Annotated in this window: 48 protein-coding genes and 7 tRNA genes (1 of these 55 running past the window's edge); 41 read left to right on the top strand and 14 right to left on the bottom strand. The window is 63.7% G+C overall.

All coding sequences use genetic code 11. The annotated features are described in order from the left end of the window. Positions 1–144 carry the final stretch of a ShlB/FhaC/HecB family hemolysin secretion/activation protein gene (locus tag G3O06_RS07070; protein WP_205815535.1) on the top strand. Its footprint begins 1,617 nt before the window's first position, so only the last 144 of its 1,761 coding nucleotides appear in the window; the start codon falls outside the window, past its left edge; its stop codon occupies positions 142–144. A 403-nt stretch (positions 145–547) separates the two neighbouring features. Then, the gene (locus G3O06_RS48920; protein ID WP_241019567.1) at positions 548–1,132 is read left to right on the top strand and encodes a hypothetical protein; all 585 of its coding nucleotides are present in this window, start codon (positions 548–550) and stop codon (positions 1,130–1,132) included. Positions 1,133–1,331: 199 nt separating this feature from the next. Here G3O06_RS48920 and G3O06_RS07060 read toward each other — a convergent pair whose 3' ends face one another. Further along, positions 1,332–1,637 carry a hypothetical protein gene (locus tag G3O06_RS07060; protein ID WP_205815534.1) on the bottom strand — a complete coding sequence of 102 codons (306 nt, stop codon included), beginning with the start codon at positions 1,635–1,637 and terminating at the stop codon, positions 1,332–1,334. A 93-nt stretch (positions 1,638–1,730) separates the two neighbouring features. Here G3O06_RS07060 and G3O06_RS07055 point away from each other — a divergent pair, with 93 nt between their 5' ends. The 11 genes from G3O06_RS07055 (at position 1,731) to G3O06_RS49935 (ending at position 17,340) form a co-directional block, all read left to right on the top strand. Next, on the top strand, positions 1,731–2,360 hold the full coding sequence (locus G3O06_RS07055) for a CsgG/HfaB family protein (protein ID WP_205815533.1): 630 nt from the start codon (positions 1,731–1,733) through the stop codon (positions 2,358–2,360). Between the two features lie 45 nt (positions 2,361–2,405). Then, the gene (locus G3O06_RS07050; protein ID WP_085517647.1) at positions 2,406–2,777 is read left to right on the top strand and encodes a DUF4810 domain-containing protein; all 372 of its coding nucleotides are present in this window, start codon (positions 2,406–2,408) and stop codon (positions 2,775–2,777) included. A 10-nt stretch (positions 2,778–2,787) separates the two neighbouring features. Beyond that, entirely contained in the window at positions 2,788–3,462 is a 675-nt protein-coding gene (locus G3O06_RS07045; RefSeq protein ID WP_205815532.1) for a DUF799 domain-containing protein, read from the top strand. Between the two features lie 1,405 nt (positions 3,463–4,867). Further along, positions 4,868–6,238, top strand: a complete 1,371-nt coding sequence (locus G3O06_RS07040) for an SWIM zinc finger family protein (RefSeq protein ID WP_241019566.1) — start codon at positions 4,868–4,870, stop codon at positions 6,236–6,238. After that, positions 6,235–7,818, top strand: coding sequence for a DUF5691 domain-containing protein (locus G3O06_RS07035; protein ID WP_205815531.1), 1,584 nt, complete (start codon positions 6,235–6,237; stop codon positions 7,816–7,818). Before G3O06_RS07040 ends, G3O06_RS07035 begins: the two co-directional genes overlap by 4 nt. Continuing rightward, positions 7,815–8,906 (top strand): AAA family ATPase, encoded by a 1,092-nt coding sequence (locus tag G3O06_RS07030; protein ID WP_205815530.1) that lies wholly within the window; start codon positions 7,815–7,817, stop codon positions 8,904–8,906. Before G3O06_RS07035 ends, G3O06_RS07030 begins: the two co-directional genes overlap by 4 nt. Further along, positions 8,906–11,191 carry a DUF5682 family protein gene (locus tag G3O06_RS07025; RefSeq protein ID WP_241019565.1) on the top strand — a complete coding sequence of 762 codons (2,286 nt, stop codon included), beginning with the start codon at positions 8,906–8,908 and terminating at the stop codon, positions 11,189–11,191. Before G3O06_RS07030 ends, G3O06_RS07025 begins: the two co-directional genes overlap by 1 nt. A 1-nt stretch (position 11,192) precedes the next feature. After that, positions 11,193–12,356, top strand: coding sequence for a VWA domain-containing protein (locus G3O06_RS07020; protein WP_205815529.1), 1,164 nt, complete (start codon positions 11,193–11,195; stop codon positions 12,354–12,356). A 166-nt stretch (positions 12,357–12,522) separates the two neighbouring features. Beyond that, positions 12,523–12,933, top strand: a complete 411-nt coding sequence (locus G3O06_RS07015; RefSeq protein ID WP_205815528.1) for a hypothetical protein — start codon at positions 12,523–12,525, stop codon at positions 12,931–12,933. A 163-nt stretch (positions 12,934–13,096) separates the two neighbouring features. Continuing rightward, positions 13,097–14,800 (top strand): hypothetical protein, encoded by a 1,704-nt coding sequence (locus G3O06_RS07010; RefSeq protein WP_205815527.1) that lies wholly within the window; start codon positions 13,097–13,099, stop codon positions 14,798–14,800. A 581-nt stretch (positions 14,801–15,381) separates the two neighbouring features. Next, complete coding sequence (locus tag G3O06_RS49935; protein ID WP_205815526.1) at positions 15,382–17,340, top strand: AAA family ATPase; 1,959 nt, start codon at positions 15,382–15,384, stop codon at positions 17,338–17,340. A gap of 242 nt (positions 17,341–17,582) precedes the next feature. Here the strand turns inward: G3O06_RS49935 and G3O06_RS07000 are convergent, their stop codons facing one another. Then, positions 17,583–18,788, bottom strand: coding sequence for a tyrosine-type recombinase/integrase (locus G3O06_RS07000; protein WP_241019564.1), 1,206 nt, complete (start codon positions 18,786–18,788; stop codon positions 17,583–17,585). Positions 18,789–19,091: 303 nt separating this feature from the next. Between G3O06_RS07000 and G3O06_RS06995 the strand changes: the two genes are divergently transcribed. From G3O06_RS06995 to cyoD, 6 genes are all read left to right on the top strand, one after another. Further along, positions 19,092–19,394: a hypothetical protein gene (locus tag G3O06_RS06995; protein ID WP_205815580.1), complete on the top strand. Its 303-nt coding sequence runs from the start codon at positions 19,092–19,094 to the stop codon at positions 19,392–19,394. A 460-nt stretch (positions 19,395–19,854) separates the two neighbouring features. Beyond that, positions 19,855–21,384 (top strand): NADH-quinone oxidoreductase subunit M, encoded by a 1,530-nt coding sequence (locus G3O06_RS06990; RefSeq protein ID WP_205815525.1) that lies wholly within the window; start codon positions 19,855–19,857, stop codon positions 21,382–21,384. A gap of 275 nt (positions 21,385–21,659) precedes the next feature. Beyond that, a complete protein-coding gene (gene cyoA, locus G3O06_RS06985) occupies positions 21,660–22,547 on the top strand; it encodes a ubiquinol oxidase subunit II (protein ID WP_174967332.1) in 888 nt (295 codons plus the stop codon). A gap of 3 nt (positions 22,548–22,550) precedes the next feature. After that, positions 22,551–24,557, top strand: a complete 2,007-nt coding sequence (gene cyoB, locus G3O06_RS06980) for a cytochrome o ubiquinol oxidase subunit I (RefSeq protein WP_205815524.1) — start codon at positions 22,551–22,553, stop codon at positions 24,555–24,557. Next, a complete protein-coding gene (gene cyoC, locus G3O06_RS06975) occupies positions 24,557–25,165 on the top strand; it encodes a cytochrome o ubiquinol oxidase subunit III (protein WP_011352505.1) in 609 nt (202 codons plus the stop codon). Before cyoB ends, cyoC begins: the two co-directional genes overlap by 1 nt. After that, the gene (gene cyoD, locus G3O06_RS06970) at positions 25,166–25,498 is read left to right on the top strand and encodes a cytochrome o ubiquinol oxidase subunit IV (protein WP_011352504.1); all 333 of its coding nucleotides are present in this window, start codon (positions 25,166–25,168) and stop codon (positions 25,496–25,498) included. A 108-nt stretch (positions 25,499–25,606) separates the two neighbouring features. Here cyoD and G3O06_RS06965 read toward each other — a convergent pair whose 3' ends face one another. Continuing rightward, the gene (locus G3O06_RS06965) at positions 25,607–25,906 is read right to left on the bottom strand and encodes a DUF4148 domain-containing protein (protein ID WP_174918719.1); all 300 of its coding nucleotides are present in this window, start codon (positions 25,904–25,906) and stop codon (positions 25,607–25,609) included. A gap of 216 nt (positions 25,907–26,122) precedes the next feature. On the opposite strand from G3O06_RS06965, the gene G3O06_RS06960 reads away from it, so the two are divergent. The 3 genes from G3O06_RS06960 to G3O06_RS06950 are packed head-to-tail and all read left to right on the top strand — an operon-like array spanning position 26,123 to position 28,885. After that, positions 26,123–26,797 carry a response regulator transcription factor gene (locus G3O06_RS06960; protein ID WP_069248317.1) on the top strand — a complete coding sequence of 225 codons (675 nt, stop codon included), beginning with the start codon at positions 26,123–26,125 and terminating at the stop codon, positions 26,795–26,797. 11 nt (positions 26,798–26,808) lie between these two features. Continuing rightward, on the top strand, positions 26,809–28,200 hold the full coding sequence (locus tag G3O06_RS06955; RefSeq protein WP_205815523.1) for a HAMP domain-containing sensor histidine kinase: 1,392 nt from the start codon (positions 26,809–26,811) through the stop codon (positions 28,198–28,200). Positions 28,201–28,219: 19 nt separating this feature from the next. Further along, entirely contained in the window at positions 28,220–28,885 is a 666-nt protein-coding gene (locus tag G3O06_RS06950) for a winged helix-turn-helix domain-containing protein (RefSeq protein ID WP_174918716.1), read from the top strand. Positions 28,886–28,959: 74 nt separating this feature from the next. Here the strand turns inward: G3O06_RS06950 and G3O06_RS06945 are convergent, their stop codons facing one another. From G3O06_RS06945 to G3O06_RS06930, 4 genes are all read right to left on the bottom strand, one after another. Beyond that, positions 28,960–29,217 carry a DUF4148 domain-containing protein gene (locus G3O06_RS06945; protein ID WP_205815522.1) on the bottom strand — a complete coding sequence of 86 codons (258 nt, stop codon included), beginning with the start codon at positions 29,215–29,217 and terminating at the stop codon, positions 28,960–28,962. A gap of 110 nt (positions 29,218–29,327) precedes the next feature. Next, positions 29,328–30,743 (bottom strand): efflux transporter outer membrane subunit, encoded by a 1,416-nt coding sequence (locus tag G3O06_RS06940; RefSeq protein WP_205815521.1) that lies wholly within the window; start codon positions 30,741–30,743, stop codon positions 29,328–29,330. Next, on the bottom strand, positions 30,736–31,911 hold the full coding sequence (locus G3O06_RS06935) for an efflux RND transporter periplasmic adaptor subunit (protein ID WP_205815520.1): 1,176 nt from the start codon (positions 31,909–31,911) through the stop codon (positions 30,736–30,738). The genes G3O06_RS06940 and G3O06_RS06935 overlap by 8 nt, the downstream gene beginning before the upstream one ends. Next, complete coding sequence (locus G3O06_RS06930; RefSeq protein ID WP_205815519.1) at positions 31,901–35,119, bottom strand: efflux RND transporter permease subunit; 3,219 nt, start codon at positions 35,117–35,119, stop codon at positions 31,901–31,903. The genes G3O06_RS06935 and G3O06_RS06930 overlap by 11 nt, the downstream gene beginning before the upstream one ends. Positions 35,120–35,415: 296 nt before the next feature. On the opposite strand from G3O06_RS06930, the gene G3O06_RS06925 reads away from it, so the two are divergent. The 6 genes from G3O06_RS06925 to G3O06_RS06900 all read left to right on the top strand — a co-directional run bounded on the left by G3O06_RS06925 (position 35,416) and on the right by G3O06_RS06900 (position 42,459). Next, positions 35,416–35,784, top strand: a complete 369-nt coding sequence (locus tag G3O06_RS06925; protein ID WP_174918711.1) for a hypothetical protein — start codon at positions 35,416–35,418, stop codon at positions 35,782–35,784. 140 nt (positions 35,785–35,924) lie between these two features. After that, positions 35,925–37,796, top strand: a complete 1,872-nt coding sequence (locus tag G3O06_RS06920; RefSeq protein ID WP_205815518.1) for an extracellular solute-binding protein — start codon at positions 35,925–35,927, stop codon at positions 37,794–37,796. A 51-nt stretch (positions 37,797–37,847) separates the two neighbouring features. Beyond that, the gene (locus G3O06_RS06915; protein ID WP_174918709.1) at positions 37,848–38,891 is read left to right on the top strand and encodes an ABC transporter permease subunit; all 1,044 of its coding nucleotides are present in this window, start codon (positions 37,848–37,850) and stop codon (positions 38,889–38,891) included. Positions 38,892–38,939: 48 nt separating this feature from the next. Beyond that, positions 38,940–40,037: an ABC transporter permease gene (locus G3O06_RS06910; RefSeq protein WP_174918708.1), complete on the top strand. Its 1,098-nt coding sequence runs from the start codon at positions 38,940–38,942 to the stop codon at positions 40,035–40,037. Continuing rightward, positions 40,034–41,656, top strand: a complete 1,623-nt coding sequence (locus G3O06_RS06905) for a dipeptide ABC transporter ATP-binding protein (protein ID WP_205815517.1) — start codon at positions 40,034–40,036, stop codon at positions 41,654–41,656. Before G3O06_RS06910 ends, G3O06_RS06905 begins: the two co-directional genes overlap by 4 nt. A gap of 128 nt (positions 41,657–41,784) precedes the next feature. After that, entirely contained in the window at positions 41,785–42,459 is a 675-nt protein-coding gene (locus G3O06_RS06900) for a C40 family peptidase (protein ID WP_174967341.1), read from the top strand. A gap of 148 nt (positions 42,460–42,607) precedes the next feature. On the opposite strand, the gene G3O06_RS06895 is transcribed toward G3O06_RS06900, so the two are convergent. After that, the gene (locus tag G3O06_RS06895) at positions 42,608–43,522 is read right to left on the bottom strand and encodes a patatin-like phospholipase family protein (RefSeq protein WP_174987399.1); all 915 of its coding nucleotides are present in this window, start codon (positions 43,520–43,522) and stop codon (positions 42,608–42,610) included. Positions 43,523–43,802: 280 nt separating this feature from the next. Between G3O06_RS06895 and gltX the strand changes: the two genes are divergently transcribed. The 9 genes from gltX (at position 43,803) to G3O06_RS06850 (ending at position 47,199) form a co-directional block, all read left to right on the top strand. After that, positions 43,803–45,212, top strand: a complete 1,410-nt coding sequence (gene gltX, locus G3O06_RS06890) for a glutamate--tRNA ligase (RefSeq protein WP_205815516.1) — start codon at positions 43,803–43,805, stop codon at positions 45,210–45,212. A 128-nt stretch (positions 45,213–45,340) separates the two neighbouring features. Continuing rightward, positions 45,341–45,416 (top strand) — tRNA-Ala (locus G3O06_RS06885). Positions 45,417–45,557: 141 nt separating this feature from the next. After that, positions 45,558–45,633, top strand: a tRNA-Glu gene (locus tag G3O06_RS06880). A gap of 79 nt (positions 45,634–45,712) precedes the next feature. Continuing rightward, a tRNA-Asp gene (locus tag G3O06_RS06875) sits at positions 45,713–45,789 on the top strand. 63 nt (positions 45,790–45,852) lie between these two features. Next, positions 45,853–45,928, top strand: a tRNA-Glu gene (locus G3O06_RS06870). A 78-nt stretch (positions 45,929–46,006) separates the two neighbouring features. Further along, positions 46,007–46,083, top strand: a tRNA-Asp gene (locus tag G3O06_RS06865). Between the two features lie 66 nt (positions 46,084–46,149). After that, a tRNA-Glu gene (locus G3O06_RS06860) sits at positions 46,150–46,225 on the top strand. 78 nt (positions 46,226–46,303) lie between these two features. Continuing rightward, positions 46,304–46,380: transfer RNA gene (locus G3O06_RS06855), tRNA-Asp, on the top strand. Between the two features lie 354 nt (positions 46,381–46,734). Then, on the top strand, positions 46,735–47,199 hold the full coding sequence (locus G3O06_RS06850) for a GNAT family N-acetyltransferase (protein ID WP_027787064.1): 465 nt from the start codon (positions 46,735–46,737) through the stop codon (positions 47,197–47,199). Positions 47,200–47,233: 34 nt separating this feature from the next. Here the strand turns inward: G3O06_RS06850 and G3O06_RS06845 are convergent, their stop codons facing one another. Then, positions 47,234–48,109 (bottom strand): helix-turn-helix transcriptional regulator, encoded by an 876-nt coding sequence (locus G3O06_RS06845; protein ID WP_174998008.1) that lies wholly within the window; start codon positions 48,107–48,109, stop codon positions 47,234–47,236. A gap of 251 nt (positions 48,110–48,360) precedes the next feature. Here G3O06_RS06845 and G3O06_RS06840 point away from each other — a divergent pair, with 251 nt between their 5' ends. Beyond that, on the top strand, positions 48,361–48,774 hold the full coding sequence (locus tag G3O06_RS06840) for a gamma-glutamylcyclotransferase family protein (protein WP_174967344.1): 414 nt from the start codon (positions 48,361–48,363) through the stop codon (positions 48,772–48,774). A 135-nt stretch (positions 48,775–48,909) separates the two neighbouring features. Here the strand turns inward: G3O06_RS06840 and aceB are convergent, their stop codons facing one another. Both aceB and G3O06_RS06830 read right to left on the bottom strand, forming a co-directional pair. Then, complete coding sequence (gene aceB / locus G3O06_RS06835) at positions 48,910–50,502, bottom strand: malate synthase A (RefSeq protein ID WP_174979629.1); 1,593 nt, start codon at positions 50,500–50,502, stop codon at positions 48,910–48,912. Between the two features lie 67 nt (positions 50,503–50,569). Then, the gene (locus tag G3O06_RS06830; RefSeq protein WP_174944894.1) at positions 50,570–51,331 is read right to left on the bottom strand and encodes a haloacid dehalogenase type II; all 762 of its coding nucleotides are present in this window, start codon (positions 51,329–51,331) and stop codon (positions 50,570–50,572) included. Positions 51,332–51,485: 154 nt separating this feature from the next. Between G3O06_RS06830 and G3O06_RS06825 the strand changes: the two genes are divergently transcribed. Both G3O06_RS06825 and G3O06_RS06820 read left to right on the top strand, forming a co-directional pair. Further along, positions 51,486–52,391: a LysR family transcriptional regulator gene (locus tag G3O06_RS06825; protein WP_174918771.1), complete on the top strand. Its 906-nt coding sequence runs from the start codon at positions 51,486–51,488 to the stop codon at positions 52,389–52,391. 159 nt (positions 52,392–52,550) lie between these two features. Then, on the top strand, positions 52,551–52,985 hold the full coding sequence (locus G3O06_RS06820) for a universal stress protein (RefSeq protein ID WP_031399397.1): 435 nt from the start codon (positions 52,551–52,553) through the stop codon (positions 52,983–52,985). A gap of 197 nt (positions 52,986–53,182) precedes the next feature. Here the strand turns inward: G3O06_RS06820 and aceA are convergent, their stop codons facing one another. From aceA to G3O06_RS06805, 3 genes are all read right to left on the bottom strand, one after another. Beyond that, positions 53,183–54,490 (bottom strand): isocitrate lyase, encoded by a 1,308-nt coding sequence (gene aceA, locus G3O06_RS06815; protein WP_174918772.1) that lies wholly within the window; start codon positions 54,488–54,490, stop codon positions 53,183–53,185. Positions 54,491–54,898: 408 nt separating this feature from the next. Beyond that, complete coding sequence (locus G3O06_RS06810) at positions 54,899–56,449, bottom strand: DEAD/DEAH box helicase (protein ID WP_174918773.1); 1,551 nt, start codon at positions 56,447–56,449, stop codon at positions 54,899–54,901. Between the two features lie 360 nt (positions 56,450–56,809). Then, positions 56,810–57,079, bottom strand: coding sequence for an acyl-CoA-binding protein (locus G3O06_RS06805; protein ID WP_128850775.1), 270 nt, complete (start codon positions 57,077–57,079; stop codon positions 56,810–56,812). A gap of 147 nt (positions 57,080–57,226) precedes the next feature. Between G3O06_RS06805 and tsaB the strand changes: the two genes are divergently transcribed. After that, on the top strand, positions 57,227–57,671 hold a 445-nt coding region (tsaB, locus tag G3O06_RS06800), incomplete at its 3' end, for a tRNA (adenosine(37)-N6)-threonylcarbamoyltransferase complex dimerization subunit type 1 TsaB (protein WP_205815515.1).

Raw genomic sequence — 57,671 nt, 5'->3', positions numbered from 1 at the left:
GCGGTCATCGGCGTGAAGGGCAGCATCGGGACCCGTTTCGGCGCCTACGCGTATGACCTGTTTGCGGGCACACCCGTCTATAAGCCGTCCGGCTTTCCGACTGCGCGCGTCACGGTTGGATTCCAGCTGACTTCACAGTTTTAAGTAGGGAGACTCTGGTAGTGGAGGACAGCCAGTTGGATGAAACGAATGTATCGAATGACGCGCAACCGGTTCGGCTTCCTCCGCGTCACCCGTGGCTGAACCGAAAGCGTCGCGCGATGGAGAAAGCGCGACATGCGTACGTGGAGCCGCCCACACCCGAGCGGACGTCCGTGGCTACTGCCGAGCCGCGAATTGTTGTGAAGCGGAAGCGGCGACTGGTTTTCGATTGATATTTCGGTCTTGATTGGCCGCGTCTAGGCTCCCCTCCGGGTCTGGACGCTTTGCGCGGCAAGCAGTGTCACCGCGCCTTTTTATGCAGGAACTACACCGGGAGGCTTTGGCCAAGTCATACAGGTGGGGTGTTGTTTGTTTTGTTAGTTATCTTTAACAATTGAGAGAAAAAATGAAGAACCTGGTACTGGTTGGTCTGATGGGCTCGGCGGTTCTGCTGGCGGCATGTGGTGGCGGCGGTGATGGAAGCAGCGGTGGCGCGGCGTCGGGAAGTTCGACTGGTTCGACCTCGCAAACCGCGTCGAATACGGACGCCGCGTTTTCCTGCCCGGCTGACTACAAAAAGCTGACGCTCACAAACAGCAGCGTCGTCGCGAACGTGAATATGAATCTGACCACCGACGACGGCATTGCGACGCTGACAATCAAGACGCCGTCCAACGGCATTACCGGTGATTTCACGGTGTGCCTTGGGAAGCCGAATCCGACGCCCGCTGGAGTGACTGCAGACTACATCTACGAGGTGAAGTCCTCAGGCGATCTCCGCTCGATGGCGTCCTCGACGTTGTTTCTGAACTTTACGACGAATGTCAAACCCACCCAAAACCCGCCGGTTATCGAGTACGCGAACGTGTCGGGCGGCACCGTGACTTACCAGTCGGTGCTCCAGGGTGCATCGGTCTCGGTTGCGCCGAACTACAGCCTGTCGGCAAACGCACAGGTCGCTGGCTACTATGTGGTGCGTCTCACGAAGTAACGCCTCGATTTCTATTTTGATGTGCCTCGTTTAGGCGCTCCGGACGCGGAAGCTGTCGAGTCTGCGTCCCTCTTTCAGGTATGGATTCCGCTGATGCGCAACGTCGTAATCGGAAGTCTGTTGCTGCTGTCGACCACATCGGCATTCGCTGAGTATCGAGAAACTTGGGTGAGCCCAAGCGAGTTGAAAAGTTTGAATGCTACACACAAGAACGCACGAAGCGAGGTGCTACCGGCAAAGCAATTGAAGCCGCAAGCATCGTCTTCGCGATCCCGTGATCAACAAGGTCGCGCGTCGCGTCAGTTGCCGTCAGATCCGATCGCAGCATTTGCCCGCGACGATCGAGAAGTTCACGAGTCGCAAAAATCCCGGCCAGCTTCGACGCGGCCTCGTAAGACACAAATCGTTCAGCAGAAAGGAAGGGCAGCTGTTGGTAACAGTCGCAGATTGAAGGCGGCAACCCCGAAGATGGTGTGATGGTGGGCGGACCGAAAAAATGATCCATACACGACGCCGTATTTTTAAGCTTAACAAGGAGATCTGATTGAAAGCTTCCAATAACTTTCACGTGTTGGTGACTATAGCCGTGGCGGCTACCATGAGCTTGAGTGGCTGCGCAACGGAATCGTCGCGGACGCTCGACGTGCCGGCCGTCAGCAGCGCGCAGAAGCCGTATGCCGGCAAGCCCGTTGCAATTGCAGTCGGCAAGTTCGACAACCGCTCGAGCTATATGCGCGGCATCTTCTCGGATGGCATCGACCGCCTCGGCGGGCAGGCGAAGACGATCCTCGTTACGCGCTTGCAGCAGAGCCGGCGCTTCAACGTGCTCGATCGAGAGAATCTCGACGAGATCAAGCAGGAAGCCGGCTTCATGAAGAAGGCGCAGGCCGTGAAGGGCGCGAACTACGTCGTGACCGGCGACGTGACCGAGTTCGGCCGCAAGGACGTCGGCGATCAGCAGCTGTTCGGCATCCTCGGTCAGGGCAAGACTCAGGTCGCCTATGCGAAGGTCAACCTGAACATCGTCGACACGACGACATCGGAAGTCATCGCGTCGAGCCAGGGCGCGGGTGAATTCAGCCTTTCCAACCGCGAAGTCATCGGCTTTGGCGGCACCGCAAGCTACGACTCGACACTGAACGGCAAGGTGCTCGATCTCGCGATCCAGGAGGCGGTCAATCATCTGGTCGAGCAGGTCGACGCAGGTGCACTCAAGACGGCGCAATAAGCGTTGCGAATTTCACCGATTCACACATCAGAACAAGGAAGAACTATGAAACGGGGTATTGGGCTGTCGGCGATTGCGGCAGTCTTGCTGCTCGCCGGCTGCGCGGCGCCGACCACGCCGCCGCTCTATCAGTGGAATGGCTATCAGCCGCAGGTATACGAATACTTCAAGGGGAAGACGTCGCCGCAGGAGCAGATCGACGCACTGGAGAAGGCACTGCAGGAGATTCGTGCGAAGGGCAATACGCCTCCGCCGGGCTTCCATGCACACCTCGGGATGCTGTACGCGGGTATCGGCCAGGAACAGCAGGCAGAACAGGAGTTCCAGGCCGAGAAGCAGCTGTTTCCGGAATCGACAGCCTATATGGATTTCCTGATGAAGAAGAAAGCTGCCCAACAGAAAACCGCCAAACAGTGATGAACCTGACATGTTGAAAACACTTTCATTCAAGCTGCTGTCCGTGCTGTCGATCGTCGCGCTGCTGAGCGCGTGCGCGCAGCCTGCGAAACGCCCCGATTACACGGCCTTCAAGAACAGCAAGCCGCGGTCGATTCTCGTGCTTCCACCAGTGAACGAGACCAACGATGTCACGGCGACTTACGGAATGCTGTCGCAGATGACGTTGCCGCTCGCCGAGTCCGGATACTACGTCGTGCCGGTTGCCGTGATGGACGAGACCTTCAAGCAGAACGGCCTCACGAATGCCGCCGAGATTCAGGGCACGTCGCCTGCGAAATTGCGCGAAATCTTCGGTGCGGATGCTGCCCTGTACTCCAAGGTGACGCAGTACGGCTCCGTTTATCAGATCATCGACAGTACGACCGTGGTTGGCGCGTCGGCAAAGCTCGTCGATCTGAAAACCGGCGATGTACTTTGGCAGGGTGAAGGTCGGGCGACCGGCAAGGAACTCGGCAATAACGTTAATGTGGGCGCATTCGGGATTGTCGGCGTGCTCGTGCAGGCCGCCGTCAAGCAGGTTGCGCATTCGCTGACGGACGAAGGCCACGATGTTGCGGCGTTGACGAGCAACCGCATGCTTTCGGCTGGGCCGCCGAAAGGGCTGCTGTATGGTCCGAGATCGTCGAAGTACGGAACGGATTGACCGCGCTTTGCGCGATGTGGGCGCACGGAGCGCCCGCTAATATGCCGCACAATGGAAACGAGCGGCCACACGACAGACGGATGCATGGTGTTCGCTCCTCCAGATAGTTTCTAGCGGATCTGCGGCCCGCTTGGCTCGTAATCGTGGCACTGTCTGGCGCGTCGATTTGCAAGGGTTTGGCATCGACGCCGTGGAGTGGTCAACGATTTCTTGCGAGAAAGTTTGAAAATGGCAAACACGGTTGTGCGATACGATGGCTAAGTCCACACCACCGAAACACAGGCGCAGGAACTCTGGCGAGGCATTTTCGTTTTTGGGCGAAATCGCCGCCAATCGTGGGCTCACGCTGCTCACCGGGCAATGGAACGGTGCGCAATTTGCCTACCTGTTTCGCTGCGTGTCCGGCCATGAATTCACCCGCATTGGCACGGTTGCGATGCGCGGTACGGTGTCGTGTCTCGAGTGCGAGCGAAGCAGGGTTGAGCAGCGATTTCTAGAGGTGCTGGATGAGCGCCGCGTTATGTGCCGGGAGGGGCGCTTTCTCGGCCAAAACGTGCGACAGCACTTCACATGCAACGAAGGCCACGAGTGGACGACCGAGGCACGCAAGATTCTCGACGGCCATAGTTGCCCCTCATGTGCGTTGGCTTATCGCGCAGAACAAATCACGGACAGTAACGGGCTTGCCAGACTTCGGGAAGCGGCCGCAATGCATGACGGTCGATGCCTTGCCGACGCGTATTTGGGTATCAAGGAAAGTTACCTATGGGAGTGCGCGAATGGCCATCGTTGGCACGCGCGTGGATACAGCATCGTCAAAGGCGGCTGGTGTCGGGCTTGCTTTGCGCGTCGCAACGGAGACGCGCGTCTCAAGTCGGAGCGTCTCTCTGACATACATGCCAAGGCACTTTCGAACGGCGGGGAGTGTTTGGATGAGGAGTATCGTGGAAGCAATTGCAAGTACCGCTTCCGATGCTCGCGAGGGCACGAATGGCAGGGATGGGGCCACCAGGTTCTCGCAGGCGTGTGGTGCAGACGCTGCGCTAACCTCAACAAGCGCCGAACGATTGAAGAAATGGATGCGATTGCAAAGGCGCGGGGCGGCAGGTGCCTGAGTACGGAATATTCAGGCTATAACGTCAAGCTGACTTGGGAATGCCACCTGGGACACGTCTGGTCATCGACGCCAAGCACCGTGATAAGTCGGGGGGCGTGGTGTCCAAATTGCTTTCGGTTGCGCATAACGCGCGATCCAGCTTTGCGTCGACGCTATGATTACAGTGGTAAATAGGTGGGTCACGTTTTGTGCCGCAATTGAACGAATGCGGCGAGATCGAATGCGAATAGCAGAGGAGAAGGAATTTTCGTATCGTTGGCTGCTTGAATCGAGCGACGCCTCCGCACGATGCTTTCGGCCGTTTCTTTGGAACTAGACAACAAAGACGTGTATATACAACTCACCGAACAACAGGTTTTAGCGTTGGCACCAGATAGCAGTTCGGCTGCGAATGGCAAGAAGCTGGCGCAGCCGAAGCAGTGGCCGATGCTCGGACGCAATGATCGCGTGGTGTGGGGAGAGTGCCAAGGGAGTGGCAAGAATCCCTATCAGGTCCGTGTAGACCTCGGAGACTTCGCGAGCAAATGTTCGTGTCCCAGCTTCAAGTTCCCGTGCAAGCATGCGCTTGGCTTATTGCTTCTGAGCGCCAACCAGCCGGACTTCGTTGAAGTTGCCGACGAGCCCGAATGGGTCAGCGAATGGCTGAACAAGCGGGCGGACAATGCGGCCAAAAAGGAGGCGCGGGCGGTCGCCAAGGCGGAAGCGCCGGTGGACGAAGTCGCGCAGCGAAGACGTGCCGAGAAGCGCGAAGCGCGCGTCATTGACGGCATGGCCGGCTTGCAAGTTTGGCTGGAGGATCTGGTGCGCAACGGACTCGCGCGCTTGCCGGCGCAGGGCCCCGCGTTCTGGGAGCAGATGGCGGCACGACTGGTCGACGCGCAGGCAACCGGCTTGGCCGCGCGAGTGCGCGCGTTGGCGGACTTGCCGGGAAGTCATGAAGCATGGCCCGAACGATTGCTGGCCGAGCTCGGGCGCCTCGCGTTGGCGGTCCGTGCCCATGAGCGGTTCGATTCTCTCCCGCCGGATCTGCAGCAGCATCTTCGTCAACTGATCGGTTTCAGTCAACGTGAAGAAGACGTGCTGGCCGATGGCGAAGCATTGCGCGATCGTTGGCACGTGATCGGACAGATCGTCGACGCAGACGAGCGCGTGCGTGTACAGCGGACTTGGCTTTTGGGCGAGATGAGCGGTCGACGTGCGCTGTTCCTGCGGTTTGCCGCAGGCAATCAGCCGTTTCCCGAGACCTGGTTGCCCGGCGCCGGGTTCGATGGCGAATTGGTCTTCTGGCCGGGTGCCGGATCGCAGCGCGCCATGCTGAAAGGCACAGCGGCGTTGTTGCCGTCGCCCGTTGCATTTTCGCGCACCCGGGATCAGCTCGGCTTGCTCGACGATGCAGCGAACGCCCTGGCCGCCAACCCCTGGCATGATCGCCTTGCAACCGTGCTGGACGCAATCGTGCCGGTGCTCACCGGCGGGATGTGGCATGCGATCGATGCGACAGGGCATGGGTTGCCGCTTCACGGCAGCAACCACTGGACCTGGCTGGCGATTGCCGGTGGTCGCCCTCGGGCCGTTGCGGTGGAGTGGGATGGCTGGGCGATGCGGCCACTGGGCCTGTATGCCGACGGACGCTATCAAAGCCTGACAGGAGTCGCATGATGCATGAACTCGTTCGCATCGCGCTCGTCGGAACGGCCAACGCGCCGCAGGACACGCCCACGCTCGCGGAGGTCGACGCGTTGTTGCCGGACGGAAGCCGGGAACAACGCGTGTTATGGCAGGCCGGGAGCCTGGCTGTGTACAGCGATGCCGGACGGCTGCCGCATCCAACGAAACTGCCGTGCGCCGCGCCGGACGAAACGGTACCGGAAATGCCGGCAGCCCTCGTGCCCTTGGCCGCGGCCGCGATCTCGGACGAGATACCGGGGCTCGGTGAATGGCTCGCTCCGCGTATCGCGTACGCTGGCTATCGCTTGCCGCCGGCACTGTTGCCGCACGTGCTTGGCAAGGCCGCTGCGTTGACGCAATGGCATGACGTCCTCGGTGAACGCGGTCGGTGGCTCGCATTGCAGAATCCGGACTGGGATGCGCGCCTGAGAAAGCTTCAGCCTCCGGAGCTGGATGAAGCGGCGTTGCTGCGTATCTGGGACGAGGGTGGCACGACTGAACGTGCCAACGCGCTAGCGGCGTTGCACGGCATCGATGGCGCCAAGGCGCGTGATCTGCTGGTCGCCGTCCTGCCGCAGGAGAAGGCGGATCGGCGCCAGCAGTTCGTCAACGCGTTGGCGGCCCATCTGGGTGCGGAGGATGAGGCGCTCCTCGAAAGCCTGCTCGATGATCGTGCACAAACGGTACGGATCGCGGCGGCCGACCTGCTTGCCCGATTGCCGACCTCGGCCTTCATGCGCCGGATGTCGGCGCGAGCCGATGCCTGCGTGCGCTGGCAAGCGGCGACGCCCGCCAATGGCGCCATCGCGAAGGTCGCCGCTTTCCTGGGCAAGCGCCACGATCCGACGTTGTTCGTCGACATCCCGAGCGAGCTTCCGAAAGATTGGGCGCGCGACGGCATTGTCGATGTGACGCATCACGGGGAGGGGAAGCGTGCGTCCTGGTTGCGGCAGGTGCTGTCGCTGATTCCACCCGCGCGCTGGACCGAAGCCGCAGGCACAGAAGCGCAAGAGTTGATTCCATTGATGGCCCGCAATGAGTGGGCCGATGCGCTGTTGGCCGGCTGCGCTACCGCAGCGTGTCGAGCAAGCGATCACGAGTGGTCGGCAGCCTTCCTGAGGTTTGCATTGGGAAGCGACGAACCGATGGCTCGATTGGGTGCGCTGATACCTGCCCTGTGGGAAGCTTCGCTTCCGGTCGTTTGCGAAAGCGAGCTGTGCCGCCAGCTTGCGCTGGGCGAGGTCGAACTGGCTTCGGCATTCGCTCGCCGGCTGGATGCGCCGTGGCCGACCGAGGTCATTCGCACCTTGTCTCGGACATTCTTCTCGGATGCCAAACAAACCCGCACGCCGACAGACCTGATGCTGTGCTACGACCTAGCCGCTCTGGTCGAACTGGCGATATTGCGCGCGGCCGATGACGATCTGGCGCTACTGACACCGATCGTCGAACTGTATGGCAGCTGGCTCGGCAGCGAATTCGCCGGCCAATCACGAATGCTGGAGCAGGCGCGTGAAATCGTCACGCTCATGCAAGCCAAACACACCGTAATCAAGGAGATGCCGCTGTGAGCGATAACCTCAATACCGTGCTGCGCCAGCACGCTGAAACGCAATACACCGAAGAGCTGGCTGAACTGGCGCGTGATGACAAGCGTACACGGCCAGCAAACTGGCGGTTGTCGCCGTGGGCAGTGAAGACATACTTGCTGGGTGGCAAGCTGGACAATGGCTTCGAGGTGACGCCGAAATACATCGGTAGCGGCCGTCTTATCGAGATCGCCGTCGCCACGCTTGCAACCGACCGCGCGCTGTTGCTTTACGGCGTGCCGGGCACGGCGAAGAGTTGGGTATCGGAACACTTGGCAGCGGCGATTAGCGGTGATTCCACGCTGTTGATCCAGGGCACGGCCGGCACGGATGAAACGGCATTGAGGTACGGCTGGAACTATGCGCGCTTGTTGTCGGAAGGTCCGTCCGAGCGCGCGCTGGTGCCCAGCCCGATGCTCAACGCAATGCGTGACGGCAAGCTGGCGCGGCTGGAGGAGATGACGCGCGTGCCGAGCGAGGTGCAGGACACGCTGATTACGCTCCTGTCGGAAAAAACCCTGCCAGTGCCGGAACTCGGGATCGAAGTGCAGGCCCAGCGCGGCTTCAACGTGATAGCAACTGCGAACAATCGGGACCGTGGCGTCAACGAAATGTCGTCCGCCTTGATGCGCCGTTTCAACACCGTGATCCTGCCGACACCGGAGACGTTCGACGAGGAAGTCGCGATCGTCAGCCGCCGGGTCGCTGAATTGGGCAGGGCGCTGGCGCTGCCGGCCGAGAAGCCTGCGCTGCAGGAAGTGCGTCGCGTGGTCGCCGTGTTCCGCGAATTGCGCAACGGCCTGACCGAAGACGGCAAGACGAAAATCAAGTCTCCGAGCGGCACGCTGTCGACCGCAGAAGCGATTTCGGTGCTCGGCCACGGGATGGCCGTGGCCGGCTATTACAGCGACGGGGTATTACGTGCCGCTGATCTGGCGGCTGGCCTGACGGGGGCGATTGTCAAGGACCCGGTACAGGACAAGTTGGTCTGGATGGAGTACCTGAAGACGGTCGTAAAGGAGCGCGACGACTGGAAGGATCTGTACCGCGCTTGTATGGAAGTGGTCTGATGGCGGTTCGCTATTACGGCATCCGCCATCATGGCCCTGGTTGCGCACGCGCACTGGCGGCGACGCTGACTGTGCAACAGCCCGATATCGTATTGCTCGAAGGGCCGCCGGAAGCGGACGCCATCGTTACATTGGCGGGCGATGCTGCAATGCAGCCACCCGTGGCGCTGTTGATCTACCCGACCGAAGCGCCACGGCTGGGCGTGTTTTATCCATTTGCCGAGTTTTCGCCAGAATGGCAGGCAATTTGTCATGCAGTGACACGCAACGTACCGCTGTGGTTCATGGACCTGCCGGCCACGCATGGTTTCGCCGAATCCATTGCCCGGGAACGGGAGGTGGCCGAAGCGATGCCAGAGGCCGCTGACGGTGCCATCGATGCAGCGGGGGATACCGAGGAAACCGGAAAACGCGGATTGTCGGAGACGCTGGAAGAAGAATTGCCGCCGGCATGGCGGATGGACCCGATCGGCGAATTGTCTCGCGCCGCTGGCTACGACGATCACGAATTGTGGTGGGAGATCGAAATCGAGCAGCGCCGCGACGCAGGCGAGCTGTTCGCGGCCATCGAGGAGGCCATGGCCGCGTTGCGCGAACATGCGCCGGCGCCCTCGGTGGGCGAAGCGCGACGTGAAGCCCATATGCGCACACGGATACGCGAAGCGCAAAAAGCCGGCTATCAAAACGTCGCTGTCGTGTGCGGTGCATGGCACATACCGGCATTGACGCAGGCCGCCAAGATCAAGGACGACACGGCGCTCCTCAAGGGTTTGCTGAAAACCCGGACCGAAGCGACCTGGGTACCGTGGAGTGACGACCGCCTGGCCTATACCGGAGGTTACGGTGCTGGCGTTGAATCGCCAGGCTGGTATCGTCACCTGTGGCAGAGCCCGGACTCGGCCGGCTTGCGTTGGGTAACGGAGAGCGCGCGACTGATGCGCGCTGAAGGTCTCGACGTGCCGTCTGCCAGCGTGATCGAAACGGTGCGCCTGGCAGATGCACTTGCCGCCATGCGGGGTCTGCCGCTGCCGGGACTCGCTGAGCACCGCGAAGCGATGATGACCGTACTCTGTCACGGACAGGCTGAACCGCTGGCCTTGATTCGCTACAAGCTGGAAGTCGGCGATCGATTGGGCAAGGTGCCCGAGTCCGTCGCCGCCGCACCGTTGCAGCGCGACCTGGAGGCATGTCAAAAGCGCGTACGGCTCAAACCCACGACTGAGATCAAGCAGATCGATCTCGATCTGCGCGAAGAGGGCGGTCGACAGCGCAGCGTGTTGTTGCATCGTCTCAACTTGCTCGACGTGGGTTGGGGCACGCTGCTGCGAGACAATAACCGCACCGGCACGTTTCGCGAGGCGTGGGAACTGCGCTGGCGTCCGGACATGGTCGTTGCGCTCATTGCCACCAGTCGCTACGGCAACACGATCGAGGATGCGGCAACGCATCGACTGTGCGAAATCGCTCGCTCGGGCGCCGACCTGCCGCGATTGACCGCGATGCTCGACCAGGCCGTGCTGGCGCGATTGCCCGTCGCAATCGATACCCTGCTGGCCTGCGTGCAGGCGCAGGCGGCTGTCGCGGCCGATCTCGTGCATCTGATGACGGCACTGTTGCCGTTGGTGCGTGTGGTCCGATACGGCGACGTGCGGGGGACCACCGTCACTGATCTGCAGCCGATCATCGAAGCACTGGTCGAACGTATCGTCATCGGTCTCCCTGCCGCGACAAGCAGCATCGACGAGGCCGCCGCCACAGGAATGCTGGTGCATATGGACGGCGTGCGGGACTCGCTCGATACCCTCGGCATTGCGGCATTACGGGACGAATGGCTCGATTGTCTGGTCAGACTGACCACGGACGACGCCGTTGCCCCGGCAGTGCGTGGATTCGCACTGCGTCTCGCTTTTGATCGTCACCGTATCGACGCCGAGGAAGTCGCGCGCCAGGCCGGACTGACGCTTGCCGCCGTCGTATCGCCGGCGGCGTCCACCGGCTGGCTGACCGGACTGTTGCGCGGAAGCGGGCTGTTGCTGCTGCAACACGACGCACTCTGGCGTGTCATCGATACATGGCTTGCCGGTCTCGCTCACGACGTCTTTCTCGAGCGTTTGCCGCTGTTGCGCCGCGCATTCGCCGATTTCCAGACTGCCGAGCGGCGTGAAATGGGCGGCAAGGTCCGGCGACTTGATGCACCTGCCGTGGCGGCAGCCGCCGTCGTCGAGCTCGACCATGCGCGGGCCGCCCGTGTCCTGCCGGTGCTTGCCGCGATCCTGGGGAAATGACATGAGCATCAACACCGATCTCGAAACCGACCGCATGCAACGCTGGCGCCTGATCCTGGGTAGTGACGCCCAGGACAGCTGCGGCGCCACACTCCCCACCGAACTGGTCCGTGCCGATAGTGCCCTTGCCGCGCTGTATGACAGCGAGCGTCAGGGCAGCCTCGGTGCCAGCAGTCCCAATGTTGCCCGCTGGCTGGGCGACATTCGAGAGTTCTTTCCGACGCCCGTCGTCCAGGTCATGCAGCAGGATGCGCTTGAGCGTCTGAACTTGCGCAAGATGCTGCTGGAGCCGGAACTGCTCGAGTCGGTGGAGCCGGACGTTCATCTCGTCGCGAGCCTGATGTCATTGTCGCGCGTGATGCCGGCCAAAACCCGCGACACAGCGCGCAGGGTCGTGCGGCGCGTGGTCGAGGAACTGGAGCGACGGCTGGCCGAGCCGATGCGCCAGGCAATACGCGGCAGTCTCAACCGCGCGGAACGCAACCACCGGCCGCGCATGAATGAAATCGACTGGCATCGCACCATCCGCGCGAATCTGTCGCGCTATCTGCCTGACCGGCGCACGGTGATTGCGGAAAAACTGGTGGGCTATGCCCGAAAGCGTTCGGCGTTGCGCGACGTCGTCCTCTGCGTCGATCAAAGTGGGTCGATGGCTGCATCGGTGGTCTACGCGGGGGTGTTCGCGGCTGTGATGGCATCCTTGCGGGCCGTGCGTACTCGCATGGTCGTGTTCGACACCAATGTCGTCGATCTGACCGACGAAACGAGCGATCCCGTAGACCTGCTGTTCGGCGTACAGCTGGGTGGCGGCACCGACATCAACCGCGCATTGGGCTATTGCCAGCAGGTGATTAACCGTCCCGAGCACACCATTCTCGTGCTGATCACCGATCTATACGAAGGCGGCAATCAACAACAGATGCTGCAACGCGCCGCGGCGCTCAAGACCGCAGGCGTCAACGTCATCTGCCTGCTTGCGCTGGCCGACAATGGTGCCCCTGGCTACGATCACCAGAACGCGACCCGTTTCGCCGCGCTCGGTATCCCGGCTTTTGCCTGCACGCCCGATCGATTTCCGGAGTTGATGGCTGCTGCGATCCAGAAGCAGGACATTGTGCTCTGGGCGGCTCAACAGGGTTTCGTCACCAATCGCGTAGATCGGTAAGAAAGCGCTGATGCGATCAGTGGTGCATGCGAGGATATGATTCGATATTTTGACTGACTGACAGAATAGATCGCTCTTGCAATGCGATATAGATTGTAAAGAGAAGGGGAACTCCGTGAAACGCTGCACAACACGGCACGGTGGTCGGCGAGCATTAACGAAAGAGATGTTGTTGCCGTTGTCGATCGAAAAGGTGCGATCGTTGTCTCTGGCGAACCATATGGCGCTGGCCGTGGTTCGTTCGGGAAACGGGAATTGTGACCAGGTCGTCTGCCTGCTGGGCGTAGTCTATCTCGCGTTCTTCTTGCGAGGCGAGACTGCTTCGGGTTCCGATCTCGAGTTGTATCGGCGTGCAGAGGCTGCGCTGGATGCCTGTGTTGCACTTGCAGAGCGTGGCGAAGTGTGGACGCTTCGCGAAGATGAACTAGCGGATGTTGAGCGGGTGTTGATCGCACATGACGAGCAACTGGCCGCGATCCCTAAGCATCGCTACCTCGCAGCTTGGGAGCGGCTGCAGCGATTTGTTGCGGATAAGGGGCAATCGCCGATTCCGATAAGGGAAGAAGCGACTGCGTGAGGATCGGGTGAGGCAGTCGTGCGGTGGTGGAGAGTTGTTGCAACTCTTGGGAAAAGTCAGTGGCCGCGCCGGTATTCCGCGGTTGTATCGATTGCGAGTGCATCTCGGGACGGACGTATTTTGAGTATCGATGGAATTGACACGCGATCCAATAGGAAAATAGATGACGTTACGTGATGCTGGCGTTCAAAAGCGGCTTGCCATGACAGCGACGCTTCTCAATGAGACGACTGCCACCGTGGCATCAACGCTGTCGGCGAAGGTGCACTCACTGAATCAAGAAATTCATCGTATCGAAGCTCTTGAGTCAAGGAGTGAGGAGGGTGAGAGGGAAAAGACTCTGCGTTCAGACAGTGCACAAGTTGCAGAGATGGAAGCACAATTGGAGCAGGTAGGGAGAGGGACTCGATTCGGCGTGTTGGGTGCCCCGGTCCAGGTCTTAACAGGTTTTCTCGATCTCCGTCGCGCGAAGGCAAAGCATGCCGACGCTGCTCGGGCATTCGATGTGCCTGATCTGTGCAAGCAACGTACCGAGGACATTGCCGCACACAATCAATATGTTGCGAATGAGCGCGCACGCTTGATATCACTGCAGGCTGGTTTGGCATCCAGCAAGATTGCGCATGCTACCGTTACGCAGTTTCGTCAGGATGCCAGCGAAGCAATTGTTGCTGCTACCGGGGATGGCTGGATCGCACCGGACTTTGTCGAGCGGTTTTGCGCTATGGCTGCTGAGGTTGAAGCACGTAATCTTCATGCGGCATCAGCACTCTTGCCTACACTGGTTTTCCAAAGGCAGCCGGTAATGGCCGCCTACGATCGTTGGTATCAGGAGGCCGCCAACGTTCGTCAAAAGGCGTACAGCAAGTATAGCGGCATGGCCGCGTCTGGGGCTTATCCCGAGATTGTCGGGCGCTCAATCCAGCTTACGCGCGGCGTCTTGCACGAGAAACCATTGCGGGCAGTGAAAAGCCATCTGCACACGGCAGATCAGTGGCAAATGTTGTCGGCGCTGCTGGCGAACCCGCGTGTGTTCAAGGTGGATGCGCTTTGGGCCGTCTACTGGTCGATGTTCCAGTGCGGGGAATGGGCGGCAGCCTCACTTTCCGAAACCGAAGTGCATGAAGACGTGTTCACAGGAAAGCTGACTGCGCAGATTGACCGATGGCTCGCTGACTGGGCTACTGAGCGCGTGCGTCAGTTTGGCTATCCGGATACCCAGTCCTATATGGGAACACTGGAAATTGCCAGTACAGACGAGGAGACGCGATTAGGCGCTGATCTGGGGTTAATCATCGACATCAATATTGGCGGGCTCACTTGCCGCAAGGTGGCGCTGTTCCAGGCCAAAAAAACAAAGCATGGGGTGGCTGATGTGGGAAGCGGCTCCGGGCAGTTATCAAAATTGGTGGCTCGCCCGCAGATTGGTTTCTATCTTTTCTATCACCAGTCGCAGTATCCGTTGCACTCGCCGGCACCGACCATTTGTTCGGCGCAAGCACTTGCTGAGTGCGTAATGAAAGGGGGCAAAAGTATGGACGCAACCTATTTGCCGGTGAACGTGCGTTCTCTCGGTTGGGATTGGGCCAGCTTTGTCAGTTTCGGATTGTGTCAGCCGGCATCCGACCTGGGCGAAACTTTTTGCTCAGTCGATGAGGCGTTGAGTCTACTTGGAGACGGTAGCCAAGGGCACTTGCCGAAGTACCTGCACGTGATCGCCATCGCGGATGAACCCCGAGTTCTGGCGTTGCGCGGGAAGATTCACGAACATTACTTGGATACCATCAAGGCGAAGGAGAGGAGCTATGCTCGCTCTCGAAAGAAGTCACACGAAAGTGATGCTCCCGAGCACGGTATAGAACTCTGAATTAGTGTTGCGGCACGCAGAAGTAACAGCTGCGATGCTAAAAATTCCAGCGATCGCATCCTTGTTGCACAGTCGGCTATCGTAGGTACTCGGTTCAGGCGTGTGTCGTGGCTGAACGCTCGAATGCGACAGCAGGGGAATGCCCCACGGTTGCAGGCTGCCAATTGCGGTCCCAACGGAGTAACCTGTGGCGTTCTACCTCTAGCAGGAGCGCGATGGCGATCGTTGAGGCGAGTAGCCTCGCAACCTGCGCCGAACACGGCTTTGGGTCACACCTTAACGTGTGTTGTGCGACGATCAACATCGCGGCTGAGCAAAACAGCTACACCTCGGGCGACAGCGGGCCGATTGGCATCCCTTGCATCTCCGTCTCATGGAGCAAATTGATTCTATCCGGTTGCCAGGAATGGAGTGAGTGAGCAAGCTGAGACTCGACCGGACCAGCAGAAGTATTACTGTAAGTAAGCCCGTCGAATTTTTGGGTGCCCGGCTTTCTCTTCTCCTTGAAAACGGTTTCTTGGTATCGATCCACTGCGGACTGCCATTGCTCTTGACAATTGATGATGCCAGTTCGACCATGAGTGCCTGTTGAAAATGAAAAACGTTCCCCGGGGGAAAATGTGACTACGCGATCAAAGCTCGTGCGCATGACGGTGCGGAACATTGGGTGCATTGGAAACGAAGGCGTCACGGTTGAACTGGATGACATCGTTTGCCTTGTCGGACGGAACAATTCGGGAAAATCTACTGTACTGCGCGCGTATGAGCTTGCGAAAGGTGCGCAGTCATTTGATATGGCGCGAGATCGGTGTCAGTCTGCTGCTGATGATCAGCCCTCGGAAATAGAGATCGAGGCTCACATTCCGAAGAATATAGGGAATGTTCACGAGAAATGGAAAATAGAAAAAGATGGGTTGCTGATAGTGCGAAGCCGGTGGCAATGGGCTGCGCCAAATTTTGAGCGCTTGCGGTCCACCTGGGACCCGGAGATCGGAAACTGGGCGGAGGATGGAAAGGCCGGCGGTGCAGACCCGGTATTCAATTCACGGTTGCCGCGTGTACTTCGGATTGGATCGTTGGACGATGCGGAGAGTACAGAAAGCAAGCTTTTGACTCTTGCATTGACGCCTCTTCTTGCCGTGATTGAGAAAGAACGGGCGACTTCCGATTCGCCGCTGGCGAAAGCGCTTGCTTCAGTGATCGCGCACATCAATGGATTGAGCGCCGATCATCAGGATCATTTCAATAAGATTGCGCAGAAGGTCACGGAAGGATTCAAGGGAATATTTCCAAAGCTGGACGTGCGCTTGAATATCGAGGCTGCGCCTTGGGCGCCCAAAATCGAGGGACTAGTCAAGGACGGATCTGGTCTCCGGATCAAGGATGGAAAAGCGGACACATCGCTTGTTCAGCAAGGTACCGGCGCGCAGAGAGCGCTTTTTTGGGCCATGCTTCAGGTGCATAACGAACTGACGAGAGATAAGGAACTTCGTGAGGCTCACAGTAAAAAGCTTGCGAAGGAGCTTGCCGACGAGAAGAAAGCTCAACAAAAATCTGGTCCGAATCCCGACAAACTCGCTGAAATAGAGGCTCGGATAGAGGCTTTTAACGATGGCGGGGCTATTCCGGAAAGTCCGGACGATCCCGCATTCCCGGGCTATCTATTACTGATCGACGAGCCGGAGAACGCACTTCATCCAATGGCGGCCCGCGCCGCGCAGCGGCACCTCTATAAGCTTGCCGAGAGCGCGGACTGGCAGGTGATGATGACGACTCATTCCCCATATTTTATTAACCCGCTCGTTGATCACACGACGATCGTACGGCTTGAGCGTGTCGCTGATGATGATGTTGGGGCGATCACTCCCAAGACCTACCGCTCGGACTTTATTGAGTTCCAGGGCGATGAAAAGAAGAGATTGCAGGCATTACAGCACATAGATCCAAGCTTGGCGGAAATATTTTTTGGATCGTATCCGATCGTCGTCGAGGGTGACACTGAGCACGCTGCCTTCATCGCGTCTATACTCGAACGTCAACATGAGCTTATCGACCGGGTTACTGTTGTGCGAGCACGCGGAAAGGCAGTTCTTGTGCCTCTTATCCGAGTGCTAACCCATTTCAAAATAGATTTTGGTGTCGTCCACGACGCTGACCCGCCGTTTAAGCGCGACGGCACTGCAAATGGGATGTGGTCAGAGAACAGGAAGATACGCGATGAGGTTTTGAAAGCGCGTGCCGCCAATGTTACGGTTCGGCATCGGGTGAGTGTGCCGGATTTCGAGCGGTACCTCGGTGGGGACGAAGTTTCGAAAGACAAGCCGCTAAATGCGTATCTCGCTGTCAAAGAGGACGAAGCACTTGGAAAGAAAGTTCAGAATCTTCTCTCAGACCTGTTGAGCGGTGCTCAGCACGAGCCTTTTGCAGATGCCGCGTTCGCATCCGGTAACGACTATTTGGATGCGTTGAAAAGCGAGGTGATTACTTGGGCGACTGCCAATGGTTTGGCCGATAACCTTCGCTTCAAAGGGGCCGCGTAGACCTTCGCTGGTCTGGCGCGGTCGAAGGGAGCCGGGCCATTATCGAAGGAGAATAGTGGAAGCGAGACGCGATGCGGATTTTGGCTCTAGCCGTCCAGGCCGTTGAGCCGGTGCCGAAGAGCTGCGGTACGGATAGCATGAGTTCAATTGTCCAAAGTTGCCTACACAGTGCCAGAAGTGACGAAGGGTTACCGGCGGAGTGGCCGGTAACCCTTTATGTCCCTTCGTTTCGCGAGGAGGTATCAGCGGGAATAGACGTGCTGAGCCCAAGCTTCCATCAGCGGACGGCGTTGCTCGAGTAGATCTGTTCGGTGGTATGCCGCTTCGACTTTATTGGCGACGGTGTGAGCAAGAGCGCGTTCGGCAAGATCTCGTGTATAGCCATGTTCGCTCGCCCAGTCACGGAAACTCGACCGGAAGCCGTGAGCGGTCGCCAAGCGACCGGGCGTATCGCTTTCGGCTTTGACGCGGCGAAGCAGGGCTGTCAATGTCATGTCGCTCAGCACTTTTTCTCGCGGAGACGGGAACACTAGCGTTTCGTGCAATCGAATTTCCTTGAGAGTCTTGACAAGGGCAATCGCATGTGATGATAGCGGAACACGATGAGGCTCTTTGGCTTTCATGCGATGACCTGGAATGTTCCAAGTGCCGGAGCGCAGATCAAATTCGTCCCATGTCGTGCCCCTTACTTCGCCACTTCTGGTAGCGGTCAAAATCAGGAAGAGCAGCGCCGCACGCGTGCTGTCGGTCGGCTTGTGCTCGGCCAGATGAGCCGTGACAAATTTGGGAACTTGTTGCCAAGGCATTGCGGGTTGGTGCTCCGGCTTGCTGGACTGCTTTGGCAGGATGTGATCGATGACTGTGACCGGATTCGCGGTGATGTGACCGTGTGCCCAGGCCCATTGCATAACAGCATGCATTCGTTGCCGCGTGCGGCTTGCGGTTTCGGACTTGGTTAGCCAGATTGGGCGCAGAACGTCCGCGCAATCCCCGGGGGTGATGGCATCGAGTTTGCGGTTTCCGAGCTTCGGGAAAACGTAGGTCTCAAGCGTGTTGATCCATTGTGCCGCATGCTTCTCGTTCTTCCAGCCCGGTTTGAGTTCTTCATGAACCTTTCGGGCGGCTTTCTCGAATGTAAGGGCGGCTGCGACGACGGCGGCCGCTTCGCGCTCCCGGTTACGCTGGTCGATCGGATCTTCACCGCTGTCAATGAGCTTGCGCATGGCAAGCGCTTTTTCGCGAGCCTCAGCAATCGACGTTTCCGGGTACGTGCCGAGGCCGGCGTCTCGCCGCTTGCCAGTCACGGGGCTTGTGAACCGCAGCGTCCATTTGCAGTTGGATTGGGACGGCGTCAACAGTAGTCCAGTGACCTTTCCATCAAAGACTGGCTTGTCGCCAGGCTTAAGTGCTCTTGCTTGTTTGTCAGTTAACATCGTCTTTTGGCCCATCAGTTAGCCCATCAAAAAACGCTGGATGGGGTTGGATAGTGTTAGGGTAAATTGGACACTTTGAAAGTGCAAGTGATTGAATTGTTTGGGGATGTTTGGATTGGGGTGGATCGCGCTGGAGCCGGGTTTGGCGGCCTCCGTCTCCGCCAAAAGCGGTGACAAAGCCCCGCAAGTTCTCGGACTTGCGGGGCTTTTTCTTTTTCCGGCCACCGATAGCCTGACGCGCGATGTGGCCGGATCTCTTTCGATGGCGGATTCGGGTGGGGCCCGCCCCGATCCAATGCGTGCCCGGCTTGAGCGGTGATGGTGCGCTACATGTCGCGTATCGTCTGGCAGCGACTCAAGGTGCTGGCCAGGGCAGGCTCGCATTCCGTTTTGACCATCCTCCTTCATCGACCCGTCGACGGACATGTCGACGTGCCCGCCCCTGGTGGGATGATCGACGCGTGTCATATCGTCGATTCGGTGACGCTGGCATCGTCGCCGATCCATGGCACGCGTGACAGCCGCTTCGTCCATTTTCCCGCGCAACACGACCGCCATCGCACGATGACAATGCGCGCATGCGGCCATCCGAGTCACCAGCGATCGCGGTCGGGAACATGAAGGGCGCAGGCGGAGCGAGCATTCGCTCGACCTGCATCGATCCAGGCGAAATGAAATACAAATGAAAGTATTGCTGTAAGGATAGGCGGCCACGCACTTGCTGTCCTGTCAGTCGTCAATCAACGCGTTTCGACCCTTCGAAATGGCCCGCCAGCGTCAAAAATGCGGCACTGCGTCGATTTTCGTGATCGTTCTCATCGGGCAATACAAAAAATTACTCATAAAAATCAGTGGTATAGGCCCGCGCTAAAAAACGATGCTCTGCTGCGCTGCAGAAAATAATCAATCGCCTTATGCTGGTTAACCCGATCGCGTTTGAGCGGCGTCAAGTTTTCCGGTGATGCCGCTTTACATTTTGCCAACACTGGCGATTCACGAAATCTATCTGTCGATTTGATTTCGTTCCTTTCGTCTCGCCTGTCCCCGATGCAGTGCGCGACTTCATCAAGGCCTCGTTGACATGCATGATTTCCCCTTCCTGAGCCTGGCCATCTGGGCTCCGATCCTGTTCGGCGCGTGCCTGCTGCGCGCCGGTTCCGACCATCATCCGCGTCGTACGCGGCTCATCGCACTCGTCGGCGCGCTGGTGGGGCTTGCGGCCGTCGTGCCGCTGGTCGCCGGTTTCGATGCGCACTCGGCTGCGATGCAGTTCGCCGAAAGCCGCAACTGGCTGGCGGCATTCAATTCCGGATGGCGGGTCGGCATCGACGGCGCGTCGCTGTGGCTCGTCGTGCTGACCGCGTTCACGACGCTCGTGGTGGTGGTGGCGTCGTGGGAGTCGATCACGGTGCGCGTCGCGCAGTACTACGCGTCGTTCCTGATCCTGTCGGGGCTGATGGTCGGCGTGTTCGTCGCACAGGACGGGCTGCTGTTCTTCATCTTCTTCGAGGCGACGCTGATTCCGCTGTACCTGCTGATCGGCACGTGGGGACGCGAGCGTCGCGTGTACGCGGCCGTGAAGTTCTTCTTCATCTCGTTCGCCGGTTCGCTGTTGCTGCTGATGGCGATGCTGTACCTGTACGCGCAGTCGCATACGTTCGACATGGCCGTCTGGCGCACGCTGCAGCTCGGCTTCGCACCGCAGTTGCTGGTGTTCCTCGGCTTCTTTGTCGCATTCGCGGTCAAGGTGCCGATGTGGCCGGTCCACACGTGGCTGAGCGACGTCTACACCGACGGCCCGACCGGTGCTGCGCTGATGCTCGCGATGCTCAAGCTCGGCGGCTACGGGTTCCTGCGCTTCGCGCTGCCGGTCACGCCCGATGCGAGCCACTTCTTCGCGCCGGCCGTGATCGCGCTGTCGCTGTTCGCGATCGTCTATGCGAGCCTGATCGCGCTCGCGCAGACCGATCTCGGCAAGCTGCTCGCGTACTCGACGGTCGCGCACATGGGGATCGTCACGCTCGGGCTGTTCCTGTTCAACCGGATCGGCGTCGAAGGCGCGATCGTGCAGCTCGTGTCGTACGGCTTCGTCGCGGGCGCGATGCTGTTGTGCGTGAACGTGCTCGTCGATCGCACGAAGCAGCGCGAGATTGCCGCGTATGGCGGCGTCGCGGGCGTGATGCCGCGTTTCGCGACCTTCACGGTGCTGTTCGCGATGGCCAACGTCGGCCTGCCGGGCACGTCGGGGTTCGTCGGCGAGTTCATGGTCATCATGGGCGCGATCCGCTTCAACTTCTGGATCGGCGCCATCGCGGCACTCACGCTGATCCTCAGCGCGTCGTACACGCTGTGGATGCTCAAGCGCGTCGTGTTCGGCAAGGTCGCGAGCCAGCGGATCGCGAAGCTCGCCGACCTGAACCGTCGCGAGATCGTGATGTTCGCGTCGCTCGCACTGGTCGTGCTGGCGGTCGGCATCGATCCGAAGCCGTTCACCGACGCGATCGATCCGACCGTCGGCAGGCTGATCGAAGACGCGAGCCATTCGAAGCTGCCGACGGGGGACGGCCCTGCGCAGCCGCAGCCGTCATACATGGCATCGACGCGCGGCTGATCGCGGCACGTCGCACGAGCGGGGTGCATCGCACGGCGGTGCGGTCGTTGCGCATACATCGATTCGATCGCGGTCCGGCGCAGGCAGCGCCGGGCCGGCTTTCGGCTGCGTGAAATTGCCCCGCGACAATCTGTCTCACGGCAGATTCTGCAATGATGATTTTCCGCATTAGCTGGTTTTTCATCGCACTCGCGCGACGTATGATTCGGCCACTTTCGTGAATCGAATGCGCATCGGGCATACGCAAACGGATTCAATGACCCTCGGGCTGTGTGATGAAAAGAAAAGCTTCAAAAGGCGGGGCGGCGCTGATGTCGATCGGCGCGGCTTTGAGCCTGTCAGGCTGTAATTTAGATGTACTAAATCCGAAAGGAAGCGTGGGTGCTGCCGAAAAGGCGCTGATCGCGACGTCCACCTGGGCGATGCTGATCGTCGTCGTGCCGGTGATTCTGCTCACGCTGTGGTTCGCGTGGCGTTACCGCGCGTCGAACCGCAACGCCACCTACGCGCCAAACTGGTCGCACTCGACTGCGATCGAGGTCGTGATCTGGACGGTGCCGACGCTGATCATCCTGTTCCTCGCCGTGCTCACGTGGAAGACCACGCACGAGCTCGACCCGTACAAGCCGCTCGAGTCGTCGGTGAAGCCGATCGACGTCGAGGTCGTCGCACTCGACTGGAAGTGGCTGTTCATCTATCCGGAACTCGGCATCGCGTCGGTGAACCAGCTTGCGATTCCGGTCGGCACGCCGGTGAACTTCCGCATCACGTCGGATTCGGTGATGAATTCGTTCTTCATCCCGCAGCTCGGCGGCCAGGTCTATGCGATGGCCGGCATGCAGACGCGCCTGCACCTGATCGCCGACGAGCCCGGCAACTACGCGGGCACGTCCGCCAACTTCAGCGGCCGCGGCTTCTCCGACATGAAGTTCCGCACGCTCGCCGAGCCGCGCGAACAGTTCGATGCATGGGTGCAGAAGGTGAAGGCGTCGCCGGACCGGCTCGACGCGACCGTATACGGCACCGTCGCGCAGCCGAGCGAGAAGGCGCCCGTGCGCTACTTCTCGTCGGTCGACCCGCGGCTCTTCCACAACATCATCGCGAAATACAACGATGGCCACGTCCTCGACCTGAAGGACGCCGCCTGCGGCACGAAGGGGTAACGCATGTTCGGCAAACTCACACTATCGGCGATCCCGTTCGATCAGCCCATCATCATGGTGGCCGGTGCCTTCATGGGGCTGGCCGTGCTGGGCATTCTCGCCGCACTGACGATCACCGGCCGGTGGAAATGGCTGTGGACGGAATGGCTGACCACGGTCGACCACAAGAGGCTCGGCGTGATGTACATCATCGTCGCGCTGATCATGCTGCTGCGCGGCTTCGCCGACGCGATCATGATGCGCATGCAGCTCGCGCTCTCGTACAACGCACCCGGCTACCTGCCGCCGCACCACTATGACCAGATCTTCACGGCACACGGCGTGATCATGATCTTCTTCATGGCGATGGTGTTCATGGTCGGCCTGATGAACCTGGTCGTGCCGCTGCAGATCGGTGCGCGCGACGTCGCGTTCCCGTTCATCAACTCGCTCTCGTTCTGGATGACGGCCGTCAGCGCGATCCTGATCAACGTCTCGCTCGTGATCGGTGAATTCGCACAGACGGGCTGGCTCGCGTATCCGCCGCTGTCGGAGCTGCAGTTCAGTCCGGGGGTAGGGGTCGACTACTACCTGTGGGCGCTGCAGATCTCGGGCGTCGGCACGCTGCTGACCGGCGTGAACTTCTTCGTGACGATCATCAAGATGCGCGCGCCGGGCATGACGCTGATGAAGATGCCGGTGTTCACGTGGACCGCCCTCTGCACGAACGTGCTGATCATGGCGTCGTTCCCGATCCTGACCGCGACGCTCGCGCTGCTCGGCCTCGACCGTTACCTCGGCATGCACTTCTTCACGAACGAAGCCGGCGGCAACGCGATGCTGTACCTGAACCTGATCTGGGCATGGGGTCACCCTGAGGTGTACATCCTGATCCTGCCGGCGTTCGGCATCTTCTCGGAAGTCATCTCGACGTTCGCGAAGAAGCCGCTGTTCGGCTACAAGACGATGGTGTACGCGACCTGCGCGATCATGGTGCTGTCGTTCCTCGTCTGGCTGCACCACTTCTTCACGATGGGCTCGGGTGCGAACGTGAATGCGTTCTTCGGCATCATGACGATGATCATCGCGATCCCGACCGGCGTGAAGGTGTTCAACTGGCTGTTCACGATGTACCGCGGCCGGATCGAATTCACGACGCCGGTGCTGTGGACGATCGGCTTCATGGTCACGTTCACGCTCGGCGGCATGACCGGCGTGATGATGGCGATTCCCGGCGCGGACTTCGTGCTGCACAACAGCCTGTTCCTGATCGCGCACTTCCACAACGTGATCATCGGCGGCGTGCTGTTCGGTTATCTCGCGGGCTTCAACTACTGGTTCCCGAAGGCGTTCGGCTTCAAGCTGAACGAGAAGCTCGGCAAGGCGGCATTCTGGTTCTGGCAGATCGGCTTCTACGTCGCGTTCGTGCCGCTCTACGTGCTCGGCTTCATGGGCATGACGCGCCGGATCAACCACTACGACAACCCGGCCTGGCATCCGTGGCTGCTGGTCGCCGCATTCGGCGCCGTGCTGATCGCGATCGGCATTGCGTGCCAGCTGCTGCAACTGGTGGTCAGCATCCGCAACCGCAACCTGCCCGAGTACCGCGACACGACGGGCGATCCGTGGGGCGGCCGCACGCTGGAGTGGGCGACCTCGTCGCCGCCGGCCGACTACAACTTCGCGGTGATCCCGCAGGTGCGCACGCTCGACGCGTACGCCGACATGAAGGCGCGCGGCGACGGCCGGCCGAACCCGGCGGAAATTCGCGACATCCACATGCCGTCGAATACCTGCGCGGGCCTTGTGATTGCGATCTTCAGCCTGGTGCTCGGCTTCGCGCTGGTGTGGCACATCTGGTGGATGGCGATCGGCGGCCTGGTCGGGATCGTCGCGACGCTCGTGATCTACAGCTCGCGTGACAACGACGGCTATTACGTCCCCGCGTCGACGGTGCGGAAGATCGAAGACAAGCAGCCGACGAAGCGCGTGGCCGCGCGCGTCGACGACGTGGAACTGGAGGCCAACTGATGTTGCAGAAAACCTTGAGCGCAACCCTGCTCGAGCACGACGACCATCCGCCGTCGCACTCGGTGTTCGGGTTCTGGCTGTACCTGATGACCGACTGCGTGATCTTCGCAGCGCTGTTCGCGACGTTCGCGGTGCTCGGCCAGCAGCATGCGGGCGGGCCGACCGCGAAAGACCTGTTCGACATTCCGGGCGTCGCGGTGGAAACCGCCGCGCTGCTGCTGTCGAGCATCACGTACGGTTTCGCGATGCTCGCCGCGTACAAGCAGCGGCGCGGCGCGCTGCTCGCGTGGCTCGCGGTGACGTTCGTGCTCGGCGCGGCGTTTCTCGTGATGGAACTGCGCGAGTTCTCGCACCTGATCGCGGAAGGCGCGGGCCCGCAGCGCAGCGCGTTCCTGTCGGCGTTCTTCACGCTGGTCGGCACGCACGGGCTGCACGTGACGGCCGGCCTGCTGTGGATGATCGTGCTCGCCGGGCAGATCGTGTTCCGCGGCGGCGACCTGACCGATCGCGACCTGCGACGCCTGACGTGCCTGAGCCTCTTCTGGCACTTTCTCGACATCGTGTGGATCTGCGTGTTTTCCTTTGTCTATCTCGCGAGCGTGATCTAAATGGCCCATTCGCATTCGTCTCAACTCGAAGAAGGGCACGGCAGTGTCGGCGGCTACGTCGCCGGTTTCATCCTGTCGGTGCTGCTCACGGCCGCGTCGTTCGGCCTCGTGATGGGCGGCGTGCTGTCGCCGCACGCGTCGCTGATCGCGCTTGCCGTGCTCGCGTTCGTGCAGATCGTCGTGCACCTCGTGTACTTCCTGCACATGAACGGCTCGTCGGGCCAGCGCTGGAACGTGATGGCGTTCAGCTACACGGTGCTGACCGCGGCGATCCTGATCGTCGGCACGCTGTGGGTGATGCACAACGTCAGCATGAACATGATGTCGCGCTGAGCGGCATCGCGGCGCAGCGGTCGGTATCCATGCGCTTTCATGCAAAAAAGGCGGCACGCGAGTGCCGCCTTTTTGTTTTTCCCGGCCGCGTTGCGCCGGGCCGCGGGATCAATGCGGTGTGCTCGCATCGGCCGTCAGCGCATGCGTGCAGTCCGCACGGTACTCGGCGGCGAGGCGATGTTTCGCGCCGTCGAGATCGTCGGGGTAGTAAGGGCTCGCGTGCGCGGGATCGTAGCCGACCTGTTCGAGTTCGGTCAGCTCGCGCACGAGGTCCGCATGCGTGACGTCGTGGCCGGTGTGAACGAACGGGTACGCGTTGCATTCCTGCGGTGTCAGGTGAGGTGCCGCGAACGCGGCGGTGCTGGCGCATGCGAGCAGCATGCAGGCGACGGTGGTCGACAGTTTCATCCGGTAGCTCCTGGTTGCGCGGCCCGATGCCGCATGACGTCAGCGTAGGCGGCGCGCACGACGGGGCGGGCGACGCACGGATGAAACATGTTTCACCCGTGCGCCAAGGCACCGGATGAAGCATTTTTCATGTAACGCCGGACGGCGATCGGGGCGTCTACGATAGTCGCGGGCGCATCGCGTGCGCCCGTCATGACGTTCATTGCGAGGGCAACCATGCGAGTACTGACGGTCGAGGATGATGCGGTGACCGCGAACGAAATCGTCGGCGAACTGACCGCGCGCGGGTTCGAGGTCGACTGGATCGACAACGGCCGCGAAGGCATGCTGCGCGCGATGAGTGCATCGTACGACGCGATCACGCTCGACCGGATGCTGCCGGGCGCGGACGGCCTCGCGATCCTGACCGCGATGCGCACGGTCGGCATCGATACACCGGTGCTGATGCTGAGCGCGCTCGGCGATGTCGACGAGCGCATCCGCGGGCTGCGCGCGGGCGGCGACGATTACCTGACGAAGCCGTTCGACTCCGGCGAACTGAGCGCGCGCATCGAGGTGCTGCTGCGTCGCCGGCAGGCGTCGGGCGTGCCGCAGCAGACGCTGTTGAAGGTCGGTGCGCTCGAGCTCGATCTCATTTCGCGCTGCGCGCGTCGCGGGGCCGACGAGATTCCGCTGTTGCCGACCGAGTTCCGCGTGCTCGAATTCATGATGCGCAACGCGGGCCAGACGATCACGCGCACGATGCTGTTCGAGACGGTGTGGGGCTATCACTTCGATCCCGGCACCAACCTGATCGACGTCCACATGGGCCGGCTGCGCAAGAAGATCGATCCGCCCGGCGCGACCCCGATGATCCAGACGGTGCGCGGCTCGGGCTACATGCTCGCGTGACGGAGGCCCGGATGGATGCGGCTCGCGCGGCGAACTTCACGCGCCGCTGGCACACGACGACGTTTCGCTGGCTGTGCGCGTATGCGGCGATCTTCTCGGTTTCGCTGCTCGTGCTCGCGGGCGTGATCAGCGTGGCCGCGACGCACACGATGACGCGCGACACCGACGAGGTGCTCGCGTGGCAGCTGATCTATTTCGATTCGATTCCCGATGCCGAGCTGCCGCTCGCGATCCACCGGCGGCTCGAGCACGAGCACATGCATACCAGTTTCTACGGGCTGTTCGACGCGAACGGGCGCCGCGTGGCCGGGGACATTGCGACGCCGCCCGCACTGCGTACGGATCGCAACGGACGTACGCTGAACCGCACGCTTGCGCCGCTCGACGGCCAGCCCGCACCGATCACGCGTGCGATGGCCGTACGCCGCGACAACGGGATGACGCTGGTCGTCGCACGCGACCTGTCGCATTTCATCCAGATCCGCGACGTCGCGATCCGCGGGCTCGTGATCGGTGGCGTGATGATCCTGATCGCGGGCATCGCGGGCGGCAGCATGCTCGGCATGCGGCAGATGCGTCGCGTCGCCGCGATCCGGCGCGTCACGCGGCAGATCGCCGAGGGCGATCTCGGCAAGCGGCTGCCGGTCGGACGCTACGACGAACTCGACCTGCTCGCGCATCTCGTGAACCACATGCTCGACGAAGTCGAGCGGCTGATGGGTGAGGTACGTCATACCTGCGATGGCATCGCGCACGATCTGCGCACGCCGCTCGCACGCGTGCACACGATGCTGGCCCGGCTCGCGGAGCAGCCGTTTTGCGCGGACGATCCCGCGTCGTCGGCACTGCTCGCGACGGCGCGCGACGAGACCGACCGGTTGCTCGAGCGCTTTCGGGCGATGCTGCGCATCTCCGAGATCGGCACGCTGAGCCGGCGCGGCGGCTTTGCCGCGGTCGACGTCACGGCCTTGCTGCGCGACGTATGCGAGCTCTATGAACCGCTGGCCGAGGCCGTCGACGTGTCGTTCGAACTCGCCGCGACAACGGTCGACCGCATTCATGGCGATCGTGCGCTGCTGTTCGAGGCGTTCAGCAATCTCGCGGATAACGCAATCAAGTTCACGCCGCCGGGCGGCCGCGTGCGCGTCGCGCTCCATTCAACGCCGAGCGGGCCGCTCGTGCGATTCGAAGACACCGGGCCTGGCATCCCGCCAGGTGAGCGCGACGCGGTGCTCGAGCGCTTCTATCGTGGCGAGCGCACGCGCCATGTGAGCGGCTCGGGGCTGGGACTGAGCATCGTCTCGGCGGTGATGCACGTGCACGGCTTCGCGCTGCGAATCGGCGATGCGCCACTGGCCGGTGCGGCGATCACGGTCGAGTGCTGGCCGCGCTCGCTCGCATGACGGCGTCAGGGAACGGTCGATGCGCATCCTGCTGATTTCCCCGCCGAACCCGGAGGTGGCGCGGCTCGACAAGGCATTTCGCGAGAGCACGCATGGCGTCGAGCGCGTCGATGGATGGCGCGACGGCTGCTTCGTGGCGACCCAGGACCGGTTCGATGCGATCGTGATCGTTGCGCCCGATACGGCCGCCGGCCCGGCGATTCTCGAGGCATTGCCGCGACTCGCCGCATCGGCCGGTGGCGCAACGATTGCCGCGATCGTCGCCGGCGCGGCACCCGCGCAGCGTGCGCAAATGCTGCAGGCCGGCTGCGATGTGTGTCTGGCCCATCCCTGTTCGTTCGTGGAGCTGCACGAGCGGCTGCGCGCGCTGTGGCGCCGTACGGGCGTCATCGCGATGCGTGAGCCGGTCCGGCTCGACGCGGCCACGCGCGCACTCGAGGAGCATGGCCGTAGGCTGGCGCTCAGCACACGGGAATTCCGTCTCGTCGAATGCCTGCTGCGCGAAGCGGGGCGACCGGTCGGGCGCGATGCCGTGCTGCGTTATGCATGGGGCGATGCCGACGTCGAACCCGAGACCGTCAACGCGCTGGTCGTGCGGTTGCGGCGCAAGCTGGCCGCACACGCGTTTTCCGCGCGCATCGAAACGGTCGCGCGATTCGGGTTCAGGTTCGACGCGGGCGGATAACGACGCGGTATCGCGCCGTGCCGGGCAGATGGCACGCATGCCGCGCGTCGCGCGGCATGTTCGATTGCGTGCGGTCAGTGCGAATAGAGTTCGCGGTTGAGCAGTGCGAGCTGGCCGTCGCGTTCGGCACGGACGAGTTGGCGATACACCTGCGCGCGTGTCAGCGGCGTTGCCGGCCGTGCGTTCCATGCCTGTTGCGACGGCAACGGTGCGGGCGCGGTCGCGGCGAACGTCTGCGGCGCAGTCGCGGTGGCGAGCTGCGTTGCGCTGGCCCGGCCGGGCAGCGCGACACACAGGGCGGAGAGCAGCGTGGCGAACATCAATGTCTTCATGGCGTGATCCTTTTCGAGTGACAGTGGCCGGTGCCGCAATGGCGATGCCGGCAGGATCGACGTTATCGGGTGCGCCCGTGCGGGCACCGGGCGCGCCGATGAAGAAACGTTCATGAACGCGCGTCATGCCAGCCGCCGCCGAGCGCGCGCACGAGCCCGACGGATGCCTGCAGGCGTCGGGCGTCGACGTCGAACGACGCGATCTGCGTATCGAGTTCGGTCGTCTGCGCGGTGACCACGTCGAGATAGCTGACCGCCCCGTCGCGATAGCGCGACAATGCCAACGCGAGCGAATGCCGCGCTGCGACGAGCGCCGCGTCGTCCTGATCCGATTCGTCGCCGAGGCGGTGCAACTGCGCAAGATCGTCCTCGACTTCGCGGAACGCCTGCAGCACGACCGAGCGGTAGCGCGCGCCCTGTTCGTTGAACTGCGCACGCGCATTGCGTACGCCGGCGGCACGCCGGCCCCCGTCGAACAGCGTCATCGCGAGACGCGGTCCGATCGACCAGATCTCGTTTGGCGCGGCGAGCCACGGCGAAAACGTATCGCTCTGGAACCCGGCGTCGAGGCCGAGCGACAGGTCGGGAAAGTAGGCCGCGCGTGCGACGCCGATCCGTGCGTTTGCGGCCGCGACCCGGCGTTCGGCGGCGGCGACGTCGGGCCGGCGTTCGAGCAGCGTCGACGCGAGCCCGGTCGGAATCGACGGCACGCCCGGCAGCGCGGCAACGAGCGGCAGCGAGAACGTCGACGCGGATGTGCCGACGAGTGCCGCGATCGCATGCTCGTCGAGCGCGCGGCGAGCGGCGATGTCGGACGCACGCGCTTGTGCCAGTGCGAGTTGCGTTTGCGCACGCGAAACGTCGAGCCCCGATGCGAGGCCGCCGCGATGGCGACTGACCGTCAGTTGCCATGCACGACGGTACGTGTCGATCGTTTGCGCGAGCGTGTCCGCTTCACGGTCGAGTCCCGCGAGGTCGAAGTAGGTGCTGGCGACGCCGGCCTGCAGGCTGAGCCGGACCGACGCGAGATCGTCGTCGGCCGCCTGCGCGTCGTCGCGGCCGGCCGCGACCGCGTTGCGGACCTTGCCCCACAGATCGACGTCGTAGCCGAATCCCGCTTCGAGCGTGTTCGACTCATAGGTATCGGGCTGGCCGCTGCCGCGCAGCGGCCGGCGAGCGGACTGACGGTCGCGGTCGGTCTCGGCACCGATGCCCACGGTCGGCAGCAATGCCGCATGCGCCTCGTCGAACAGCGCGGCGGCTTCGTCGTGCCTTGCGACGGCGGCGGCCAGGTCGGGATTCGCGCGCGCGACGAGCGGTTCGAGCCGGTCGAGTGTCGCGTCGCCGTACACGCGCCACCAGCCGTCACGCGGCAGGCGATCGGCCGGTGCGGCATCGACCCACGCGCCCGTTTCGCGAAACGCGGCCGGTACGGGAACGGCCGGTGCGCGATAGGTCGGCGCGAGCGAGCAGCCGGCGAGCAGCGCGACGCTGCCCAGCCACACAGCGAGCAGACGGTCAGCCATGCGCACGCTCCGTCGTCGCGGTGCCGGCGATACGCACGGGGTCGCCGTCCGCGAGCGAATCGGGCGGATTGTCGATCACGCGGTCGCCAGCCGTGAGCCCCGACGCGATCTCGACGCGCGTGCCGAGATCGGTCGCGATCGATACGTTGCGCAGCCGTGCATGCCCGGTTCCATCGAGCACGGCGACTTGCAACCCGTCGTGGCGGAAGATCAGCGTGCTAGCCGGAATCGACAGCGCATGCGCGGTGTCGGGCATCGCGATCCGCACCTGCGCGTATTCGCCCGGGAACAGCGTGCCGGCCGGGTTCGCGATCGAGAATTGCGCGAGCAGCGTGCCGGAAGCCGGATCGATCGATTGGGCGGAATCCGCGAGCGTGGCATCGAACGTCCTGCCGGGGCGCTCGGGGACGGTCAGCGCGACACGCATGCCTGCGCGGATCGCGGCCGAGTCGTCTTGCGGGACATGGACGTACAGCCGCAGCCGCCGAGCGTCCGAGACGGTGAAGAGTTCGGCGCCGTTGCTGCTGCCCGCGTCGATCAGTGCGCCGACATCGGTCTTGCGGGCCGTCACGATGCCGTCGAACGGCGCGGTGAGCCGTTTGAACGACTCGAGTGCTTCGAGCCTCCTTACGTTGGCGGTGCTGGCCGCGACGGCCGCGCGCTTCGCGTCGAGGTCGCTGCGCTTCTCGTCGGCTTCCTGCTGCGAGACGGAATCCTGCGCGAGCATCTCGGCCCAGCGGGCAGCCGTGACGGCCGCAAGCCGTTCGTTCGCGGTCGCGCTCTGAAGGTCGGCGCGCGCCTGCTGCAACTGCTGGTCGAGATCGGGCGTGTCGATCGATGCGAGCAACTGTCCGGCCTTCACGTGCGCGCCGATGTCGGCATACCACGCGTGCAGGTAGCCGGGCACGCGCGCGTAGATCGGCGCGTCGACGTACGCGTCGAGCCGGCCGGGCAGCACCAGCGCGTCGGCCGCGGCCGGCTGCGGCGCAACCGTCGCCACGGTCGGAATCGCCTGTTGCACGGTCCACGCGGCGACCGCGTGTGCATCGTGCATGCGTGCGACGAGGCCGGCCGCCGCGACGGCGAGCGCGGCGATGGCACCCGCGATCGCGAGCGGTTTCAGATAGCGCGGCGTGCCAGGGGGGCGGACGTCGAATTCAGTGGACATGCTGTTCTCCCGGAGTGAGGGGCAGGGATTCGGAACGGGGCGCGTGATCGCGCCGGTGGACGAGGCTGAACACGACGGGCACGAACACCAGCGTCGCGACGGTCGCGCACAGCAGGCCGCCGATGACCGCGCGGCCGAGCGGTGCGTTCTGCTCCCCGCCGTCGCCGAGACCAAGCGCCATCGGCGCCATGCCGATGATCATCGCGAGCGCGGTCATCATCACGGGCCGAAAGCGCGTGAAGCCGGCCTCGAGCGCGGCGACGGCCGCGTCGGCGGTATGCGCGAGCCGTTCGCGCGCGAAGGTCACGACGAGGATGCTGTTCGCGGTCGCGACCCCCATGCACAGGATCGCGCCCGTCAATGCCGGCACCGACAGCGGCGTGCGCGTGACGAACAGCATCCAGACGATGCCGGCGAGCGCTGCGGGCAGGCCGCTCACGATCACAAATGCGTCGCGCCATGAATGGAAGTTGACGACGATCAGCAGGTAGATCAGCAGGACCGCGCCGGCGAGGCCCGCGAGCAGCCCGCCGAATGCGCTGTTCATCGTCTGCACCTGGCCGCGCACGGTCACGCGCGATCCTTTGGGCAAGCCGGCCGCGCTCGCGCGCAGCACGTGCTCGATGTCGGCGCTGACCGCGCCGAGATCGCGGTCCTGCGTCGTCGCGAAGATGTCGTACAGCGGTGCGATGTCGTAGTGCGAGACAACAGCGTCGGTCTGCCCACGCACGATCGTCGCGAGACCGCCGAGCAGTTGCGCGGCGCCCGCACGGCCCGTGACGGGCAGCGCGCGCAGGTCCGACAGCGACGTCATCCGGTACTGGGGCGTCTGCGCGACGATCGGATACGACACGCCGTTGTGTGGATCGAGCCAGTAGGTCGGCGACACCTGGCTCGTACCGGACAGGCTTGCGACCACCGCATTGGTGACGTCCTGCTCGGTGATGCCGAGTTGCGCGGCACGCGTGCGGTCGACCGATACCGTGAACTGCGGATAGGTCGACGCCTGCTGCACGCGCGCGTCGGCAACCCCCGGCACGCCGCGGATGCGCCGCAACAGCTCGGTGGCATAGGCGCGGTTGGCGGCGCGGTCGGGGCCTGTCACCTGCACGTCGATCGGAGCGGGCGCGCCGAAGTTGAGGATCTGGCTCACGATGTCGGCGGGCAGGAACGAGAACGTCACGCCGGGAAACGCGCGCGGCAGCACCGTACGCAACCGTTTGACGTAGTCGGCCGTCGGCGCGTGGTCGCCCGTGAGCGACACGAGGATGTCGCCGTCCTGCGGGCCGATCGTGCCGCTGTTGCTGTAGGTGAGGTTGATCCCGCTGTTCGGCAGTCCCATGTTGTCGACGATGCTCGCGACCGCGCGCGGCGGCACGACGCCGCGCACCGTCTGCTCGACGTGGTCGAACAGCGCGGCCGTTTCCTCGATGCGCGTGCCGATCGGTGCACGCACGTGGATCGCGATTTCGCCCGCGTCGACCGACGGGAAGAAATTGCGGCCGAGCCACGGCACCAGCACGAACGACACCGCGACCGCGGCGAGGAACAGCGCGACGAAGCGCGCGCGATGGGTGAGGGCGAGGCCGAGCACGACGCGGTAGCCGGCGCGCAGTGCCGTGAAGTGGCGCTCGAACCCCTGCTGGAACGCGACGAGCGGATTGCGCGCACGTGGCGGCGGGAATGGCGCGCCGTGCGGCGCGAGTGCGGCTGCGGCATGCGCGGCATGCGGTTTCAACAGGTAGCGGGCCATCATTGGCACGAACGTGCGCGACAGCACGAACGACGCGATCATCGCGAAGATCACGGCTTCGGCCATCGGCACGAACAGGAAGCGTGCCACGCCGTCGAGCAGCAGCATCGGCACGAACACGATGCAGATGCACAGCAGCGACACGAAGGCCGGTGCGACGATCTGCGACGCGCCGTCGAGGATCGCATCGCGCACGTCCTTTCCCTGTTCGAGGTGCCAGTTCACGTTTTCGATCGTGACGGTGGCATCGTCGACGAGAATGCCGACCGCGAGCGCGAGTCCGCCGAGCGTCATCACGTTGAGCGTCTCGCCCGCGGCCGCGAGCGCCGCGATCGCGGCCAGCACCGCGAGCGGAATGGATGCGGCGATGATCAGCGTCGAGCGCCAGCTGCCGAGGAACAGCAGGATCATCGCGGACGTGAGCGCGGCGGCGATCAGGCCTTCGCGCGCCACGCCGCTGACCGCGCCCTTGACGAACACGGACTGGTCGCCCATCACGACGAGCCTGAGCGACGGCGGTAGTGTGGCCTCGATGCGCGGCAACTGCGCCTTGACGCCCGAGATGATGTCGAGCGTCGACGCCGACCCGCTTTTCAGCACGCTCATCAGTACCGCACGACGGCCGTCGACGCGCACGATGTTGCCCTGCGGCGGATAGCCGTCGCGTACGTGCGCGACGTCGCGCATGAAGATCACCGCGCCGTTCACGCTCCGGATCGGCAGCGCATTGATCTGGTCGATGGTCAGCGGGCTGTCGTTGAGCCGGATGTTGTATTCGAAGCCGCCGATCTTCTGCGTGCCGGCCGGGATGATCTGGTTCTGCTGCGCGAGCGCGGTCGCGACGTCCTGCGCGGACAGCCCCTTGGCCTGCAGCGCCTGCGGATCGAGATCGATCTGCACCTGGCGCACCTTGCCGCCGTACGGCGACGGAATCGCGACACCCGCGACGGACAGCAGCTGAGGCCGGATCACGTTGGTCGCGTAGTCGCCGAGCTGCTGTTCGTTCAGCGTGTCGCTGGTCAGCGCCAGTTGCAGCACGGGCACCGTCGATGCGTTGTAGTTGAGGATCTGCGGCGGCGTGGTGCCCGGCGGCATCTGCTTGAGCACGGTCTGCGAGATCGACGTGACCTGCGCGGTCGCGGTGCGGATGTCGACGCTCGGCTGGAAGAAGATCTTGACGATCCCGAAGCTGCGGAACGATTGCGACTCGATGTGCGCAACGTCGTTGACCGTCGTGCCGAGCGTGCGCTCGTAGTAGGTGACGATGCGCCCGGCCATGTCGGCCGGCTGCAGGCCCGCGTAGTTCCACACGACGCTGATGACCGGAATCCGGATGTCGGGGAAGATGTCGGTCGGCGTGCGCAGTGCCGCGAGCGGCCCCGCGATCAGGATCAGCAGCGCGAGGACGATGAACGTGTAGGGGCGCGCGAGCGCGAGTCGGACGAGTTTCAGCATCGGCGAGGTCTCCGCCGGCGCGGGGCGCCGGCCTGTCAGCGAATTGCCGAAGCGCGGCGGAAGCCCGGTTCGGCTCGCGCAGTGTGCGTGGCGCCGCTTAACGCGGGGCGCGGGGCAGGATGAAAGATGTTTTAGGAAAGGGGCGGGACGGGCGGGGCGGGCGTCGATTGTTACAAGACGTTAGCGCAGGCTTCCCGTTGCGATGCCGCGCATCAGTTCTTACAAAGTGGAAATATGCGGAGACGGCGCTTGCCGTTATAGTCGAATCACACATGAAACAACCAGAAGAGGAATCCATGAAGACCTTGCGTGTTGCCTCGCTCTTGACCGGTATGACGGCCTTGCTCGTGTCGGGCGCAGCAATGGCGGGCGTCAATGTCGGGATCAATCTCGGCGTTCCGGCGCCGGTCTACGTCGCGCCTGCACCCGTGTATGCGCCGCCGCCTCCGCCGCCGGTCGTCTATCAGCCCGCGCCGGTCTACGCGCCGGCACCTGTCTACGCCCCGGCGCCGGTCGTCGTGATCGGCTGGCATGGCGACCGCTACTGGGACGGCCGTCGCTACTGGGGCCGTGACGAGTGGTACCGCCATCACGGCCGCGGCTGGGGCGGCGATCGTGGCGATCGTGGCCACTGGGACAACGGCCGCCACAACGGCTGGCGCTGATCGGCAGGGCGCGCCCGCCTGGTGCGCGCCCGCATCGGCTCGTGAAGAAACCGCCCGCGTGGCGGTTTTCTTTTGGCTCGCAGGCTTGAATGGGTAGAATCGTCCCTCGTTACTACCCTCATTCGACCGACAGGGCCTCTATGACGAAGGGTTCGCCCCGGGCCGCCGCCGCGCGTGTCCGCCGTGCGGTACGGGCTGCCGGCCGCACGGCCGCGGTGTTCGGGCTGCAGGCGGTGCTGGCCGCGACCGCTGCGCACGCGGCCTACGCCATTGCGCAGTACGGCGAGCCGAAATATCCGCCGGGCTTCAAGCATTTCGACTACGTCAACCCCGACGCGCCGAAGGGCGGCACGCTCGTGCTCGCGAACCCGAACCGGCTGACGTCGTTCGACAAGTTCAACCCGTTCACGATGCGCGGCAATTCTGCGCCTGGCATCGACATGCTGTTCGAGAGCCTCGCGACCGGCAGCTCGGACGAGCCGGCGTCCGCGTACGGGCTGCTCGCCGACGACATCGACATCGCGCCGGACCGCCGTTCGGTCACGTTCCACCTGAATCCGCGCGCGCGCTTCTCGAACGGCGACCGCGTCACCGCCGACGACGTCAAGTTCTCGTTCGACACACTGAAGAGCAAGCAGGCCGCGCCGCAGTTCGGCGCGTATTTCGCGGAGATCACGAAGGCCGTGGTCGTCGATCCGTCCACCGTGCGCTTCGAGTTCCGCAGCGCGAACCGCGAACTGCCGCTGATCGCCGGCGGCATGCTGGTGTTTTCGCGTAAGTGGGGATTGCGCGCGGACGGCTCGCGTATCCCGTTCGACCAACTCGCGTTCGAGCAGCCGATCGGCAGCGGCCCGTACCTGATCGAGCGCTACGACAACGGCCGTAATATCACGTACCGGCGCAACCCGGCGTACTGGGGCGCCGACCTGCCGGTGCGGATCGGTACCAACAACTTCGAGCGGATCGTCTACAAGCTCTACGGCGAAGGTGTCGCGCGGCTCGAGGCGTTCAAGGCAGGCGAATATGACGTGCTTGTCGAGAACATTGCGCGCAATTGGGTACGGCAGGATATCGGCAAGCGTTTCGACAGTGGCGAGTTGATCAAGCGCGAGTTTCGGCAGCACAACGGCGCGGGCATGCAGGGTTTCTTCATGAACCTCCGCCGGCCGTTGTTTCGCGATGTGCGGGTGCGCCAGGCGCTCGATCTCGCGCTCGACTTCGAATGGCTGAACCGTCAACTATTCTATGGCGCTTATACGCGCCTCGACAGTTACTTTGCCGATACCGACTTGCAGGCAACCGGTCTGCCGGGGGCGGGCGAACTCAAGCTGCTTGAACCGCTGCGCGCGCAACTCGATCCGGCCGTGTTCGGTCCGATGGTCGTGCAGCCGAGTACGAACCCGCCAAATTCGCTGCGCGCGAACTTGCTGAAGGCGCGTGCGTTGCTTGCGCAGGCTGGCTGGACCTATCGTGACGGCGCGTTGCGCAACGCGCAAGGAGAGCCCTTCACATTCGAGATCCTTGACGACGCGGGCTCCCCGTTCAAGGCGATCGTGGCAGCTTACCAGCGCAATCTTGCGAAGCTTGGTATCGAGGTACGCTTTCGCACGGCCGATTACGCGCTGCTACAAAAGCGCCTGGACGCGTTTGACTACGACATGACACCGATCCGTTACGTCGGGGTACAGGTACCGGGCGCCGAGCTGTTTGCACGTTATGGCAGCAAGTTCGCGGATGAGCCGGGGGCGGACAATGTCATTGGCCTGAAGTCACCGGCCGTCGACGTACTGCTGCACGCGCTCGCCGTCGCCCAGACGCGCGAAGACCTGCTCGACGCGACCCACGCGCTCGACCGCGTGCTGATGCACGGCTACTACGCGGTCCCGCAGTGGTACAGCACGACGCACCGGGTCGCGTACAAGCGCACGCTTGCCTATCCGCAGACGCTGCCGCTGTACTATTCGGCCGAGGGCTGGGTCGTGTCGACCTGGTGGGCGAAGCCCGATCACTGAGCCACGCCGCCCCTACGTCCAACCCCGCTTACCGATCGCGAGTCGACGCCCATGTGGAGCTACATCCTCAAACGCCTGCTGCTGATGATTCCGACGCTCATCGGCGTGCTGACCCTCACGTTCGCGGTGATCCAGTTCGTGCCGGGCGGCCCCGTCGAACAGGCCGTGCAGGAATTGCGCAAGGGCGCGACGGAGCAGGGCGCGGTGCCGTTCGGGATGCGTGCGCACACCGGCGTCGACGCGCAGCAGCTCGCGCAGCTCAAGGCGCTGTACGGTTTCGACAAACCGCCGCTCGAACGCTACTGGCTGATGCTCAAGCGCTTCGCGCGCTTCGATCTCGGTGACAGCTACTTCCGCCACCAGAGCGTGTGGTCGCTGGTCGTGCAGAAGCTGCCCGTGTCGATCAGCATCGGGCTGTGGACGTTCTTCCTCACGTACCTCATATCGGTGCCGCTCGGCATCGCGAAGGCGGTGCGCAACGGTTCGCCGTTCGACGTCGCGACGAGCCTCGTCGTGCTCGTCGGCTATGCGATTCCGGGCTTCGTGCTCGGCGTGCTGCTGCTCGTGCTGTTCGGCGGCGGCTCGTTCTGGCAGCTGTTCCCGCTGCGCGGGCTCACGTCGGACAACTTCGCGCAACTGTCGCTCGTCGGCAAGGTGCTCGATTACCTGTGGCACATCGCGCTGCCGATCACGGCCTCGGTCGTCGGCAACTTCGCGGTCATCACGATGCTCACGAAGAATGCGTTCCTCGACCAGATCCGCCGGCAATACGTGCTGACCGCGCGCGCGAAGGGGCTCTCCGAGCGCAGCGTGTTGTGGAAGCACGTGTTCCGCAACGCGATGCTGCCGCTGATCGTCGGTTTCCCGGCTGCGTTCATCGGCGCGTTCTTCACGGGCAGCCTGCTGATCGAGACGCTGTTCTCGCTCGACGGCCTCGGGCTGCTGTCGTACGAATCGGTCGTGCGGCGCGACTATCCGGTCGTGCTCGGCACGCTGTACCTGTTCACGCTGATCGGGCTCGCGACCAAGCTGATCTCCGATCTCTGCTATGTGTGGGTCGATCCGCGCATTCAATTCGACACCCTGGAGCGCTGACATGAAACCGTCCGTCTGCAAGCCCGGCGTCACCGGGCGAGGTGCGCGATGAACCGGGCCGTCGTGTCATCCCGTATCGATGCGGCGCGCGCCCGCGTGTCGCCGTCGCCCGCGCGCCGCGTATGGCAACGCTTCAGGCAGCAGCGCCTCGGCTACTGGAGCTTCGTGATCTTCTTCGTCGCGTTTGCCGCGAGTGTCGCGGCGCCGCTGTGGTCGAACGACAAGCCGCTCGTCGTGCGTTACGACGGCCAGTACTATTTCCCGCTGTTTCATGCGTATCCGGAGACGACCTTCGGCGGCGATTTCCCGACCCCGGCCGACTATCTCGATCCGTATGTGCGCAAGCGGCTCGAGGCGCCGGGCAACTTCGTCGTCTACCCGCCGAACCGCTACTACTACGACACGCTGAACTACTTCTCGAACGTGCCGAACCCCGCGCCGCCGTCACGCGCGAACTGGCTCGGCACCGACGCGCAGGGGCGCGACCTGCTCGCGCGGCTCGTGTACGGGTTCCGCGTGTCGGTCGAGTTCGGGCTGATCCTGACCGTGATCGGCACGCTGCTCGGGATCGCCGCGGGCGCCGTGCAGGGCTTCTTCGGCGGGCGCATCGACATCGTCGGGCAGCGGCTGATCGAGATCTGGAGCTCGCTGCCCGAGCTGTACCTGCTGATCATCTTCGCGTCGATCTTCGAGCCGAGCTTCCTGCTGCTGATCGTGCTGCTGTCGCTGTTCGGCTGGACCGGGCTCGAGGATTACGTGCGCGCGGAATTCCTGCGCAACCGCACGCAGGACTACGTGCGCGCCGCGCGCGCGATGGGGCTCACGAACTGGCAGATCATCTGGCGCCATGTGCTGCCGAACAGTCTCACGCCGGTGATCACGTTCCTGCCGTTCCGGATGAGCGGCTCGATCCTCGCGCTCACGAGCCTCGACTTCCTCGGGCTCGGCGTGCCGCCGCCGACCCCGAGCCTCGGCGAGCTGCTCGCGCAGGGCAAGGGCAACCTCGACGCGTGGTGGATCTCGCTGTCGACCTTCGGTGTGCTGGTCGCGACGCTGCTGCTGCTGACCTTCATGGGCGACGCGCTGCGCAACGCACTCGACACGCGGATCGCCGATTCGGTGCGCGCGGCGGGAGGCCAGCGATGAGCGAAGCGGTCGTATCGACGCAGCCTGAACCGCTGCTGGCGCTCGAGCATCTGCATGTGCGCTTCGGCGACACCGTCGCGGTGGACGACGTGACGCTCGCGATCGGCCGCGGCGAGCGCGTCGCGCTGGTGGGCGAGTCGGGGTCGGGCAAGAGCGTGACCGCACTGTCGATCCTGCGGCTGCTGCGCGACGCCGACGTAAGCGGCGCGATCCGCTTCGCGGGGCAGGACCTGGCGGCCAGGAGCGAGCGCGAGATGCGCGGGCTGCGCGGCTCGGACATCGCGATGATCTTCCAGGAGCCGATGACCGCGCTCAACCCGCTGTATACGATAGGCGTGCAGATCGGCGAGACGATCGTGCTGCACGACGGCGTATCGGCCGTCGAGGCGCGCAAGCGTGCGATCGCGCTGCTCGCGCGCACGGGCATCGCGGAGCCGGAGAGGCGCGTCGACAGTTATCCGCACCAGTTGTCGGGCGGCCAGCGGCAGCGCGCGATGATCGCGATGGCGCTCGCCTGCCGGCCGCGCCTGCTGCTGGCCGACGAGCCGACCACCGCGCTCGACGTGACGATCCGCGCGCAGATCGTCGATTTGCTGCTGGAACTGCAGCGCGAGGAAGCGGAAAAGCGCGGGATGGCGATCCTGCTGATCACGCACGACCTGAATCTCGTGCGGCACTTCGCGGATCGCGTCGCGGTGATGGAGCATGGCAAGCTGGTCGAAAGCGGGCCGGTCGAGCGGATCTTCGCGGAACCCGAGCATCCGTATACGCAGCGGCTGCTGAACAGCCGGCCGCAACGCGCGGTCGCGCCGGTGATGCCGATCGCGCCGGTCGTGCTCGATGCGCACCACGTGAGCGTGCAGTTCGCGCGCAAGCGGCCGGGCATCGCGGGCTGGTTCGGCTCGGTGCCCGTGACGGCCGTCGCGGACGTGTCGGTGTCAGTGCGGCAGGGCGAGACGCTCGGCATCGTCGGCGAATCGGGGTCGGGGAAGTCGACGCTCGCGATGGCGCTGCTCGGCCTGCAGAAGACGGCCGGCGGCACGATCGAATTCCAGGGGCGCGCGCTGTCGACCTATCGCGGCCGCGAACAGACCACGCTGCGCTCGAACATGCAGGTCGTCTTTCAGGATCCGTTCAGTTCGCTTTCACCGCGCCACACGATCGAGCGGATAGTCGGCGAGGGGCTCGAACTGCATCGCCCGGACATGACGCCCGATGCGCGCCGCGCGAAGTCGCTCGCGGTGCTGCGCGAAGTCGGCCTCGACCGCACGGTGCTGCACCGTTATCCGCACGAATTCTCGGGCGGGCAGCGCCAGCGGATCGCGATCGCACGCGCGCTGGTGCTGGAGCCGCGCATCCTGATCCTCGACGAGCCGACCTCCGCGCTCGACGTGTCGATCCAGCAGCAGGTGCTGAAACTGCTCGCGAATTTGCAACAGAAATACAACCTCGGCTATGTGTTCATCAGCCATGACCTGGAGGTGATCGGGGCGATGGCGCACCGCGTCGCGGTGATGCAGGACGGGGCCGTCGTCGAGTCGGGAGAGGTGGCCGACATCTTCACCAGGCCGTCACATCCTTACACACAAAAGCTGTTGAAAGCGGTCTGGAAAGCGTGATAGGCCACCAATGGTCTGACTATCTCGATTGTATTTATTAATTTGTTTTGACAAACGATTACGCGCTGGCTAGTATCGACCGAAATTTTCCGCCAATCAGCTGATTTTTAAGCAAATTCCATCGACCAATGCAGCATCGATCCCTGACCCAGGCATGCGCGCGCACCATCGCCGGGCTGTTCATCGGCGCCCTGTTTGCAGCAGCTCCCGGCGCGTTCGCCGACGAAGTCAGCAGTTTTAACCAAAATGCCACGAATTCGACGCAGAACGCGTCGAATTCCTCCCTCCAGCAGACCAGCGCGCAGCCGTCGAGCGGCGGCGCGAAGTCGTTCCTCGCCGGCATGGCCGGCAAGGCAGGCGACGTGGTCGTCGGCGCGCTGAACATGATCGGCGTGCGTTATCGCTGGGGCGGCAACTCGCCGGATTCGGGCCTCGACTGCAGCGGCTTCGTGCGCTACGTGTTCCAGGACACCCTCGGCATGTCGCTGCCGCGCCGTGCGGAAGAGATGAGCCGCGTCGGCGAGAAGGTGAGCATGAGCAACCTCAAGCCGGGCGACCTCGTGTTCTTCAACACGATGCGCCGTACGTTCTCGCACGTCGGCATCTACATCGGCGACAACAAGTTCGTGCACTCGCCGTCGACGGGCAGCACCATCCGCGTCGACGATCTCGACAGCGGCTACTGGGAAAAGCGTTTCACCGGCGCGCGCCGGCTTGAATCGGAGTTCCCGATGAAGCCGGAAGACCTGCGTCAGCGCGTGCGCGCGACGATCGGCGACGATTCGGCGAACGGCAACAACTGACGTTCGACGGCCAGTCCGGCCGGATCAAAAAAAACCCTGTCACCGAAAGGAGGCAGGGTTTTTTGTTTTTGGGGTGGTGCAAACGGCGAGCTGAAAGCCGTTCCGCCGTTGGCGGCCGGCGGTGCGCGCCGGCCTGCGCATCGCGTGCTTACGCGACAGCCGCGCCGCGCGCTGCCGCGAGCTTGCGCTGCAGCTCCGGCATGATGCGCGCGACGGCTTCCTCGCCCGCGAGAATCGCCGCGTTGCGCTGGTTGAAGTCGCTGCCGCCCATGGCCGCGAGGTTCGGGCGGATCACGACGTCCGCGTACTTGTCGAGCTCGTAGGTCTTGATCGTCTGGCCCATGATCGTGAAGGTCTGCAGCAGCATCTCGATCGGGTTGTTGGTTGCGGCGCCGTCCGGCCGGGCCGAGATGTCGACCGCGATCACGAAGCTCGCACCCATCTTGCGCGCGTACGACGCGGGCACGGGGCTCACGAGGCCGCCGTCGACATACTCGCGGTTGCCGATCTTCACCGGCTCGAACACCGACGGCACGCTGCACGACGCGCGCACCGCGAGCCCCGTGTTGCCTTGCTGGAACAGGATCGGCTGGCCGCTCTGCAGGTCCGTCGCGACGACGCCGAGCGGCTTCGCCATTTTCTCGATCGGCCGGTTGTTGAGCGTCTTGTTCAGGAAGTTCTGCAGCGCCACGCCCTGCAGCAGCCCGCGCGAGCGGAACGGCAGCGCCCAGTCGCTGATCGCCGCCTGATCCATGTCGAGCGCGATCTTGTTGATCTGCAATGCGCTCATGCCCGATGCATAGAGTGCGCCGACCACCGAGCCCGCGCTCGTGCCCGCGACGATTTCGACCGGGATGCCGCGCGCCTCGAGTGCTTTCAGTACGCCGATATGCGAAAAGCCGCGCGCGGCGCCACCGCCGAGCGCGATGCCGATCTTCACGGGCTTTTCCTGCGGCAGTGCCGTGCCGGGGCGGGATTTGTCGCCGAACGACGTACAGGCGGCGAGGCTGGCGGACGCGGCAGCGATCGTGAAGTGGCGGCGCGACAGGCGAGGGGACGACATCGAATGGTTCTCCGGCGGCTTGGCGGCGGGTTACACGGCCCGCGGCGGCGATAGGTTCCGAGCGGCCGCGCGGCAGGTTCCGTGCGGCCGGTGCCGCGCCGGCTGGCGGCCGCGGCGCGCACATCATAAAGCAAGCGGCGCGCTTGGCGCGATGTCCGGCGCGAGTATAATTCCGGCTTCTTTCCCGTTCCGGGCGTCGCCGGCCCCGTTGCTGTCCGGGCTGCCGCCGTCGATCCCGCGTCGAATCATTCATGCGCCCCAGGCGTTCGAGTTACCGTTTATGACCCGTCCTGTCCGTACCCGCTTCGCGCCGAGTCCCACCGGCTTCATCCACCTTGGCAACATCCGCTCCGCGCTCTATCCGTGGGCGTTCGCCCGCAAGATGAAGGGCACGTTCGTGCTGCGCATCGAGGATACCGACGTCGAGCGCTCGTCGCAGGAAGCGGTCGACGCGATCCTCGAGGGGATGCAATGGCTCGGCCTGGATTTCGACGAAGGCCCGATCTACCAGATGCAGCGGATGGACCGCTATCGCGAGGTGCTCGCGCAGATGCTGGAGAAGGGCCTCGCGTACCCGTGCTACATGTCGGCCGAGGAGCTCGACGCGCTGCGCGAACGCCAGCGCGAAGCCGGCCTGAAGCCGCGCTATGACGGCACGTGGCGTCCGGAGCCCGGCAAGGTGCTGCCGGAGCCGCCGGCTGGCGTGAAGCCGGTGCTGCGCTTCCGCAATCCGCTGACCGGCACGGTCGTGTGGGAAGACGCCGTGAAGGGGCGTGTCGAGATCTCGAACGAGGAACTCGACGACCTCGTGATCGCGCGCCCGGACGGCACGCCGATCTACAACTTCTGCGTGGTGGTGGACGACATGGACATGGGCATCACGCACGTGATCCGTGGCGACGACCACGTGAACAACACGCCGCGCCAGATCAACATCCTGAATGCGCTCGGCGGCGAGGCGCCCGTCTATGCGCACCTCCCGACCGTGCTGAACGAGCAGGGTGAGAAGATGAGCAAGCGGCATGGCGCGATGAGCGTGATGGCGTACCGTGACGCGGGCTTCCTGCCTGAAGCCGTCGTCAACTATCTCGCGCGACTCGGCTGGTCGCACGGCGACGCCGAGATCTTCTCGCGCGAGCAGTTCGTCGAATGGTTCGATCTCGAGCATCTCGGCAAGTCGCCCGCGCAGTACGACCACAGCAAGCTGAGCTGGCTGAACGCGCATTACATCAAGGAAGCCGGCAACGCGCGTCTCGCCGAGCTGGCCAAGCCGTTCCTCTCCGCGCTCGGCATCGACGATGCGGCGATCGCGACGGGCCCTGCGCTCGAAGCGGTGGTCGGGCTGATGAAGGATCGCGCGACGACGGTCAAGGAGATCGCGGAAGGCGCCACGATGTTCTACCGTGTGCCGGCACCGGAAGCCGATGCGCTTGCGCAGCACGTGACCGATGCGGTGCGCCCGGCGCTGGCCGATCTCGTCGCTGCATTGAAGGCGGCCGACTGGACGAAGGAAACCGTGTCCGCCGCGCTGAAGGCGACGCTCGGCACGCACAAGCTGAAGATGCCGCAACTCGCGATGCCGGTGCGTCTGCTGGTGGCGGGTACGACGCACACGCCGTCGATCGATGCGGTGCTCGTGTTGTTCGGTCGCGATGTCGTGGTGTCGCGTATCGAGGCCGCGCTGGCCTGAGGTTCGGGTGCGAGTGAAGCTGCCCGAGCGTGACATCGCGGCAGCTTCGCAAAAAATTTCGCTCGAATCGCAAAAAGGGTATTTACAAGTTCAAAGTAGCTCCATATAATCTCATTTCTGTTCTGCAAGGGGGTATAGCTCAGCTGGGAGAGCGCTTGCATGGCATGCAAGAGGTCAGCGGTTCGATCCCGCTTACCTCCACCATCAGAACAAGCTGGGTTGATTTTGGAAGCAGCAGTGGTAGTAATAAATGCTTCACAAAATGATTCAAAGCAGTTAAAATTTCGGCCTTCGCTGTTGATTGAAAAGTGAATAGCGAAAGTCAGACAGATCTGAAAAGATTTTGTCCCCTTCGTCTAGAGGCCTAGGACATCACCCTTTCACGGTGAGTACAGGGGTTCGAATCCCCTAGGGGACGCCAGATTCAGCGGCGTTTCGTAGAAATGTCGCAAAGCTTGCAGGAACGTAACCGACGTCCTGCAGGTGAGGGTAAGAAAGCTGGAGCGGTAGTTCAGTCGGTTAGAATACCGGCCTGTCACGCCGGGGGTCGCGGGTTCGAGTCCCGTCCGCTCCGCCAGAACGAAGCCCGTTCAAGACGTTTTTGAGCGGGCTTTTGTATTAAAGATGTAAGCAGTACGTTGTCCCCTTCGTCTAGAGGCCTAGGACATCACCCTTTCACGGTGAGTACAGGGGTTCGAATCCCCTAGGGGACGCCAGATTCAGCGGCGTTTCATGGAAGTGTCGCAACACATGCAGGAACGTGACGATGTCCTGCAGGTGGGAGTAAGAAAGCTGGAGCGGTAGTTCAGTTGGTTAGAATACCGGCCTGTCACGCCGGGGGTCGCGGGTTCGAGCCCCGTCCGCTCCGCCAGAACGAAGCCCGTTCAAAGAACGTTTTTTGAACGGGCTTTTGCATTAAAGGTGTAAGCAGTACGTTGTCCCCTTCGTCTAGAGGCCTAGGACATCACCCTTTCACGGTGAGTACAGGGGTTCGAATCCCCTAGGGGACGCCAGATTCAGCGGCGTTTCGTAGAAGTGTCGCAACGCTTGCAGGAACGTGACGATGTCCTGCAGGTGAGAGTAAGAAAGCTGGAGCGGTAGTTCAGTTGGTTAGAATACCGGCCTGTCACGCCGGGGGTCGCGGGTTCGAGTCCCGTCCGCTCCGCCAGAAAATGAAGAAGCCCGCCTTGTGCGGGCATTTTCATTTGCGTTCCCGGTTGCGCCCGCTGGCGGGCGCGAGTCTGCGGAGCGGAGGAAGCCGCCTGCGCGGCTTCCGGCGGGACTCGAAGGGATGCGCGTGCACGCGCATCCGCGGCCTGCAGGATGTGGGCGAGCCCCGTCCGCTCCGCCAGAAAAAGAAGAAGCCCGCCTTGTGCGGGCTTTTTCATTTGCGTTCCCGGTTGCGCCCGCTGGCGGGCGCGTAACTTCCGGTCATCCGGCGTCGAGCCGCTACGAGAAATCCGCGATTGCATCCGCACGCGACTGCGCTATCGTGGCGGGATGCGTTCTTGACCCCTGCGCGATGCTCGATCCGACCGACCTGCGACTCCTGTATCAGCTCCGGCCCGCGGAGGCTGGCGATTTTCCGTTTGCCGAAGCGCTGACGCACGGCAACATGGGCGGCTATTACAAGCGCCATGGGCTCGTGTGGCGCAGCGACCTGTTCTACGCGAGCTGGCGCGAATCCGAAAACTTCATCCTCGAGGCCGATGGCGAGCGCATCGGCGTGCTGCGCGTAACCGAGGAGGGCGACTCGCTGCACATCCGCGACGTCCAGATCGCGGCCGGCCATCGCGGGCAGGGCGCCGGCACCTACATGCTCGACATGTCGCATCGCTGGGCGCGTGCGCGCGGGCTGCACGAACTGCAACTGCGCGTGTTCGTCGACAATCCTGCCGCGCGTCTCTACCTGCGCATGGGCTATCAGGTTGCCGGGTCGCGGCTCGCGCAACTTGGCTCGATCCGCCACATGGTGCGGCCGGTCTGAAGATCCGACGACCCGACGACCCGGAACCAGGCGTTCAGCGGACAGCGCCGATCGCGTCGTCGTCCGGGGTTTCGTCGTCCGCGAGCCTGCCTTCCGGGCCGCGGTGCTCGTAGCCGCGCAGCATGAATGCGCGCGGGCTTTCGCCGAATGCACGCCGGAACATTGCCGAAAAGGCGCTCTGGCTCTGGTAGCCGAGTTCGCGCGCGATATGCGACAGCGGGCGGCCCTGGTTCAGCAGCGGAATGGCTCGCGCCAGCAGCGCCTGCTGGCGCCACTGCGAAAAGCTCACGCCGAGTTCCTGCTTGAAGAGCCGCGAAATCGTGCGCGTGCTCGCGCCGACCTCGCTTGCCCAATGTTCGAGCGACTCCGCGTGCGCCGGATGCGCGAGTACCGATTCGCACAGCATGCGCAGCCGCTTTTCGTCGGGCATCGGTACGGCGAGCGGCAGCGGTTCGGCGTGGCTCAGTTCGTCCAGCACGAGCCCGCACAGCAGGCGCTCGCGCGCAGTGCTCAGGTCGCGCGCGTCGAGCGCGACGATCAGTTCGCGCAGGAGCCCCGTCACTTCGACGACGCGGCACGCGTCGAGCCCGTCCGGCACGATCGACTCGTCGATATACAGCGTGCGCAAATACGCCTCTTCGACGATCACGACCTCGTGCGTCACGCGCGGCGGCACCCAGATCGCGCGGGACGGCGGCACCATCCAGGTCGTGCCGGTCGTCGCGACGCGCAGCACGCCGCGCGACGCGTACGCGAGCTGCGCCCACGCATGCGTATGCAGCGGGATGCGATGCCCGGTATTGACCTGCCGTGCGCGCACGCGCATCGGATGGATGGCGGTCGGTGCGAACTCGGGCGGAATGTCGATGACGTACGGGTTCGGTACGTCGGCTTGGAACGGCGGATTCATGGACGATTCGGGCAGCGCGGCGGCGATGCCGTTATTGTAGAAGGCGCCGCGAAAGCGCATGCGGCGGTTTGTCGGGCGATCATGCCGCGTTCGAATGAACTTTGTGTGGAGGCCTGGCGATTTTGGCCCGGCGCCGGGTGCGCGTGCGGGGTCGAACCATCGGGCCGGTATCGTGGTCTATCGATGCGCGGGCGATTTCGCACGAATCGCGCGCGAACACGGCAACATGCGAATCAAAGAGGAGAACCACGATGCGTTACGTATTCGTCTACGGCACCTTGAGAAACGGAGAGGCCAACGACATTGGCCACGCGGCCGCCAGGCACGGGATTGCCGCGCCGACGCTGCTCGGCGCCGCCGCGCTGCCGGGCGAACTGTACGATTTCGGTACGTATCCGGGGATGATCGCCGGGTCGGCCGGCAAGTCGCTGGTCTGGGGCGACGTCTACGAGGTCGACGACCAGCTCGTTCCCGTGCTCGACGAAATCGAGCGCGTCTACCCGGGCGTCGACTCGCTGTTCAAGCCGGAAGAGGTGACCGTCGAGCTCGGCGGCCGGCAGTACGCCTGCCTTTACTATCCGGTCGCCGCGCACGCGATTGCCGGGCGTCCGCGCATTGCGTCGGGCGACTGGGTTCAGCACCGGCGCGAGCGGGAAGCCGTCTGACCGGTTGCGTGGCAGTTGGCCCCGCCGCTAAAGAAAAAGCGCCCCTGAGTGAACTGAGGGGCGCTTTTTTGATGCCGTGATCGCATGCGACCGGCGCCGACGCAGGGCCGGCACCGATCGCAGCGGGCAGCTACGTCAGATTTCCTCGTACAGCGGCAGCGTCAGGAATTCGGTGAAGCCTTCCGACGTCGACATCTGCTCGAAGATCGCCGCGGCGCGCTCGTACGGCTGCGTGTTGCCGCCGACCGAGCGCTTCACGTTGTCGAGCTCGGCCTTCGCGAAATCACGCACGAGTTCGGCCGTGACCTTGCGGCCGTCGTCGAGCACGCCCTTCGGCGAACGGATCCATTGCCACACCTGCGACCGGGAGATCTCGGCCGTGGCCGCATCTTCCATCAGGTTGTGGATCGGCACGCAGCCGTTGCCGTCGAGCCATGCGCCGAGGTAGTGGATCCCGACGTTGATGTTGTTGCGCAGGCCGGCTTCGGTGATCGGCGCCTCGGGCTGGAAGTCGAGCAGGTTCTTGCCTTCGACCTGCACGTCGTCGCGCTGCTTCGCGATCTGGTTCGGCTTGTCGCCGAGCACCTTGACGAACTCTTCCATCGCGATCGGCACGAGGCCCGGGTGCGCCACCCAGCCGCCGTCGTAGCCGTCGGTCGCGTCGCGCTGCTTGTCCGAGCGCACGCCGCCCATGGCCTTGTCGTTCGCTTCCGGATCGTTCTTGATCGGGATCAGCGCGCTCATCCCGCCGATCGCCGGCGCGTTGCGCTTGTGGCAGGTCTTCAGCAGCAGGAGTGCGTATGCGCGCATGAACGGCACCGTCATCGTGATCTTCGAACGCTCGGCGAGGCAGAAGTCGCGGTCGTTCTTGAACTTCTTGATGGCCGAGAAGATGTAGTCCCAGCGGCCGGCGTTCAGGCCCGAGCTGTGTTCGCGCAGTTCGTACAGGATCTCGTCCATCTCGAACGCGGCAAGGATCGTCTCGATCAGCACCGTCGCGCGGATCGTGCCGCGCGGCACGCCGACGCCTTCCTGTGCGGCGACGAAGATGTCGTTCCACAGGCGTGCCTCGAGATGGCTTTCCATCTTCGGCAGGTAGAAGTACGGGCCCGAGCCGCGTGCGAGCAGTTCCTTCGCGTTGTGGAACAGGAACAGCGCGAAATCGAAGATGCCGCCGGACACGCGCTGGCCGTCGACCGTCACGTGCTTCTCGTCGAGGTGCCAGCCGCGCGGACGCACGATCAGCGTCGCGACCTTGTCGTTCAGCTGGTACGACTTGCCGTTCTGCTCGAGCGAGATCGTGCGGCGCACCGCGTCCTTCAGGTTGATCTGGCCGTCGATCTGGTTCGTCCAGCTCGGCGCGTTCGAATCCTCGAAGTCCGTCATGTACGAATCCGCGCCCGAGTTCAGCGCGTTGATGATCATCTTGCGCTCGACGGGGCCCGTGATTTCGACGCGGCGGCATTGCAGGTCGGCCGGCAGCGGCGCGACCTTCCAGTCACCTTCGCGGATCGCCTTCGTCTCGGCCAGGAAGTCGGGGCGCTCGCCCGCGTCGAGGCGTTTCGTGCGCTCGACGCGTGCCTGCAGCAGTGCCTGGCGGCGCGGTTCGAACGTACGGTGCAGCGCCGCGACGAGTGCGAGCGCTTCGGGCGTCAGGATTGCTTCGTAACCCGGCTTGATTTCGCCGGTGATCGCCATGCCTTGCGGCAGCGTGATCGGGGTGCTCATGAGTCTCATCTCCTTGGTCGGTCAGTTGCGGTTTCGGTGAAGGGGGAAGGCGGCAGCGCTGCGAACGTCATGCACCCGGGCTGGGGCGCGTGCGGTTTGCGGGTCTGCCGGACGGAGCCGGGGTGGCGAGGAATGCGAGCAGGTCGGCCATGCTGGTGCCCGTGCCGTCGGGCGGCGCGCCGAGTTCCTCGGCGGGCGCGCCCGTGCGGTTGAGCCAGAACGTCGTGTAGCCGAACCAGACGGCGCCGGCGACGTCCCATGCGTTCGACGACACGAACACGATGCCGCGCCGGTTCGGTCCGAACGCGTCGGTGCCGAGCGCGTAGGCGGCCGGGCTCGGCTTGTACGCGCGCACGGTGTCGGCCGACAGCACGCGATCGAACAGCCCGGACATGCCGGCGCTCTTGATCGCGATGTCGAGCATCTGCGGCGTGCCGTTCGACAGGATCCCGAGCGGCGGGCGCGGGTCGAGCGCGCGCAGCTTGCGCAGCGCGGGCACCGTATCGGGATAGGTGGACAGGCACGCGTATTCGTCCATCAGCCGCTTCTCGGCCGCACTGTTCAGCGCGAGCCCGAGCCGGCGCGCGGCGAACCGCAGCGCATCGAGCGTGATGTCCCGGAACGGGCGATAGCGCGCGCCGGCCGGATCGGCGAGCGTGCGCAATTGCGAGTATTCGATTTGCTTGCGTCGCCACAGCTGCGACAACCGTTCCCCGTGACCGGGAAACATCTGTTCCGCCGCGGCCAGGACCGCACGCACGTCGAACAACGTGCCGAATGCGTCGAAGAGGATTGCGTCGGGAGAGGAGAGTGTCGTTGTGGCCGACATAGCCTTGCGCTCCAGTTTCAGAGGTCAGCTGAATTCTATTCGTGATCGTATGCGCTAAAAAAGACGCTAATCATCACTTGATCTTTTACTTTCATATACCTAATCTGGAGCGGTTTACGCTATTTGAAGGGCGGCAGCGCCGCCCGTGCGAGTCATGGACCGGTTCAAGCAGATCGAAACGTTCGCTGCGGTCGCGGCGAAGGGCAGCCTGTCGGCGGCCGCGCACGCGGAAGGCGTCGCACCGGCGATCATCGGCCGCCGCCTCGACGCGCTCGAGGAGCGGCTCGGCGTGAAGCTGCTGGTGCGCACGACGCGCAAGCTCACGCTGACGTTCGAGGGCTCGGCGTTCCTCGAGGATTGCCAGCGCGTCATCAACGACATGCAGAACGCGGAGGCGAGCGTGTCCGCCGGCGGCGTCAAGGCGAGCGGCCACCTGCGCATTTCCGCGCCGGCCGGCTTCGGCCGGCGGCACGTCGCGCCGCTCGTGCCCGAATTCAGCGTCGGCCATCCGGATGTATCGGTCACGCTCGACTTGTCCGACCGGATGGTCGACCTCGTCAACGAAGGGTTTGATTGCGCGGTGCGGCTCGGCGAGCTGCCCGACTCGTCGCTCGTGTCGCTGAAGCTCGGCGAGAATCGCCGCGTGTGCGTCGCCGCGCCCGCGTATCTCGTGCGGCGCGGCACGCCGGCCACGCTCGCGGAATTGGCGCGGCACAACTGCCTCGCGCTCGCGGCCAACGCGAACCAGCAACGCGGCTGGGCGTTCCAGGAGGACGACAAGGTCGTGTCGATTCGCGTGAACGGCACGATGGAATGCTCGGACGGCGCGGTGCTGCACGAGTGGTGCCTCGCCGGTCACGGCCTGGCGTGGCGCTCGTGGTGGGAGGTGGGTGACGACATCGCGGCCGGCCGGCTCGTCAGCGTGCTCGACGCATTCGCCGCGCCACCGATCGGCATCCACGCGGTGTTTCCGCAACGCCGGCATCTGCCGCTGCGCGTGCGGCTGTTTCTCGATTACCTGAAGCACACCTACGAACAGCCCGGGTATTGGGGCGAATAGGCCGCGCATCCCCGCGCGTTTCCGATATGAGGGCGAACCCGCTGCCGGCGCCGGTTGGGCGGTTTCGCGCACTACACTCGTAGGAGGCATGACCGACGCGTCGCGGCCGGCTCGGATGGGATCGCGGCGTGCGGAGTGCGATTGACGAAGGAGGGCGCGATGTTCCGGCACATCCTCGTTCCAACCGACGGTTCCGAACTGTCGCAGAAGGCAATCGACGGCGCGATCGACCTGGCTCGGGCGGTCGGTGCACGTGTGACGGCCTACGCGTGCCTGCCGCAGTATCCGTACTCGCCGTTTTCCGAAGTGATCATCGAGCCGCCCGCCGATTTCCGGGCGCGCAGCGAGCGCGAGGCGCGCGCGCATCTCGACGAAGTCGAATCGGCCGCGAAGGCGGCCGGCGTCGACTGCGACACCTGGACGAGCGTGCATCCGTCGCCGTATCTCGGCATCATCGAGGCGGCCGAACGCGGCGGCTGCGACGTGATCTTCATGGCGTCCCACGGACGCCGCGGGCTCGGCAGCTTGCTGATCGGCAGCGAGACGCAGCGCGTGCTGACCCATACGAAAATTCCGGTGATCGTCTATCGGTAGGGCGGCGCCCTGGAAAAAGGGCGCGCCGGACGGAGCCGGCGCGCGTCGTTGCTGGCGGCCCGCAGGCCGCGCGGCCGGTCGCGCGATCGGTATCGCGCGCCTGCCGTCTCCTCCCTGATTTTTGTTCGGTGGCCGATGCCGCGCCGTCGCGAGACGGGGGCGGACATCGGCATGACGCGTGGCGCGTCGTGTCCTGCTTATGCGACCTTCTTGCCGTCGAAGAACTGCTCGTCTTCGGTCGAGCCGTGCAGCGCGGTGGTCGATGCTTCGCGCTCGACCGTCTGCGTCACTGCGTCGAAGTAGCCGGTGCCGACTTCGCGCTGGTGCTTGACGGCCGTGAAGCCCTTGTCCGCCGCAGCGAACTCGGCCTGCTGCAGTTCGACGAACGCGCTCATCTGCGTGCGGGCATAGCCGTGCGCGAGGTTGAACATCGAGTAGTTCAGCGCATGGAAGCCGGCCAGCGTGATGAACTGGAACTTGTAGCCCATCGCGCCGAGTTCCTTCTGGAACTTCGCGATCGTTGCGTCGTCGAGGTTCTTCTTCCAGTTGAACGACGGCGAGCAGTTGTACGACAGCAGCTTGCCCGGGAACTGCTTGTGGATCGCTTCCGCGAACTTCTTCGCGTACTCGAGATCCGGCTTGCCCGTTTCGCACCAGACCAGGTCGGCGTACGGCGCGTATGCGAGACCGCGCGAGATCGCCTGCTCGATGCCCGGCTTCGTGCGGAAGAAGCCTTCCACCGTGCGCTCGCCCGTCAGGAACGGCTTGTCGTTGTCGTCGACGTCGGACGTGATCAGGTCGGCCGCTTCCGCGTCGGTGCGGGCGACCAGCACGGTCGGCGTGCCCATCACGTCGGCCGCGAGACGCGCTGCCGACAGCTTCGCGACGGCTTCGCGCGTCGGCACGAGCACCTTGCCGCCCATGTGGCCGCACTTCTTCACCGAAGCGAGCTGGTCCTCGAAGTGGACGCCCGACGCGCCGGCTTCGATCATCGCCTTCATCAGTTCGAACGCATTCAGCACGCCGCCGAAGCCGGCTTCCGCGTCAGCGACGATCGGTGCGAAGAAATCGACGTAGCCTTCGTCGCCCGGGTTCTTGCCTTCCGACCACTGGATCTGGTCGGCGCGCGTCAGCGTGTTGTTGATGCGCTTCACGACGAGCGGCACCGAATTTGCCGGGTACAGGGACTGGTCCGGGTACATTTCACCCGCGACGTTCGCGTCGCCGGCCACTTGCCAGCCGGACAGGTAGATGGCCTTCAGGCCGGCCTTCACCTGTTGCATCGCCTGGTTGCCGGTCAGTGCGCCGAGTGCGTTGACGAACGGCTCGTTGTTGATGAGGCTCCACAGCTTTTCCGCGCCGCGCTTGGCGAGCGTGTGCTCGATCGGGATCGAACCGCGCAGGCGGACCACGTCCTCGGCCGAGTAGCTGCGCTTGGTGTCCTTCCAGCGCGGATCGGTTTCCCATTGCTTTTGCAGTTCCAGTGCCTGTTGCTGACGCGACATGATGAGCTCCTTGATGCGGTGCGATGCCTGATGGGTTGACTCTGACGGTGAGGCTGTTCTCGAAGCCGGGAGCGGTGTGTTCCGGTTCGTGAGGTCTTGTATAAGAGTCTAGGCAAATCGACCGGAGCGGGACAGGGGGCTTTCCGAGGAGTGGGGTAAATTTTTAGTTGTTTTAAATCAATATCTTGAAATTGAAATTTCGGGATAAGAAATGCTTTTTCCCATCCCGCAATCGCCTGGGTTGTGCCACGCAGCATGATTTTTTACGACACAAAAAAATTTTCCGCATCGTGAAATGTGGGGCGGGGCGAAAAAAAACCGGCGCAGATGCGCCGGTTGGCTGGATGGGCGGGGCGGCTATTCGCCGGTTTGCCCTCCGTGGGGCGGCCGGTGGCCGCCCGTGCGTGCTTACGACGCGGAGTTGCTGCGACGCGGGCCGCCGCTGCGCTGGCCGTCACGACGCGGGCCGCCGTCACGGCTGCCGCCCGGCTTGCCGCTCCAGCCGCCGCCATTGCCGCCGCCGTAGCTGCGGCCGTTGCCGTTACCGTTGCCGCCATAACCACCGCCCGGCTTGCCGCCGAAACGGCGACCGCCGTTACCGCCACCCGGACGGCCGCGGCCGCCGTTGCCGCCGTTGCGCGGGGGTGCCTTGCGCGGCTCGAAACCTTCGACCACGTTGACCGGCAGCGGCGAGCGCACGAAGCGCTCGATGCGCTTGAGCGCGCCTTGCTCGGCGTGGTGCACGAGGCTCACCGCGGTGCCCGAACGGCCCGCACGGCCGGTACGGCCGATACGGTGCACGTAGTCTTCCGCGAACTTCGGCAGGTCGTAGTTGAACACGTGCGTGATGCCCGGGATGTCGATGCCGCGTGCCGCGACGTCGGTGGCAACCAGCACGCGCACGCGGCGCTCGCGCAGCGCACGGATCGTGCGGTTACGCGCGCCCTGCGGCAGGTCGCCGTGCAGCGCGGCCGATTCGAATCCCGCGTCGGCGAGGCGGCCGGCCAGCTGGTCGGCGTCGATCTTGGTTGCCGTGAAGATGATCGCCTGGTCGAGCGCGTCGTCGCGCAGCAGGTGATCGAGCAGGCGATCCTTGTGATCGCGGTCGTCGACGTAGTGCACGGTCTGCGCGATGTTCGTACGCGATTCGAGGCGCTGCTGGATCTCGATGCGTTCCGGATCCTTCAGCAGGCGGCCCGTCAGCGAACCGATCTTGCCGTCGAGCGTGGCCGAGAACAGCATCGTCTGGCGCGACTCGGGCGTCGCGGCGACGATCGTTTCGATGTCGTCGATGAAGCCCATGTCGAGCATGCGGTCGGCTTCGTCGAGCACGAGCATCTTCAGTTCGGACAGGTCGATACGGCCGCGCTCGAGGTGGTCGAGCAGACGGCCCGGCGTTGCGACCAGGATTTCCGGGTTCTTCGCGAGCAGCATCAGCTGCTGGCCGTAGGCGACGCCGCCGAGGATGCTGACCGTGCGCAGACGCTTCAGGTGCTTGCCGTAGGTCGATGCGGCCGTGGTGACCTGCATCGCGAGTTCGCGGGTCGGCGTCAGCACGAGCAGGCCCGGGCGCGCGACGGGTTGCGGGCGGCGCACGCGGCGATCGCCCTGGTTCGGTTCGCGCGGCGCGCGCGGTTGCTGCGCCTGCGCCTTCTGGAGCTGCGCGAAACGTTCGATCGCGGGCAGCATGAATGCAGCGGTCTTGCCCGAACCGGTCGGGCTCGAGACCAGCAGGTCGCGGCCGGCGATGCCGGCCGGAATCGCGCGCTGCTGGACCGGCGTCGGCTTTACATAGCCGGCGGCCTGCAGCGCGGAGACGATCTCCGGCGACAACCCGAGCGACGCGAAGCTCGGCTCGTCCGACGCCGGTTCGACCGCGGCCGGTGCGGCGGCGTCGTCGAGACCGAGCGCCTGGTCGGCGATCGCGTTGAGCGGGCTGGAGTTGATGCTCGAAGTCATAACAATCCTTGAAACACAGTGGGTGAAACGTCGGCGCCAATCGCGCATACCCAAGTCGTCGGATTCAGCGAGCAAATCGGGAAACGGGTGCAATCCGCCGAACCTTCAGCGGATGAGGCATTAGAAGCTGTTTTGGGTGCGGCGCGCTTCAGGAGCGGGGCCGCCAGCCTGATAAGTGACGACCGCGAAGGTCGAAGCAGGAGGGGACAGGTTCTAAACCGGATTGGAGCTTAACGCTACGAGGCGTCAGGCCGGACGGCTTGCGAGCCGAGCGCGGAGGGTGACGCAGGCCGCATTATAAAGAGATTTGCTGCGCTGCGCCACTGATTTGATTGCCTATTGCGGCAAGGGGCGATTCGGTCAGGAAGCCGTGCCGTTCTTCAGCGATTCGACGAGTTCGACGTACTGCTGCTTGGCCGCGTCCTGCGACGTGCCCTTCAGCGCATCCCATGCGTCGTACTTGTATTTGCCGACGATGTCGGTGAAGCCCGGCTTGTCGCCATGGGCGTCGCCGTCGGTCGCCTGCTTGAAGAGCGCGTACAGGCGCAGCAGGGTCAGGTTGCCCGGACGTTCCGTCAGTTGCTTGACGTCGATCTGGGCCTGGTCGAATTGGGCGGTGAGTTCGCTCATCGGGTGTCTCCGTAAGGGTTTCAGGTCGGGCGATCTTAACAAGCGGACCGCCGCGCGGGGTCGAGCGATCCTTCCAAACCGCCACCGGCGCGGCGCACGCGCACGGATCGGGCCCGATCGCCCGTGGGAGCGGGGCGCCGCATTACAATGTCGCCCATGACGCAAACAGTGCTCCTCGCCATCGATACGTCGACCGAATACTGCTCGGTCGCGCTGCTGCGCTCGGCCCACGCCGATGACGCCGTTTCCACCCCGCAAACCTGGGTCCGCCACGAGCTGACGGGCGCCGTGTCGAGCACGCGCGTGCTGCCGGCCATCCAGGAGCTTTTCGCCGAATCGGGGCTGACGCTCGCCGATTGCGACGCGATCGCGTTCGGCGCGGGCCCCGGCTCGTTCACGGGCCTGCGCACCGCGACGGGCATTACCCAGGGTCTCGCGTTCGGGCGCGGGCTGCCGGTCGTGCCGATCGGTACGCTGCTCGCGTGCGCCGAGCACGCGCGGCTGCGCGCGCCCGGCACGACCCGCGTGCTTGCCGCGCTGGATGCGCGAATGGACGAAGCCTACTGGGCGGATTTCGCGTGGGACGACAGCA

The organism is Burkholderia sp. Ac-20345 (assembly GCF_017104825.1).
In the GTDB taxonomy this organism is placed as follows: domain Bacteria; phylum Pseudomonadota; class Gammaproteobacteria; order Burkholderiales; family Burkholderiaceae; genus Burkholderia; species Burkholderia lata_B.
The sequence above is the reverse complement of the archived record's forward strand: the minus strand, read 5'-3'. Positions and strand labels throughout refer to the sequence as shown.

Coding starts and splice junctions, on each gene's coding strand:
- G3O06_RS48920 (WP_241019567.1), top strand. CDS start 548: ATGAAGAACCTGGTACTGGTTGGTCTGATGGGCTCGGCGGTTCTGCTG.
- G3O06_RS07060 (WP_205815534.1), bottom strand. CDS start 1,637: ATGGATCATTTTTTCGGTCCGCCCACCATCACACCATCTTCGGGGTTG.
- G3O06_RS07055 (WP_205815533.1), top strand. CDS start 1,731: ATGAGCTTGAGTGGCTGCGCAACGGAATCGTCGCGGACGCTCGACGTG.
- G3O06_RS07050 (WP_085517647.1), top strand. CDS start 2,406: ATGAAACGGGGTATTGGGCTGTCGGCGATTGCGGCAGTCTTGCTGCTC.
- G3O06_RS07045 (WP_205815532.1), top strand. CDS start 2,788: ATGTTGAAAACACTTTCATTCAAGCTGCTGTCCGTGCTGTCGATCGTC.
- G3O06_RS07040 (WP_241019566.1), top strand. CDS start 4,868: ATGCTTTCGGCCGTTTCTTTGGAACTAGACAACAAAGACGTGTATATA.
- G3O06_RS07035 (WP_205815531.1), top strand. CDS start 6,235: ATGATGCATGAACTCGTTCGCATCGCGCTCGTCGGAACGGCCAACGCG.
- G3O06_RS07025 (WP_241019565.1), top strand. CDS start 8,906: ATGGCGGTTCGCTATTACGGCATCCGCCATCATGGCCCTGGTTGCGCA.
- G3O06_RS07020 (WP_205815529.1), top strand. CDS start 11,193: ATGAGCATCAACACCGATCTCGAAACCGACCGCATGCAACGCTGGCGC.
- G3O06_RS07015 (WP_205815528.1), top strand. CDS start 12,523: ATGTTGTTGCCGTTGTCGATCGAAAAGGTGCGATCGTTGTCTCTGGCG.
- G3O06_RS07010 (WP_205815527.1), top strand. CDS start 13,097: ATGACGTTACGTGATGCTGGCGTTCAAAAGCGGCTTGCCATGACAGCG.
- G3O06_RS07000 (WP_241019564.1), bottom strand. CDS start 18,788: ATGGGCCAAAAGACGATGTTAACTGACAAACAAGCAAGAGCACTTAAG.
- G3O06_RS06995 (WP_205815580.1), top strand. CDS start 19,092: ATGGTGCGCTACATGTCGCGTATCGTCTGGCAGCGACTCAAGGTGCTG.
- G3O06_RS06990 (WP_205815525.1), top strand. CDS start 19,855: ATGCATGATTTCCCCTTCCTGAGCCTGGCCATCTGGGCTCCGATCCTG.
- cyoA (WP_174967332.1), top strand. CDS start 21,660: ATGAAAAGAAAAGCTTCAAAAGGCGGGGCGGCGCTGATGTCGATCGGC.
- cyoB (WP_205815524.1), top strand. CDS start 22,551: ATGTTCGGCAAACTCACACTATCGGCGATCCCGTTCGATCAGCCCATC.
- cyoC (WP_011352505.1), top strand. CDS start 24,557: ATGTTGCAGAAAACCTTGAGCGCAACCCTGCTCGAGCACGACGACCAT.
- cyoD (WP_011352504.1), top strand. CDS start 25,166: ATGGCCCATTCGCATTCGTCTCAACTCGAAGAAGGGCACGGCAGTGTC.
- G3O06_RS06965 (WP_174918719.1), bottom strand. CDS start 25,906: ATGAAACTGTCGACCACCGTCGCCTGCATGCTGCTCGCATGCGCCAGC.
- G3O06_RS06960 (WP_069248317.1), top strand. CDS start 26,123: ATGCGAGTACTGACGGTCGAGGATGATGCGGTGACCGCGAACGAAATC.
- G3O06_RS06955 (WP_205815523.1), top strand. CDS start 26,809: ATGGATGCGGCTCGCGCGGCGAACTTCACGCGCCGCTGGCACACGACG.
- G3O06_RS06950 (WP_174918716.1), top strand. CDS start 28,220: ATGCGCATCCTGCTGATTTCCCCGCCGAACCCGGAGGTGGCGCGGCTC.
- G3O06_RS06945 (WP_205815522.1), bottom strand. CDS start 29,217: ATGAAGACATTGATGTTCGCCACGCTGCTCTCCGCCCTGTGTGTCGCG.
- G3O06_RS06940 (WP_205815521.1), bottom strand. CDS start 30,743: ATGGCTGACCGTCTGCTCGCTGTGTGGCTGGGCAGCGTCGCGCTGCTC.
- G3O06_RS06935 (WP_205815520.1), bottom strand. CDS start 31,911: ATGTCCACTGAATTCGACGTCCGCCCCCCTGGCACGCCGCGCTATCTG.
- G3O06_RS06930 (WP_205815519.1), bottom strand. CDS start 35,119: ATGCTGAAACTCGTCCGACTCGCGCTCGCGCGCCCCTACACGTTCATC.
- G3O06_RS06925 (WP_174918711.1), top strand. CDS start 35,416: ATGAAGACCTTGCGTGTTGCCTCGCTCTTGACCGGTATGACGGCCTTG.
- G3O06_RS06920 (WP_205815518.1), top strand. CDS start 35,925: ATGACGAAGGGTTCGCCCCGGGCCGCCGCCGCGCGTGTCCGCCGTGCG.
- G3O06_RS06915 (WP_174918709.1), top strand. CDS start 37,848: ATGTGGAGCTACATCCTCAAACGCCTGCTGCTGATGATTCCGACGCTC.
- G3O06_RS06910 (WP_174918708.1), top strand. CDS start 38,940: ATGAACCGGGCCGTCGTGTCATCCCGTATCGATGCGGCGCGCGCCCGC.
- G3O06_RS06905 (WP_205815517.1), top strand. CDS start 40,034: ATGAGCGAAGCGGTCGTATCGACGCAGCCTGAACCGCTGCTGGCGCTC.
- G3O06_RS06900 (WP_174967341.1), top strand. CDS start 41,785: ATGCAGCATCGATCCCTGACCCAGGCATGCGCGCGCACCATCGCCGGG.
- G3O06_RS06895 (WP_174987399.1), bottom strand. CDS start 43,522: ATGTCGTCCCCTCGCCTGTCGCGCCGCCACTTCACGATCGCTGCCGCG.
- gltX (WP_205815516.1), top strand. CDS start 43,803: ATGACCCGTCCTGTCCGTACCCGCTTCGCGCCGAGTCCCACCGGCTTC.
- G3O06_RS06850 (WP_027787064.1), top strand. CDS start 46,735: ATGCTCGATCCGACCGACCTGCGACTCCTGTATCAGCTCCGGCCCGCG.
- G3O06_RS06845 (WP_174998008.1), bottom strand. CDS start 48,109: ATGAATCCGCCGTTCCAAGCCGACGTACCGAACCCGTACGTCATCGAC.
- G3O06_RS06840 (WP_174967344.1), top strand. CDS start 48,361: ATGCGTTACGTATTCGTCTACGGCACCTTGAGAAACGGAGAGGCCAAC.
- aceB (WP_174979629.1), bottom strand. CDS start 50,502: ATGAGCACCCCGATCACGCTGCCGCAAGGCATGGCGATCACCGGCGAA.
- G3O06_RS06830 (WP_174944894.1), bottom strand. CDS start 51,331: ATGTCGGCCACAACGACACTCTCCTCTCCCGACGCAATCCTCTTCGAC.
- G3O06_RS06825 (WP_174918771.1), top strand. CDS start 51,486: ATGGACCGGTTCAAGCAGATCGAAACGTTCGCTGCGGTCGCGGCGAAG.
- G3O06_RS06820 (WP_031399397.1), top strand. CDS start 52,551: ATGTTCCGGCACATCCTCGTTCCAACCGACGGTTCCGAACTGTCGCAG.
- aceA (WP_174918772.1), bottom strand. CDS start 54,490: ATGTCGCGTCAGCAACAGGCACTGGAACTGCAAAAGCAATGGGAAACC.
- G3O06_RS06810 (WP_174918773.1), bottom strand. CDS start 56,449: ATGACTTCGAGCATCAACTCCAGCCCGCTCAACGCGATCGCCGACCAG.
- G3O06_RS06805 (WP_128850775.1), bottom strand. CDS start 57,079: ATGAGCGAACTCACCGCCCAATTCGACCAGGCCCAGATCGACGTCAAG.